The sequence below is a fragment of the Pseudomonas sp. SIMBA_067 genome, from assembly GCF_046534675.1.
GTDB classification, from domain to species: Bacteria; Pseudomonadota; Gammaproteobacteria; order Pseudomonadales; family Pseudomonadaceae; genus Aquipseudomonas; species Aquipseudomonas putida.
On the sequence record NZ_JAWRYH010000008.1, the window covers coordinates 172536 to 228192 of the forward strand.

The following is a 55657-nucleotide window of genomic DNA, read 5'->3' on the forward strand; positions in this document are numbered from 1 at the left end:
AAGGGCCTGAAAGATTTCGCCGACATTCCCAAGTTCAAGAAGGAACTGGACGGCAAGATCTACGGCATCGAGCCCGGCAACGATGGCAACCGCACCATCCAGAGCATGATCGACAAGAACGCCTTCGGCCTGAAGGACGCCGGTTTCAAGATTGTGCAATCGAGCGAGGCCGGCATGCTGTCGCAGGTCGACCGCGCGCAAAAACGCGGCGAGGCCCTGGTGTTCCTGGGCTGGGAACCGCACCCGATGAACACCCGCTTCAAGATGCAGTACCTGACCGGCGGGGACGATTTCTTCGGGCCCGATTTCGGCAAGGCGACCGTATTGACCAATACCCGCAAGGGCTACGCGCAGGAATGCAGCAACGTTGGCCAACTGCTCAAGAACCTGTCGTTCGAGCTCAAGGATGAAAGCACCATGATGGGCTATGTCCTGGACGACAAGATGAAACCCGAAGCAGCCGCCAAGAAGTGGCTTAAAGACAACCCCGGCAAGCTGGACACCTGGCTTGCCGGCGTTACCACTGTTGATGGCAAACCCGGCCTTGAGGCGGCCAAGGCCAAGCTGGCGCAATAACGCACCACGCAATAGCGCTACCTCGGGGCAGGACCGTGCCTGCCCCGGGTTGATTTCAATCTATGCAGGTGGAAGCTCGCTATCATGCTTATCGATCAGAAAATACCCCTGGGCCAGTACATCGCGTCGTTCGTCGAGTGGCTGACCCAGAACGGCGCAAATTACTTCGACGCCATCGCGCAAGGCCTGGAATTCATGATCCATGGGGTCACCAGTGCCCTGACCTGGTTCAACCCGTTCGTCCTCATCGCCCTGTTCGCCGGCCTGGCGCACCTGATCCAGCGCAAGTGGGGGCTGACCGCGTTCGTTGCCCTGTCATTCCTGCTGATCTTCAACCTGGGTTACTGGCAGGAAACCATGGAAACCCTGGCGCAGGTGACCTTCGCCACGGTGGTGTGCGTGGTGATTGGCGTGCCGCTGGGCATCCTGGCTGCGCACAAACCAATGTTCTATACCGCCATGCGCCCGGTACTCGACCTGATGCAGACGGTGCCCACCTTCGTCTACCTGATCCCTACCCTGACCCTGTTCGGCCTGGGTGTGGTACCGGGGCTGATCTCTACCGTGGTCTTCGCCATTGCGGCGCCAATCCGCCTCACCTACCTGGGCATCTGCGACGTCCCGCAGGAGCTGATGGACGCTGGCAAGGCCTTTGGCTGCTCGCGTCGCCAATTGCTTACCCGTATCGAACTGCCGCATGCGATGCCCAGCATCGCCGCCGGCGTCACCCAGTGCATCATGCTGTCGCTGTCGATGGTAGTAATCGCCGCCCTGGTGGGCGCTGACGGCCTGGGCAAACCTGTGGTCAACGCACTGAACACCGCCGATATCTCCCTGGGCTTCGAAGCGGGCCTGGCGATCGTGCTGCTGGCAATCATGCTCGACCGTATCTGCAAGCAACCGGAACTGCCGGTAAGGGGTGAGGCATGAGCATCATTCGTTTCGAAGACGTCGACGTCATTTTCTCCAACAAGCCGCGCGAGGCGCTGTCGCTGCTGGACCAGGGCAAGACCCGCGAACAGATCCTCAAGCAGACCGGCCTGGTGGTCGGCGTCGAAAAGGCCAACCTTGATATCAACAAGGGTGAGATCTGCGTGCTGATGGGCTTGTCCGGCTCGGGCAAATCGAGCCTGCTGCGCTGCATCAACGGCCTCAACACCGTCAGCCGCGGCAAGCTGTTTGTCGAGCACGAAGGCAAGCACATCGACATTGCCCACTGCAGCCCGGCCGAGCTGAAAATGATGCGCACCAAGCGCATTGCCATGGTGTTCCAGAAGTTTGCCCTGATGCCCTGGCTGACGGTGCGCGAGAACATCAGCTTTGGCCTGGAAATGCAGGGCCGCCCGGAAAAGGAACGGCGCAAGCTGGTGGACGAGAAGCTTGAGCTGGTGGGCCTGACCCAGTGGCGCAACAAGAAGCCGGACGAGCTGTCTGGCGGCATGCAGCAGCGCGTGGGCCTAGCCCGGGCGCTGGCGATGGATGCCGACATCCTGCTGATGGACGAACCGTTCTCGGCCCTCGACCCGCTGATCCGCCAGGGCCTGCAAGACGAGCTGCTGGGCCTGCAGGCCAAGCTGAGCAAGACCATCGTGTTCGTCAGCCACGACCTGGACGAGGCACTGAAGCTGGGTACCCGCATTGCGATCATGAAGGACGGGCGGATCATCCAGTACAGCAAGCCGGAGGAAATCGTGCTAAACCCGGCCGACGAGTATGTGCGTACCTTCGTCGCCCACACCAACCCGCTGAACGTGCTGTGCGGCCGCAGCCTGATGCGTAGCCTGGACAACTGCAAGCGGGTCAATGGCTCGGTGTGCCTGGACCCGGGAATCGATTCGTGGCTGGACCTGGGCGAAGGTGGCGCGCTCAAGCGTGCACGCCAGGGCCAGAACGGGCTGGACATGCAGAACTGGGCACCGGGGCAGGATGTGGAGCTGCTGGAGCGCAGGCCGACCGTGGTGCACGCCGACATCGGCATGCGTGAGGCGCTGCAGATTCGTTATCAGACCGGCAACAAGCTGGTGTTGCAGGATAACGACAGGGTGGTGGGGATTCTTGGGGATACCGAGCTTTATCACGCGTTGCTCGGCAAGAACCACGGGTGATGCCCCGGGGCCCGCTTTGCGGGCCATTCGCAGCACAAGGCTGCTCCTACAGGGGAATGCGTATCCCTGTAGGAGCAGCCTTGTGCTGCGAATGGAGGGCAAAGCCCTCCCGGCAATCTGTCAGCGAACGACGATACCGCGCGAAGCCATGTAGGCCTTGGCCTCCGGCACCGTGTACTCGCCAAAGTGGAAGATACTGGCCGCCAGCACCGCGCTGGCATGCCCTTCCAGAATGCCGTCAGCCAGGTGCTGCAGGTTACCCACACCCCCCGAGGCAATCACCGGAATGCCCAGCGCATCACTGATGGCGCGGGTAACACCCAGGTCGAAGCCGTTCTTCATGCCGTCCTGGTCCATGCTGGTCAGCAGGATCTCGCCAGCGCCCAGGCCCTCCATCTTCTTCGCCCACTCGACGGCATCCAGCCCGGTCGGCTTGCGCCCGCCGTGGGTGAAGATTTCCCAGCGTGGCGTTTCACCTGGCCCGGACACCTTCTTGGCATCGATGGCGACAACGATGCACTGCGAACCGAAACGGTCCGCCGCCTCGCCCACAAACTCCGGGTTGAACACCGCAGCCGTATTGATCGAAACCTTGTCGGCACCGGCATTGAGCAGGTTGCGGATGTCCTGCACGGTGCGCACGCCACCGCCCACGGTCAGCGGGATGAACACCTGGCTGGCCATGCGCTCGACGGTATGCAGGGTGGTGTCGCGGCCATCGACGCTGGCGGTGATGTCGAGGAAGGTGATTTCGTCGGCCCCCTGCTCGTTGTAGCGACGGGCAATTTCCACCGGGTCGCCGGCATCACGGATGTTCTCGAACTTGACGCCCTTGACCACCCGGCCGTTGTCCACGTCCAGGCAAGGGATGATGCGCTTGGCCAGTGCCATGGTTCAGTCCTCAGCCTTGGTAGTTGTCGCAGAAGGCCTGGGCCTCGGCGACATCGAGGGTGCCTTCGTAGATGGCACGGCCGGTGATGGCGCCAATGATGCCGGGGGCCTTGGCGTCCAGCAGGGCCTTGATGTCGCCCAGGTTGTGGATGCCGCCCGAGGCGATCACCGGAATGCGGGTGGCTTCAGCCAGTGCCTTGGTGAAAGGTACATTGCAGCCCTGCATCATGCCGTCCTTGGCGATGTCGGTGTAGACGATCGCCGAGACGCCATCGGCCTCGAAACGCTTGGCCAGGTCGATGACCTGCACGGTGCTCACTTCGGCCCAGCCGTCGGTGGCGACGAAGCCGTCCTTGGCATCCAGGCCAACGATGACCTTGCCGGGGAAGGCCTTGCACGCTTCGGCGACGAACTCTGGCTGCTTGACCGCCTTGGTGCCGATGATCACGTAGCTGACGCCAGCCTTGACGTAGTGCTCGATGGTTTCCAGCGAACGGATGCCACCGCCGATCTGGATCGGCAGGGTCGGGTAGCGCTTGGCAATGGCGGTAACCACTTCACCGTTGACCGGCTGGCCTTCGAAGGCACCGTTGAGGTCGACCAGGTGCAGGCGGCGGCAGCCACCCTCGACCCACTTGGCGGCCATGCTCACCGGGTCGTCGGAAAATACCGTGGAGTCTTCCATGCGGCCCTGGCGCAGGCGCACGCAAGCACCGTCCTTCAGATCGATAGCGGGGATAATCAGCATCTTGGGAACCTGTCTGTTCTTAGGGTTTCAGGGCTTTTCGAGCGCCCACAGATCGCTTTCGATGCTCTCGAACCGCTCCTTGAGGTGCAGCTGAACATCGGCAATCGCCCTGTTGTAGTAAAGGGGTGCAATTTCTTTGCTGAACAGCTCAAGCACCTCGGCCACCTCGAACGACCCCAGCTCCAGCTCGAAACGGTCTTCGAGGAAGCGCTTGAGCGTGTCGAGCGCATCGCGCTCCTGCTCGGGGGCCAGTGTGATGACCGGGGCCTTGGCTTTCGACCTGCTCATTTACCAGCGCCCGTCCCAGGCGACGAAGTTCTGCAGCAACTGCAGGCCATGGGTATGGCTCTTCTCCGGGTGGAACTGCACGGCAAAGCGCGAGCCGTCCGCCAGCGCAGCGGCGAAATCGACGCCGTAGTGGCCGCGGCCGACTACCTGGCCCGGCTTGCCGGCATTGATGTAATAGCTGTGCACGAAGTAGAAACACGCCTGGTCGGGGATGTCGTGCCACAGCGGGTGGTGGATGGTCTGGCTGACTTCGTTCCACCCCATGTGCGGCACCTTCAGGTGCTCGCCGTCTTCTTGCAGATCTTTGCCGAAGAAGCGCACCTGGCCCGGGAACATGCCGATGCAGTCGACACCGGCGTTTTCCTCGCTGTGTTCAAGCAGCGCCTGCATGCCCACGCAAATACCGAGGAACGGGCGGTCCTGGCTGACTTCGCGCACCAGGCTGTCGAAGCCCAGGCGGCGGATTTCGGCCATGCAATCGCGGATCGCACCTACGCCCGGAAATACCACGCGGTCGGCTTCACGAATGACTGCGGCATCGCTGGTGACCAGCACTTTACCGGCACCAACGTGCTCAAGCGCCTTGGCCACCGAGTGCAGGTTGCCCATGCCATAGTCGATTACGGCTACCGTCTGCATTTACAGGCACCCTTTGGTCGACGGCATCTGCCCGGCCATGCGCTCGTCGAGGGTGACAGCCATGCGCAGCGCGCGGCCGAATGCCTTGAACACGGTTTCGATCTGGTGGTGGGTGTTGTGGCCACGCAGGTTGTCGATGTGCAGGGTTACCAGCGCGTGGTTGACGAAGCCCTGGAAGAACTCCTGGAACAGGTCGACATCGAAGCCGCCAACACTGGCACGGGTATACGGCACATGCATCTGCAGGCCGGGGCGGCCGGAGAAGTCGATGACTACACGCGACAGCGCTTCGTCCAGCGGCACGTAGGCGTGGCCGTAGCGGAAGATACCTTTCTTGTCACCGATGGCCTGGGCGAATGCCATGCCCAGGGTGATGCCAACGTCCTCGACGGTATGGTGATCGTCGATATGCGTGTCCCCCTTGCACTCGATATCCAGATCGATCAGGCCATGGCGGGCGATCTGGTCCAGCATGTGTTCAAGAAAAGGCACGCCGATATCGAATCGGGCCTTGCCACTGCCATCGAGGTTGATCGAGCACTTGACCTGGGTTTCCAGGGTATTGCGCTCGACGGAAGCCTTACGTTCGACCATCACCAGCTCCGCAAAATCATTGGGCGAAAAGGGCTCCATTATAGGCCCAGAACGCGCCAGCTTGAAACGCGGATGACATATGGCAAACCAAGCAATTACGGGGGCTGGATGCCGCTACAGGTCTATACAACCCGGTAATTGGGGCAGCCGCTCACCTGTAGGAGCGGCCTTGTGCCGCGAATGGGGCGCAAAGCGCCCCATGGGCCTGCCCAGGATTACATCAATGAAACAGCACCGCAGTCTTCTGCAAGGTAACCCACACCCCCCAGGCCAGCGGCACGACCACCACCGCCCAGGCCAGCAGCACCAACGGCAGGCTCCCCGGCGCCGCCTTCCACTCCAGCGACCGCGCCCCATCGGCACCCTTGTCATGGCTCAGCGCGCGCTCGGCCGCCAGTTCGGCATCGCTCATGAAGTGCTTGTCGGCCACAGGGCGCACCAGCATGTTGCAGATAAAGCCCAGCACCAGCAGGCCGGCGAGGATATACAAGGTCATGTCGTAAGCCGCTGCGCGCTCTACCCCCGCAGCCAGCTGAGACTCGCGCAGGTAAGTGATCAACACCGGCCCCAGCACGCCCGCCGCAGCCCAGGCAGTCAACAGGCGACCATGAATGGCGCCGACCATCTGCGTGCCGAACAGGTCAGCCAGGTACGCCGGCACGGTCGCGAAACCGCCGCCATACATCGACAGGATGATGCAGAACGCGGCCACGAACAGCGCCACGTTACCCAGGTGCCCCATGTTCGGCACCAGGCTGTAAAGGCCGACGCCCAAGGCGAAGAAGGCAAAGTAGGTGTTCTTGCGGCCGATGTAGTCGGAGAACGACGCCCAGAAGAACCGCCCGCCGATATTGAACAGGCTCAGCAGGCCGGTGAAGCCGGCGGCGATCGCGGCAATCTGTGCCAACTGGGCCGCATTCAGCTGGCTGAAGGTCAGTTCGTTGCCCAGCAATTTGCCGGCGAACACTTCCTGCAGCAGGGGCGACGCCATGCCGAGAATACCGATACCCGCCGACACGTTCAGGCACAGCACCAGCCAGATCAGCGCGAACTGAGGGGTTTTCCACGCCACACTGACATGTACATGGCGGTCGGTGACCATGGTGTTACCGGCTTTTTTCGCCGGGGCGCTCCAGCCTTCGGGCTTCCAGCCGGTCGGCGGCACTCGGTAAGCCAGCGCGCCGGCAGTCATGAACACGAAGTAGATCGCCGCCATCGCGACGAAGCTCTGCCATACGCCCACTTCGTGCTCGTTGCCAAAATGCCCCATCAGCGCAGTGGCCAGCGGTGCACCCACCATGGCCCCGCCACCGAAGCCCATGATCGCCATGCCGGTGGCCATGCCGCGTTTGTCCGGGAACCACTTGATCAGCGTGGACACAGGGGAGATATAGCCCAGGCCCAGGCCGATACCGCCGATCACGCCGGAGCCCAGCCACGTCAGCCACAGTTGGTGGGTTTTTACGCCAATGGCCGAGATCAGCATGCCGCCACACCAGCACAGTGCCGACACCAGGCCGGCCTTGCGCGGCCCGGCGTGCTCCAGCCAACCACCCAGTACTGCCGCGGAGCAGCCGAGGAAGACGAAGAACAGGGTGTAGATCCAGCTCAGCATCGAGATCGGCCAGTCGCATTCGGCGCTGAACAGGCGGGCAATGAAGCCCATGTCTGGCGCACAGGCGACGGGGGCAGTGATACCGAGGGCTTGCGACAACGGCAGCCAGAACACCGAAAAACCGTAGGCCATGCCGATGCACAGGTGGATGGCCAGGGCGGCTGGCGGGACCAGCCAGCGGTTGAAGCCCGGGCGGGCGATGATGCGCTCCTTCGACAGGAAGCCTGGCGCACTGGCCAAGGCCCCCGCCGCGACGGTACTGGTCATGGATCTGATCCTTCTTATAGGGTGGGTGCTCGCAAAGCGGCGCAAGATTAGCAGAGCCAAGTGGCGTGAAAGCAATCTGATATCGTGATTTTTCGCGTTGCTGAAACGGTCCTCTCTCCTGTGCCCGCGAAGAGGCCAGCACAGGTAAACATTTGCCCACCGAAAGCCGTACCATCTGCTTCAACCGTAGGAAAAGCCCTGTATCTCTAGTCGAATAAGCAGGGACAACCACCGCGGCGTTATACTCTGTCGCCTGAATTCACTAACGGACTACAAGGACTCGCCCATGAAAGCGTTCGGCAAAATCCTGGGACTGGGGCTTCTCGGGTTGCTGCTGATCATCGTGGCGCTGGGCTTCGCCCTGACCCACCTCTTTGATCCCAACGACTACAAAGACGAGATTCGCCAGTTGGCACGGGACAAGGCTCACGTCGAGCTGACCCTCAACGGCGACATCGGCTGGAGCCTGTTCCCGTGGCTGGGCCTGGAGTTGCACGAAGCAAGCATCGCCACCTTGGCCAAACCCAAGGAGCCGTTCGCCGACCTGCAAATGCTCGGCCTGTCCGTGCGTGTGCTGCCGTTGTTGCGCCGCGAAGTGCAGATGAGCGACGTGCGCGTCGAAGGCCTGAACCTGACCCTGGCCCGCGACGAGCAAGGCCATGGCAACTGGGAAGACATCGGCAAGCCGCTGCCCGCGCCGAACGGCACCCCTGCCGATGCGCAGGCCAATGCCCCCGCCCAAGCAACTGCCGAACAGAAGCCGGCGCCTGCGAACGGCAACGAGCGGGCCGTCAAGCTGGACATCGACAGCCTGACCGTGAACAACGCCCGCGTGCAGTACACCGATGCCAAGACCGGCCAGAGCTACAGCGCCGAGAGCATCCAGCTGAGCACGGGGCCGGTCCACGAAGGCGCCAACATTCCGCTCAAGGCCAGTGCCTTCATCAGCGCCAGCGAGCCGAACATCAAGGCCCGCACCGAACTGGCCGGCGAGCTGCGTTTCGACCGCAAGCTCAAGCGCTACAACTTCGAAGACATGCGCCTGTCGGGCGAAACCTCGGGTGAGCCAACCGGCGGCAAGACCGTGACCTTCGCCGCCCAAGGCCAGCTGCTGGTCGACCTGGCAGCCAATGTCGCCTCGTGGAACGGCCTGAAAGTCTCGGCCAACCAGCTGCGCGCCCTGGGCGAGCTGAATGTGCGCGACCTGGACAAGGCACCACAGCTGAGCGGTGGCCTGTCCATCGCCCAGTTCAACCTGCGCACCTTCCTCGACAGCATCGGCCGCACGCTGCCGGCCACCAACGACCCGGCAGCCTTCGCCAAGCTGGAGCTGGTGACCCGTCTGCAGGGCACAGCAAACAGCCTGGCCCTGGAAGACCTGGCCGTGAAGCTGGACGACAGTACCTTCAGTGGCCGTGTGGCCGTGGAAGACTTCGCCAAGCAGGCCCTGCGCCTGCAACTGAAGGGCGATACCTTCGACGCTGACCGCTACCTGCCAGCCAAAAGCGAAGAGGCCAAAGGCGCCACTGCCGCGCGCCAGGCCGAGGTCAAGCAGCAAGAAGCGAGCGCCGTGGCCGGTGCCGGCACCACACCACTGCCCAATGCCCCGACCCAGGTGGCCTGGAGCGACGACAAGCTGCTGCCGGTCGACCGCCTGCGCGCCCTCGACCTGCAAGCCGACCTGGCCTTTGGCTCGCTGACCGTGGACAAGCTGCCGATCGAAGACGCCCAGCTCAAGGCCATTGGCCAAGGCGGCCTGCTGACCCTGCAAACCCTGCGCGGCGAGCTGTACAACGGTACCTTCGAAGCCAAGGGCACGGTCGACGTGCGCCCTGCCGTACCGCAACTGGGTGTGAACACCAACATCCAGCGGGTGCCGGTAGAGCACTTCATCAAGACCGAAGGCACGGACCAGGTACCACCGGTCAAAGGCCTGCTGACCCTGACCAGCGACCTGACCGCCACCGGCAACAGCCAGAAAGCCCTGGTCGACACCCTCAATGGCAGCGCCAAGTTCACCATCAATGATGGCGTGCTGGTCAATGCCAACCTGGAACAGCAGCTGTGCCAGGCCATCGCCACCCTCAACCGCAAGACCCTGAGCGGCGAACCTCGCGGCAAGGACACCCCGTTCCAGGAACTGCGCGGCAGCCTGGTGGTGCGCAATGGCGTTGCCAGCAACCCGGACCTCAAGGCGCGCATCCCGGGCCTGACCGTCAACGGCCATGGCGACCTCGACCTGCGCGTGCTGGGCATGGACTACAACGTCGGCGTGATTGTCGAAGGCGACCAGCGCGCCATGCCGGACCCGGCTTGCCAGGTCAACGAACGCTACGTGGGCGTTGAAGTGCCGCTGCGCTGCCGTGGCCCGCTGGAGCTGGGCGCCAAGGCCTGCCGCCTGGACCAGGGCGGCATGGGCAAAGTTGCCGCCAAGCTGGCCGGCAACCGCCTGCAAGACAAGATTGATGAAAAGCTCGAAGAGAAACTCGGAGACAAAGTGAGCCCGGAAGTAAAAGACGCACTCAAGGGGCTGTTCAAACGATGAGCCCCGAGCAGTTCTCCAGCGCTGTGCTGGACTGGTACGACGAGCACGGCCGGCACGACCTGCCCTGGCAACAGGGCATCACCCCGTACCGGGTGTGGGTGTCGGAAATCATGTTGCAGCAGACCCAGGTCAGCACCGTGCTCAACTACTTCGACCGGTTCATGCAGGCCCTGCCAACCGTGCAGGCCCTGGCCGAGGCGCCGGAGGACGAAGTGCTGCACCTGTGGACGGGGCTGGGCTATTACACCCGCGCACGTAACCTGCAAAAGGCGGCAAAGATCGTCGTCGAGCGACATGGCGGCGAATTCCCGCGCAGTGTCGAGCAGCTCACCGAGCTGCCCGGCATCGGCCGCTCCACCGCCGGCGCCATCGCCAGCATCAGCATGGGCATTCGCGCGCCGATCCTGGACGGTAACGTCAAGCGCGTGCTGGCCCGCTTCACCGCCCAGGCCGGCTACCCTGGCGAGCCCAAGGTGGCCAACCAGCTCTGGGCCACGGCCGAGCGTTTTACCCCGCTGCAGCGCGCCAACCATTACACCCAGGCCATGATGGACATGGGTGCCACGCTGTGCACCCGCAGCAAGCCCAGTTGCCTGATCTGCCCGTTGCAGCGCGGCTGCGAAGCGCACCTGCACGGCGAAGAAACCCGCTACCCGGAGCCCAAGCCGCGCAAGGCGTTGCCACAACGGCGTACGCTGATGCCACTGCTGGCCAACCACGAAGGCGCCATCCTGCTTTATCGCCGCCCCTCCAGCGGCCTTTGGGGTGGTTTGTGGAGCCTGCCGGAGCTGGACGACCTCGCACAGCTCGACGACCTGGCCTATCAGCACGGCCTGCGCCTGGCAGGCAGCCGGGCCATGGCAGGCCTGACCCATACCTTCAGCCACTTCCAGCTGGCCATCGAGCCCTGGCTGGTGCGCGTCGACTTGGTCGGCGAGCACGTGGCCGAGGCCGACTGGCTCTGGTATAACCTCGCCACCCCGCCGCGCCTGGGCCTCGCCGCCCCGGTCAAAAAGCTGCTTGAACGCGCAGCCGACGAACTGATTGCAGGAGATGCCCGATGACCCGCACCGTGATGTGCCGCAAGTACAACGAAGAACTGCCAGGCCTGGAGCGCCCGCCCTACCCCGGCGCCAAGGGCCAGGACATCTTCGAACACATCTCGCAGAAAGCCTGGGCAGACTGGCAGAAGCACCAGACCATGCTGATCAACGAAAAACGCCTGAACATGATGAATGCCGAGGACCGCAAATTCCTCCAGGCAGAGATGGACAAGTTTTTCGCCGGCGAAGAATACGCCCAGGCGGAAGGCTACGTTCCACCGGCCGAATGACCCCAAAAATCGTAAGCGACGGAATTAATTTAAAATTTTTTCAAAAAGTCGTTGACGAGCGGTCCGGAAATCTATTTAATTCACCTCGTCGCCCAGATAGCTCAGTCGGTAGAGCAGAGGATTGAAAATCCTCGTGTCGGCGGTTCGACTCCGTCTCTGGGCACCACCTTCAGCTTCTGGTGGTTGCAAAGTTACCCGAAGCGACAACAAGAAACCCGCCTAGTGCGGGTTTTTTGTTGCCTGTGATTTGTGCTGTGCATACGGCAGCTATCCCACCTGCTGCCAAACCCGAACATGGCTTTACCCGGTAGAGCGTGGCAACACCTCGGCATGCAGCCTCACCCCAAGCGCTGCCATCACTTTCATGATGGTCGCCAGGCTCGGGTTACCTTCAGCGGACAGCGCCTTGTACAACCCTTCCCGCGTCAGCCCGGTATCACGTGCCAGTTGCGCCATGCCGCGAGCACGAGCGATATCACCCAGCGCAGCCGCAAGCAGTGCCGGATCGTTCTCTTCCAGGCAGGCTTCAAGGTACAAGGCCATGTCCTCTTCCGTCTTCAAATGGTCCACAACGTCCCATTTGGTCAGTTTGATATTTGTCATGGTGGCCTCCTAGAGGTCGCGAGCCATAGTAAGAGCAGATTTGATATCCCTGGCCTGGCTAGCTTTGTCGCCACCCGCCAGGAGGATGATCACTTCATGACTTCGCTGAACGAAATACACCCGATAGCCCGGACCATAGTCGATCCGAAGCTCGGACACTCCCTCAGCAACCGGCTTACAGTCCCCCATCCCTCCAAGCTCCACCCGACGCAAACGGAGGTTTATGCGAGCTTTTGCACGCGAGTCCCGCAAAGCAGCGAACCACCTTCGGTAGGTTTCGGTTTGAATTAATGTACGCATGGGGAGAAAATGTAAACCACAGTTAACACTACAGCCAATTGGCAGCTGTTTCAAACCGTTTATGAGCACGTGCATTCACTGGATTACCCACCAGGACCACAGCGCGGCCTATGCTCCGATGCACTGCTGGCGGGTCGGGCATCGCGGGGATTCGATGAGGATGAACCGATAGGCGTAGCCAGTTGATTGCCGGGGCTGCCTTTCAGCCCCTTTGCACAACACTTGGGTTTCCCCTGCAACTGCGCTTCAATACGCGCACTTTTCAGACACCCCAAGGATTCACCCCATGGCCACCCCTACCAAGCAACAGAAACGCGCCAAGCGCGCCGCCAGCAAGGCCAAGCAGAACCGCATGGTACGCAGCGGCCAGGCGGTCAAGCCCAGTGCCGGCGACAGCGCCAGCGTCGAGCAGGTGTACAACAAGGCGATGGAGTCGGGCAGCTACGACGCGATGTTCGAGAAGATGAAGGAAGCCCAGGCAGGCGGCCTGGTGCCGATGATCTCGGTGTTCCTGGTGGACCCGCTGCTGGCCCTGGTGCTCAAGGGGCACAAGGAAGAGCACGCTACCGACTACATCGTGCTGGTGTTCAATGCCTACCGCAAATGGCTGGACGGCGCTGACGAAGAGGCCACCATGGCCTGGCTGGAAAGCGATGAGTTCCAGGATGCCTACATCACCGCATCCGAACTGGTGGCCAAGCAGCAGCAACAGCAGAAGCAGTTTGGCTGACAGGGCCATTTAACCTGCAAGGCCCCTATCGCCGGCAAGCCAGCTCCCACAGGTTCATGACAGGCCTGAGTGCAGCAAGATTCCTGTAGGAGCCGGCTTGCCGGCGATAGGGCCGGTACAGGCAACAAAAAAAGGCCGCACCCTTCACAGGGCGCGGCCTTTTCATTTCAGCCAGCGCGGATCAGTTATCCAGCGCCACCCGCCCGGCAGCTTCGCGCTTGCGGTGCACCAGCAAGCCAGCCGCTACCACACCAATGCTCAGCAACGCAGTCGCGATGATCTCCGCACGGTGATCCTCACGCAGCGCCATTACCACAAGAATGGCAACGATAAAGGCAATGGTCGCCCAGGTCAGGCCCGGGAACAGCCACATCTTGAAGGCAATCTTCTCGCCACTGGCTTCACGCTTGGCACGCATGCGCAGCTGCGAAATGGCAATCACCAGGTACACCAGCAGCGCAATGGCACCAGAACTGGCCAGCAGGAATTCGAACACCTGGGCCGGGGCCACGAAGTTGGCGAACACGCAGAGGAATGCCGCTGCAGTGGACAGCAATACCGCCACGTACGGGGTCGCCGCCTTGGTGGTGCGCTGGGCGATGGCTGGGGCGTCGCCACGCTTGCTAAGCGAGAACAGCATGCGCGAAGAGGTGTACAGCGCCGAGTTCAGGCAGCTGGTCACGGCAATCAGCACGACGATGTCGACAATCAGCTTGGCATTCGGCACGCCGATACGGCTCAGCACGGTCTGGTAGGAACCGGTTTCGGCCAGGGCAGGGTCGTTCCACGGCACCAGGGCAACGACCAGGAAGATCGACACCAGGTAGAACAGGCAGATACGCCAGATGACCGAGTTGGTGGCGCGGCTGATCTGCTTGCCCGGGTCCTTCGACTCGGCAGCGGCGATGGTGACAATTTCGGTACCCATGAACGAGAACATGGTGGTCAGCATGGCTGCCAGCACTGCGCCCAGGCCGTTAGGCATGAAGCCTTGGGTGTCGAACAGGTGGCTGGCACCGCTCACCTGGCTGCTCGGCACAAAGCCGAACAAGGCCGCACAGCCCACGGCGATGAAGCCGATGATCGCCAGCACCTTGAGCAGGGCGAACCAGAACTCGAACTCACCGTAGTTCTTCACGCTGCACAGGTTGGTCAGGGTAAGCGCCAGGGTAATGATGAGGGAGAAGGCCCACAGGTCAACTGCAGGGAACCAGGCATGCAGAATGGCCGCGGCGGCGTTGGCCTCCAGCGGTATCACCAGCACCCAGAACCACCAGTACAGCCAGCCAATGGTAAAACCGGCCCAACGCCCGATGGCGCGGTCGGCATAGGTTGAGAACGAACCGGTGTCTGGCGAGGCGACCGCCATTTCACCCAGCATGCGCATGACCAGCACGACCAGCGTACCGGCGGCGGCGTAAGCCAGCAGCACGGCCGGGCCGGCAGCTGCGATGGCGTGGCCGGAGCCTACGAACAGGCCGGCACCGATGACGCCAGCGATGGACAGCATGGTCACATGCCGTTGTTTGAGCCCCTGAGCGAGGTCATTGGAATTGTTACCGCTCATTGAAACTACCTTTGTAAGGAGTGGACCACTCCGACTGCGGAAACGGAGCGCGCCAGGGGTTGACCTAGGCGTCGCTGCAATCGGCGGTTTCCTACTGGCAATAAGCGCGCCACCTGCTGAATGCATTCGTCAGAAAATTCTGCGGGCCTTTTAGGACGCGGTTTGGAGGGCTTTCGGCCAGACCTTGACCGAAAGGACGCCAAATCGTCGGATTACTGAAATACCCACTTACAAACGCACCAAAGGTGCTCCCCGGTAACACCTGTGCACCAACGCAATGCCAAAAAGTGCAACCTTGAGGTACAACCGTTCAGCCTGCCTGCGTATTCGCGGGTAGCCCCGCTCACACTGGAGTGGCCTGACCTAAAGGTCGGGTTTACCCCTCGAATGGGCCAAAACCGCTTCCATGAGCAGGCTAAAGCTGGCACCATCGCGCCTTTTTTCATCAAGGCTCTGGTGCTGGGCGACACCTTCGCGGACATCTGCGCGACGTTGCGCTGCAGCGATGCGACAAACTGCCCCACCAGTGCCCCGAGTCCCTGGCAACCCTGTTGGCCGCCATAATGCCGCTATGCTAGCTTGGCGCACGCCAGGAAGGCAGCCAATAGCTGGGAACGCACCCGAACACATGAGGACCGCACATGGCTCAGGCCACGCCCGCGCTGGAAATCCGCAATCTGCACAAACGCTACGGCGAGCAGGAAATTCTCAAGGGCATTTCGCTGACCGCACGCGACGGTGACGTGATCTCCATCCTGGGGTCGTCCGGCTCCGGCAAGTCCACCCTGCTGCGTTGCATCAACCTGCTCGAGAACCCGCACCAGGGCGAAATCCTGGTGGCCGGCGAAGCCCTCAAGCTCAAGGCTGCCAAAAACGGCGACCTGGTCGCCGCCGACAACCGCCAGATCAACCGCCTGCGCAGCGAAATCGGCTTTGTCTTCCAGAACTTCAACCTGTGGCCGCACATGTCGATCCTCGACAACATCATCGAGGCGCCACGCCGCGTGCTCGGCCAGAGCAAGGCCGAGGCCATCGAAGCCGCCGAAGCGCTGCTGAACAAGGTTGGCATCTACGACAAGCGCCACAGCTACCCCGCCCAGCTTTCCGGTGGCCAGCAACAGCGTGCCGCCATTGCCCGTACCCTGGCCATGAAGCCTAAAGTCATCCTGTTCGACGAGCCCACTTCGGCCCTCGATCCGGAAATGGTCCAGGAAGTGCTAAACGTTATCCGCGCATTGGCCGAAGAAGGCCGTACCATGCTGTTGGTAACGCACGAGATGAGCTTTGCCCGCCATGTGTCCAGTGAAGTCGTCTTCCTGCACCAGGGCCTGGTCGAAGAGCAGGGATCGCCGCAGCAGGTCTTCGAGAACCCGAACTCGGCGCGTTGCAAGCAATTCATGTCAAGCCACCGCTAACGGAGCAATACATGCACACTTACAAGAAGTTCCTCCTGGCAGCTGCTGCCACGCTGGTGATGTCGGCAAACGCCATGGCCGCAGAAAAACTGCGCATGGGTATCGAAGCCGCCTACCCACCGTTCAACAACAAGGATGCCAGCGGTAACGTGGTTGGTTTCGACAAAGACATCGGCGACGCCCTGTGCGCCAAGATGAAAGTCGAATGCTCGGTCGTCACCTCCGACTGGGACGGCATCATCCCGGCCCTGAACGCCAAGAAGTTCGACTTCCTGGTGTCTTCGCTGTCGATCACCGACGAGCGCAAGCAGGCCGTGGACTTCACCGAGCCGTACTACTCCAACAAGCTGCAGTTCATCGCACCGAAAAACGTCGACTTCAAGACTGACAAAGAGTCGCTGAAGGGCAAGGTCATCGGCACCCAGCGTGCAACCCTGGCCGGCACCTACCTTGAAGACAACTTCAAGGGCGTCGACGTCAAGCTGTACGACACCCAGGAAAACGCCTACCTGGACCTGGTGTCCGGTCGCATCGACGGCATCCTGGCCGACAAGTACGTGCAGTACGAGTGGCTGAAGAGCAAAGACGGCTCGAACTTCGAGTTCAAGGGCGAGCCGGTGATGGACAGCGACAAGATCGGCATTGCCGTGCGCAAAGGTGACACCAAGCTGCGCGACGACCTGAACAAAGCCCTGGCCGAAATCAAGGCCGACGGCACGTACAAGAAAATCAACGACAAGTACTTCCCGTTCAGCATCGAATGACCCGCCCTGACCGGCGCGCCCACGTGGCGCGCCAGTCCCTAAAATGACCTGCCCATGAATATCGACCTGCACGGATTCGGTCCGGCCATGATGGCCGGCACCCTGATGACCGTAAAACTGGCGCTTTGCGCCTTGCTGCTGGGGCTGGTGCTGGGCCTGCTCGGCGCCCTGGCCAAGACCTCCCCGCTCAAGCCGCTGCAATGGCTTGGCGGCTTCTACTCCACCCTGGTTCGCGGCGTGCCGGAACTGCTGTGGGTGCTGCTTATCTATTTCGGCACCGTCGGGCTGATGAACAGCCTCGGCGAAGCCCTGAACATGCCGGGCCTGGAGCTTAGCGCCTTCGCGGCGGGTGTAATCGCCCTGGGCCTGTGCTTTGGCGCCTACGCCACCGAAGTGTTCCGTGGCGCCATTCTGGCGATCCCCAAGGGCCACCGTGAAGCTGGCCTGGCGCTGGGCCTGTCCAAGGGCCGCATCCTTTCGCGGATCATCCTGCCGCAGATGTGGCGCATCGCCCTGCCCGGCCTTGGCAACCTGTTCATGATCCTGATGAAGGACACCGCCCTGGTGTCGGTGATCGGTCTGGAAGAAATCATGCGTCACTCGCAAATTGGCGTGACCGTGACCAAGGAGCCGTTCACCTTCTACATGGTCGCGGCCTGCATCTACCTGGGCCTGACCGTCATTGCCATGACCGGCATGTACTTCATGGAAAAACGCGCCGCTCGCGGCTTTGCGAGGGCTGAATAATGAATTGGGAAGTCATCTTCAAATGGCTGCCGCGCCTGGCCGAGGGTGCGGTCCTGACCCTGGAGCTGGTAGCCATTGCCGTGGTTGCCGGTTTGATCCTGGCCATCCCGCTGGGCATCGCCCGCTCCTCGCGCCGCTGGTACGTGCGCGCCGTGCCGTTCAGCTACATCTTCTTCTTCCGCGGCACGCCGCTGCTGGTGCAGCTGTTTCTGGTCTACTACGGCCTGGCGCAGTTCGATGCGGTGCGTTCCAGCTCGCTGTGGCCGTACCTGCGCGATCCGTTCTGGTGCACGGTGCTGACCATGACCCTGCACACCGCCGCGTACATTGCCGAGATCCTGCGCGGCGCCCTGCAGTCGATCCCCAAAGGTGAGATTGAAGCGGCGCGGGCGCTGGGCATGTCACGGGGCAAGGCGCTGTTCTACATCATGCTGCCCCGTGCTGCGCGCATCGGCCTGCCGGCGTACAGCAACGAAGTGATCCTGATGCTCAAGGCCAGTGCGCTGGCCAGTACTGTGACCCTGCTGGAACTGACCGGCATGGCCCGTACCATCATCGCCCGCACCTACCTGCCGGTGGAAATCTTCTTTGCCGCAGGCGTGTTCTACCTGGTGATCTCGTTCCTGCTGGTACAAGGCTTCAAGCTGCTGGAGCGCTGGCTGCGCGTGGATGCCTGCCAAGGGCGCTGACATCTCCTGGCCTTCTTCGCGGGCATGCCCGCGAAGAGGCCCTAAAAACCAACACACATCTACCCATGTCCAACCACCTCCACAGCCACCACCTAAGCACCCGCTTCCAGGCCCTCGACCAGTTCCTGATCGAGCACCAACAGCTGTGGAAACCCCGCCCCTTCACCACCCTGCAACTGGCCTGGGAAACCACCCACCCAGAGCTTGCCGCCCACCTGCGCCAATGTTCCCTGGCAGACGCCGAAGCCGACAGCGCCGCTGACCGCTTGCCCGCGCCCTTCCCGCAACTGGCCGAACAAGCCCAAAAGCTCGCCGCCCTCGGCAGCCTCCCTCAAACCGACTTGCCACCTGCCGCTCACCGCCTGGACGTCGCCGTCCCCGGCCGCAAATGGCAGCAGATCGAAGCCTTCGCCAGCCACCTGGCCTTCCGCGACCCGCCACACCACTGGCTGGACTGGTGCTCCGGCAAAGGCCACCTCGGCCGTCGCCTGCTACAACCCGGCCAGCAGTTGACCTGCCTGGAATACGACGCCGAACTAGTCGCCGCCGGCCAGGCCCTGAGCGCCCACCATCACTTGCCAGCACAGCACGTACACCAGGATGTGATGGCCAGCGGCAGCGCCCGCCACCTGGCTAGCGACAAAAGCGTGGTCGCCCTGCACGCCTGTGGCGACCTGCATGTACGCCTGATGCAGCTGGCCAGCCAGCAAGGTTGCCGGCAACTCGCCGTAGCCCCCTGCTGCTACAACCGCATCGCGGCGCCGCAGTACCAAGCGTTATCCACAGCCGCGCAGGCATCGAGGCTGCAGCTGTCGCTGGACGACCTGGGCCTGCCCCTGAGCGAAACCGTCACCGCCGGCGCCCGCGTGCGGCGCCAGCGCGACACCTCGATGGCCCGGCGCCTGGGCTTTGACCTGCTGCAACGCCAGCAGCGCCAAAGCAGCGAATACCTGCCAACGCCGTCGCTGCCGGTAGCCTGGCTGGAAAAGCCCTTCGAGCAATACTGCCGCGACCTGGCCGACCTCAAACAGCTGCCCTTGACCGGCAACCCGGACTGGGCCGCCCTCGAGGTCGCCGGCTGGCAGCGCCTGGCCGAGGTACGCAACCTGGAGCGCGTACGCAACCTGTTCCGCCGGCCGCTGGAGTTGTGGTTGGTACTCGATCGCGCCCTGTTCCTCGAAGAACAAGGCTACGCCGTTCGCCTGGGCCTGTTTTGCGACTATCCACTGACCCCACGCAACCTGCTCATCCTCGCGGATCGCGACCGTTAGCCGCAGCACACCCTGTGGATAAGTCTGTGAACAAGCTTTTGATTACCTGTTGGATCCAAGCGCTATTTCAAGCGTTTGGCTTATTCCGGGTTGCAGCTCAAGGCCAGTAAAAACAGGCGTTTGCGCAAAGACCAGCGGCGTAGCGATCCGGCATGCCTTTCGCGCAAGTCCCAGATGCCACTTGTGCATAAACATTTCCTGTGGTTAGCGCAAGCGGCTTTTGCGGGAGCAAAAAATTCAGTGCGCCTTACCTTTGGCGATCTCGATATCGTTCATCAGCGCCTTGGCCATGTCGCACAGATAATCGGCAGCACCCAGGAATTTATGGTCGTCTTCCATATCTCCCTCACGCACCAAGTGCTTGATGTAGCCCATCAGGATCGAGACATGCTCGTAGGCAGCATCCACAGGGACACCGGGCTCCACGCGTAGCAGATTGAGGGATGGGTTACCGGCAGCGAGGAAGGTTTCCACGCCTGCGGTGGTGACTGGCTCATCTTGTTTCATGGCAAATCCTCATTCACGAAAGGAGGCTGCCAAAAATCTTTCTCACGGATTTGGGGCGGCAGCCGTACGCGGGGTGAGAAACCGAGTGAATAAGGAAGCCCGGCCAGACCGAGGTCTGCCCACGTACGGCCACCATGACAGGTAGCGCTTATTCAAAGTCGGGCTCTCACACCCGGTCGCCTGAGCGACCCGAAAACGGTATCTGTGAGCCACTTCCCCGACAACAGCGATACTTCGGCGGCGCGCGTAGGATACTTCCGAAGCATCCAAACCCAGAAGCTTTTGGCCCCATGGTTCAGAATTTCCTTACGCAAATTGCCGCACTCACACGATCCCTGTGGGAGCGGGTTCACCCGCGAAGAGGCCCTATCAGGCAACACAAGGCTAATGCCCCACCGCCGTAACGGTGTATCATCCGCCCCCCAAATCATTAAAAAGTGACGTCGCGCGCTGCCCGCCAGCCTCGCGGCCTTCTGGCGTTGCGCCAGAACCGACAATGGACCAACGGACCTGACCATCGTGACCCAAGCCAAACCCCTCGCCCTGTTGACCCTCGCCCTAACCCTGACCGGCTGCGCCGGCGGCACCTCGCCTCACCCAACCAGCAACCTGGGCTGGAACCACCCCGGTATGCAACTGGGCGGCGACAACGGCCTGCCCCTGCGCACCGAAAGCCCCTGCCGCAAGCGCGGCTGCGACAACGACAAGTTGTTCTTCAACCCGGGCAAAAGCGAGCCAAGCGTCAACACCATCCACCGCGGCTGGTAGGAAAATTCTCCTTTTAGGCCGGTGACTTAGGTCTTTTGCGAACATTCGCAAGGAAGTGGTTTACAGGCGCCAAACGATCGTTATAATGACGCCCCATTGCCGGTATAGCTCAGATGGTAGAGCAACTGACTTGTAATCAGTAGGTCCCGGGTTCGATTCCTGGTGCCGGCACCATACGCAGTATCAAAAAAGGCTCACCGAAAGGTGGGCCTTTTTTGTTTTCCCCCCGCAGCCCCCAAGCCCCTGCCTTCCAGATGCCCTGAAGCCACCACGATCGGTGTAGGAGCTGGCTTGCCTGCGATGGGCTGCGCAGCAGCCCCAACCCCCCGATAATCACAACCTGATGGAGCCCGTTTCTGGAGGCAAACCGCGATGAGCATGTGTGACACAGCATCAGTTCGCGAACCAGGCGCCTGAGAATCTCACGCGCCTCAGCAGTGCCATGCGAACCGAGTAGCCCGCCGCATTCTTCCTCAAGCTCGCTATGAAGTTATCCACCGATCGCACTAGTCCCAGCGGCTTCATTGGAACGAGGCTACAGAACTGCCCCGCTCCCATGCACCTAACCTTATTAAAAGCCAATGGCACAGTGATCCTGATGGTCACGCTGAGCGCAATTGGCCAGAAACCGCCAGTCGCAGCAGAAGCCTGATCTGGCCTGGACTGGTGCCGAAGCGACGCAGATCTATCGTCCAGAACCACAACCGTGGCTTACCTGTGCTAGTTCAATCTCCTTATAAGGTATCACTTCATGACATCTTAACGCCTATAAGGTACTACTTAATGAACTCTTAACTCCCTGCAAAATTCTCTTAGTGTGCGATTGGTAGTACCTTATCCTCTGTAGGATGTCGGTTGGTGCCACCTTATGAAAGAATTTTTCCCTGTTCAAAGCACCTCGGTGCTTCACCGTATAGGCCTTCTGATGAAGGAGGCTCGTCTTCGCATGAGAATGCGGCAAGCTGACCTTGCGGACCTGGCTGGAATTTCTCTCCGCACTGTTCGTCACCTCGAGAGGGGTAAGGCTGACGGTGTTTCGTTGCGCGATTTCATGCTCGCGCTGTTCACCGTTGGAATCTCTGACCGGGTTTTCCAGGCGCTGATCGATGACCCTGCGCTTGATCTCAACTCTTTAGAAACCAACACGACCAAGCGCGTAAAGTTGCCGCGCAGCAACGCGGAGGACTTCTGATGTCACGCGCTTACATCTACATGGAGTGTCCGGAAACAGGTGAGACTGTGACGTTGGGTAGGCTGACCCTTGCTGGTCGCACGGGAACCTTCGTCTATGCGCCGGAGATCGTGGATGCCAAGCGTTGGGTGCCCGACCCGATACGATATCCGCTCTCCGCTCGACCCTTTCCGGTACATAAGAATGGCGGTGTTCCTGGGTTCATTGATGATGCGATGCCAGATGGCTGGGGGGAACGACTGCTGGGCCGCACCCTAAAGGGAGAACTCACTCCGATCCAGCTCCTGCTGCTGTCTCCCAACGAAGATCGCGCCGGAAATATCATGGCTGGCGAAGTTCGCACACCGCGGCCAGGCATAGGCGAAAGGCCGGTGAAAATGCTTGAAGCCAAAGGGCTCGATCACTTCATAGAGGTTTGCGCTGCGATCTATGACAGCCAGCTGAGCGCAGAGCAGCTGGAGGCATTGAGAATACGGGATCAGCGCTCAGCAGTGGGTGGTGCCAGGCCCAAGCGTACGTACCGTTTTGATCACAAGCTGGTTCTAGCTAAGCCACGCGATAAATTTGATCACTACGACCTACCGAAATTTGAGTATGCCTGCATGACTTTTGCGGCTACCAAGGGAATGAGTGTCGCCCGGACAGCACTCCATCAAAGTGAAAAAGGCAACACGCTGCTAGTAGAGCGATTTGACCGAAAATGGTCAGAGAATGATGCGCGGTTTCGGCGCATCCCGATGATGAGTGGCTTAACTCTTCTCGATGCCGAATGGCATGCGCAGCGCAACAATGGGTGGATCTACGCGGCGCTCGCCGATGAGTTGTACCGCAGAGGCGCGCCAGATGCTGATAGGCAGGAGCTCTACAGGCGAATGGCCTATAACGCTCTCGTAGGGAACAGTGACGATCATCCTCGTAACCACGCTGTGATATGGCAGGAAGGCGCTTGGCGCCTCTCGCCAATGTATGACGTTCTTCCAGTACTGGGAGAGGGGCCTGCACAGGGACTGTCAATGGATGTTGGTATCAACGGTCCCCTTCTAAGTCGAGCCAACTTGCTTAGCCAGCATAAGCATTTTGCACTGACGGAAGATGAGGCGGCAGGCATATTGGATGAGGTCGCCTCTTGGGAGTCGGAGCTGATGGAACACTATGCAATGCATTTGGCTGGGGCTGAGCTGGATGCGGCGGTGGATGCAACAAGCTGCGAGAGACTGCTGGCTTAGGGGCGGGCTGCGAAGGCCACTCCCGAAAGCTTGGTGCTTGCTTTCGATCCAGCAGCCCCCTCTCAAACCCTCCGCCCCCCCCGCCGCACCTCTTTATCGGCATACATCAACTGATCTGCCGCTTTAAGCGCGGCCTGCAGCGAAGTCGCAGCGGGATCAACACTCGTAATACCAAAACTCGCACCCGCGTAATCGAACCGGCAGTCGTCAAACTCGTAGCTACCAATCAGCAGCGGCACCAGCCGTCTGCGCATCGCTGCTGCAGTTTTGGCCATTTCGTCCGGGTGGACAGAAGCGGTCAAGCCGATCACAACGAACTCGTCGCCGCCCCAGCGCCCAAGTTCATCCGACGCCCGCAATCCACCCTGCAGGCGCCGGCTGCTTTCGATCAGGAACTTGTCCCCCACCTCGTGCCCGTACGTGTCGTTGATCGCCTTGAATTCATCGAGGTCGATAAACGCCACCAGCACCCCCTGCCCCGTTCGCTTCGCCAACGCGAAATGCCGATGCAAGGCAGCCAGGATTGCACGCCGATTCTTCAACCCGGTCAGCGCGTCATAGTTTGCCGCATAGCGTTCTTCCTGGCGGCGCAACAGCATCTGCCCGGCCACACGGCTGGAGAGCAAGATCAAGATCAACCCGAGCGCTGCTACAGAGGCACCGGTCCAGTAATACTGCTGACGCATCGGCTGCAGGTGATCAAGCTTTGCCAGCGTCAGCAGCTGATATTGCGCGTCGTTCAGAGGCTGGCGATGCACCAGATAAGGGTGCCCGTCAATGAGCCATTGATTGGCCTGACCCGCGTCTGCCACAGCGCGGATATCCATGGGCTCGCCCGGCTCTTCGTCGCCATCCAGAGGCCTGCGAATATCGGGCGGGAGCAGTGTCACCACGTTACGCAGCATGAAAAGTTCGCTGGACGCGGTGGTCACACGGCCCTGACGGTTCACTATCAAGGCAATGTGACGCCCTGTCAGGTAAAGGGCGATGTCCGGGGCGTCGAACTTGACCGTGACAGAGCCGAGTGGCTTGCCGTCAGCATCGTCGATGCGGCTGGCGACGAAATAGGAGGGGGTTTTGTTCAAGCGGGCGATGCCGAACATCTCACCACTGCCGGTGCGCAATGCGTCGATGAGGTAGGCCCTGCCCGTATAGATCTGGCCAACGATGCTGAATGACTCCGCCCAGTTGCTGGCCGTCACCGTATCGTCTGAGAGATTGTTCATGTAGATACGGCCATAGTGGAGATCGCTGGCCAATCTATCCATGAAATCACCCACGCTTCGCACCAGCGGGTCACGGGTGAACTTCGAAGCGCGCTCCTCACGCGTGAGTGCGGCGAAGCCGGGCGGATCATGGCGATATCGGGCAGCGAGTTGGATCACTTCGCTTTGACGGGCCACCATGTTGGCCACGCTGGCCATTTCGGTGAACAGGCGGTCTACGATTCGCCCCGTAATCTGGGCTTCGTATTCGGCGCCTGCCGCCAGGTTGTCGAGTTCTTCTGCCGTAAGGTGCTGTGTTATCCAGCCGCCAAGGCTTGCCACAAGTGCCAACCAGACGACCACAACGCCCATCGTCACCCGGCGCACGATGGAAGGGATGTCCCTGCGTTGCCGCCGTTGCGGCGGATCGTAACTCACGCCGCGCTTGCCGGCTGAATGGTGCTCCAAAGCAACTCCTTTTGCGCTAAAGCAAAGTGCATTATCGACCCTGCGATACCCCACCACCGCGGGGCTCGCAAGATTGTAAAACACTCACCTCAGTGTATTGACAGAACGTCTACACCAATACAGCCACCATGGCTATGGCTGGTCCGGCAACCCTGCACAAATTGAGAGGTTTTTTATGCCTGGTCGCTTCATATGGAGCATTCGGTCAAGCAAAGGCTTTGATTTCAAACCACCCCATGCATGAAGAACTCAACCGGTACACTGAAAAACTCAGCAAAGCCCTTTATCTGGGCAACCGTCATCTTTCGCTTGTTGTTCAGAATCTCGGATACCGCGCTCTGGGTCGCTATCGCCGACAGGTCCTTCTGCTTCACGCCCCTGTCCGACAGCAGAAAGGCCAACGCTTCGGCCTGGCTCGCGAACGGCACCAATACAGACTCACTCTCATACTCGTAGACGCGGTCCGCTACCATCTCCGCAAAGCGTGCCGCAGCGTGGCCTTCACTGTCCGCACGGGAGTAGAGCTCGTCGATCAATGTCATGCGTGCCTCAAGCTCGGCATCGTCCTTGATGGGGTCATGGCAGGCGGCTAGAAGCTGGGCCATGGTTGCCATCTGAGTGTTCAGGCCATCGAGCATGGGTGAAATATTAGCGATGAAGGCATCTAGTCCATTGGCTTCGATTTTATCCCGCTTCATGTTGTCACCTGTCGAATTGAAATATCGCGCGGCCCAGGTTGCTACCTGATATCGCTTCTGCACCATTTGTCGTACTCGGCGTGCGACAGAATGGCCTTGATGTAGAGAGTGCCCGTTCGCGCATTGAGCCACGCGATCAGGCGGCATTCGTTTTTCTTGATATCGAACACGTAGATATCAAGCGGCCCTTTGCGGCTGGCGGGCCTGAGTTTTGAGTGGGGGATGCGATCAACATTCCAGCCAGACACAGTGGCCCACGTCTGCCTCAACTGTTCAAAAGATTCAAACCGCAGCGTCGCCCTGTCGAAGGTCGTCAGCCACAGGCTTAGGGGCGCTTTCCACTGGCCGTAGGCTTCAATCGCCTTGGTTACCGCCGCTTTGGTTATGACCCGCATTGTGTTGTCCCGGCGCACCAACATAGGGTGGAAAATATCTCTGATCCAGATATCTGTCAACCAGATATCTGGATGCGCGATGTACGGTGACCTGGCGATCGCCAATGGATTGATGCCCGTCAAACGAAGGGCTGGGCGAGGGGTTTACCTTCGGATCAGGCAGCCCTGAGGGAGGATGAACATGGCCAAGAGATTCCCCACAAACCCTCGCCACCCCGAGCGTATCTGCTGGGGTTGCGACCTGTACTGCCCTGCCAAGGCGCTAGCCTGTGGCAATGGCGCAGACCGGACCATGCATCCGGTGGAGCTGTTTGGCGAGGATTGGGATAGCTTCGAGGGCCAGTTGGAGAAGCCGGTTGATCTAGGGCAAGCGGTAGAGCCCAGGTAAGAAAGGGCCGCTTGGCGGCCCAGCGCAGGCCTTGAACCCAGCGCTGGTTCTGTGGGAGCGGGCGATGCGCGTGCAGGCACCGGCTTCGCCGGTGTTCGCGGGTGAACCCGCTCCTACAGGTACAGCGCCAGGCCTTGTGGAAGGGCTTGATCAGAACGCGGTGCTTACCGTCAACGACAGGTTACGCGGGTCGCCATAAATCGCCCCGGCATAGAACCCGTACTGGCTGTAGTAGTGCTTGTCGAACAGGTTGTTGGCATTGAGGCTGACACTGGTGTTGTCGGTCAGCTGGTACTTGGCCATGGCATTCCAGATGGCATAACCGGACCAGTTCACGTCAGTGGCACCATTGCTCACACCGTTCGTGGGCTGGCCAGCTGGGCTGGAGATGGCGCGGATGTTGGTCTGCGCAGTCACGCCGGCGCCCAGGGTCAGGCGGTCGAGCGGGCCGCTCAGGCGGTAGGTGGTGGAGGCCTTGAACAAGTGCGACGGGTCGCTGCGGCCGTCGCTGTCGACGCGGCGGAAGTGCAGGTAGGTGTAACCGGCGTAGACGTTCCAGTTGGGCGTCAGCGCGCCTGCGACTTCCAGGTCGATACCGTCGGTTTCCTGCCCGGAGCCGGCCTTGTAGGCGCTGCCGCCGGTCGGGGTGGTCAGGTCGCCGTCCAACACGGCCTTGTTTTCCTGCTTGGTGCGGAAGTACGCCGCCGAGGCGTTCAGACGGCCATCGAACCACTCACCCTTGATACCTGTTTCGTAGCTCTGCCCACGAATCGGCTCGACCTTGCTACCGCTGCTGGTTTCAGAGGTTTGCGGGGTGAAGATGTCGGTGTAGCTGGCATATACCGAGTAGTTGTCGTTGAGGTCATACACCGCGCCCAGGTAGGGGGTGACGATGCCGTTCTCTTCCTGGCTGCTACGCTCGCCGGCCACGCTGCGGGCGACCGAAGAATAGTTGCTGGTGCGCACGCCAACGATCACCGACAACGGGTCGGTAATGCTCAGGCGGGTGGCGGCGTACATGCCCTGCAGGCGGGTGGTGGTTTTGCTGTGAAGGCCGGTGCGCGAGGCGATGAGGTCGTAGTCGTCATCTACGCCATTGTGCCAGTCGGTCACCGGGAAGCCGTTGTTGGCGCGGAACTGGCAACCCACTGCAGGCGCGCTGGTCATGCCGTCGCCGACCATGGTGCAGGTGTACTGAGGCGACCAGCCGACGGTGCGGCTGTCGTTGTAGCCGACCATGGCCTGGTGGGTGCGGCCGAACAGCTGGAACGGGCCGGACAGGTCGATTTGCGCGGACTGCTGGGTGGTGTCGCTGGAGCTGTGCAAACCATTCAGTACGGCGCCGCTGCCGTCCTGGTCCCAATAGCCGCCGTAGCTGCCGCGCCCAGCCGAGTTCACCTTGGCAAGGCCGCGATGGTTCAGGGCTTCGGTGGTGGCCTGGGCGGCTTTCAGGTCCAACGTCCAGTCGTTGTCGAAGCGGTGCTCGAGCGAACCGAACGCAGTGCGGGTGGTGTACTCGCCAAAGCTCCAGCTGGGCACCACGTTGGTGCTGCGCGGCAAGTCGGTCTTGCTGCCGTCGCGGTACCAGATCGGAACGTTGGCGCCCCAGCCGCCCCCCACGACCTTGTTGTATTCATACTGGTAACCGGCGCCCAAGGTAGTGGCGTCGTCCAGGTCGAACTCGAAATTGGCCAACGCGGCGCGGGAACGTTCGGACTGGTTGTCGCGGAAGGAGTTGGCATCCTGCTGGGTCATCACGAAGCGCGAACGCAGGCGGCCATCTTCGGACAGCGGCAGGTTCAAGTCAGCACCCAGACGACGCTTGTCCCAGCTGCCGTAAGTGGCATAGGCACTACCGCCGAAGGTTTTGGTGGGTGCCTTGCGGATCAGGTTGACGGTGGCGGAGGGGTCGCCGGTGCCGCCCAGCAGGCCGTTGGCGCCGCGCACGATGTCGATGCGTTCGTACAGGTCCATGTTCAGTGCGTTGCCACTGCCGCTGAAGTCGGAACCGCCCTGGGTCTGCAGGCCGTCGACCTTCCAGTTGCTGATCGAGTAGCCCCGGGCACGGTAGTCGGTACGCCCACCCACCTCGGACTTGTTGGCCGTTACGCCTGGCGTGGTTTCCAGCGCCTGCTCGATGGTGTGGATGTCGCGGTCATCCATCTGCTGGCGGGTAATGGTGGTGACCGATTGCGGCGTCTGGCGTGGCGTCAGCGCCAGGCCGGTGGAGCTACGGGTGCTCTCGACCGTGTAGCCTAGCAGGCCAGCATCGTCGGCCGGCAGCAGAGCGCTGTCTTCGATCTGCGTGGCGTCCAGCTCCAGAGGTTTGCCATCGGCAGCCATGGCCCCGCCACTGATGGCGACGGCAACGAAGAACGCCAGCGGCTTGAGGCGATTGCCACTTTGGCTGATGGGGGTGAACACTTGCGGGATACGCTTGGGATTCATTTGGGAAGGCTTCGTATTTGCAGATGATTTTTTGTTAGGATTCTAGGGATCGGCCCTCCCGGCTCCAGACCCGACATGTACGGGGATGTAATTGAACGTAACGAGCGCCACCGGCCCTCACCGAACAGGTGTTTTCCCGCATGAGCACGACCTTGCTGGTTGTCGACGATGACGACGAGATCCGCGAACTTCTTTGTGATTACCTGACCGATGCCGGCTACAACGTGCTAGCCGCAGCCGATGGTGAGCAGATGCGCGAACAGTTGGTCCGGCACAAGGTGGACCTGGTGGTGCTCGACCTGATGCTGCCGGGTGAAGATGGCCTTAGCCTGTGCCGCCAGTTGCAAGCGACGCCAGGCCTGGCGGTGATCATGCTGTCGGCCAAGGGCAGCACGCTGGACCGCATCATCGGCCTGGAAGTGGGTGCCGACGACTACCTGGCCAAACCTTTCGAGCCCCGCGAGCTGATCGCCCGGATCAAGGCCGTGCTGCGTCGCCCGCAACGCCTGGATACCCCCGCCGAAGAGCGCGCCGTGGTGGATGCGCAGCTGTTCGCCGGCTTTCGCCTTGAACACGTCAAGCGGCTGCTCACCCGCCCCGATGGCGAAACCCTGACCCTGCCGCGCTCCGACTACCGCGTGCTGCGCCAACTGCTGGAAGCCAACAACCGGGTGGTCTCCCGCGACCAGCTGACCCGCAGCGCGTTTGGCCGCGACCACCTGCCCGACGACCGTTCGGTGGACATGTGCGTCAGCCGCCTGCGCCAGCAACTGCGGCGTGCGCCAGCAGGTGCCGCGCAAATCCTCACCATCCGCAATGAAGGCTACCTGCTGAGTATCGCCAGCCTCGCGGCCGATGCCTGACATGCGCTGGCTTCGCCGGCTGTGGCCGCGCACCTTGTTTGGCCAGCTGCTGCTGATCATGATCAGCGGCACGCTGGTGATCCAGTTGATGTCGAGCAGCATCTGGTTCGATGTGCGTTTCGCCCAGGTACTGGAGGCGCCCATTCGCCTGATCGCCGTGCGCAGTGCCCCCCTGATCGCCCAGGCCAATTGCCAGGCCGGCACGCTGAAGGTGCCCGCGCACTATCAGTTGCGCTGCGCCGAAACGCTACCCACACCTGAACATGACGAGCGCCGGGGGCGCAGGCGCGTCGAACTGTTGCTACAGCAGGCCCTCAAGTACGAACTGGGGCATGCCCAAGACGTGCGCCTGCTGAAGGTGCGACTGACCGATGAGCTGGGCCAGCCGATTGTCTGGCGCAGCCTGTTCGGCCTGCGTACGGCCCAGGCGCATGTGCAGTTCGCGGTGCCGTTGGCCGACGGCCACTGGCTGACCATCGAGGGCCAGGAACTGCAGGGCTGGAGTGGCGAATCGGCCTGGGTGCTGATCAGCGACTACCTGTTGCGGGTGTATGCGCTGCGGATTGTCGCGGTATTGCTGGTGTGCCTGATTGCCGTGCGCCTGTGCCTGCGCCCGTTGCGGCGCCTGGCCGACGCAGCGCGCGGCCTGGGCGGCAACCTCGAGCAGCCTCCCCTGGCACTGGATGGCCCGGAAGAAGTGCGCCAGGCGGCCCAGGCGTTCAACGCCATGCAGCAGCGGCTGATTGCCATGGTCAATGACAAGGCCTACTTCCTGGCCGCCGTGTCCCACGACCTGCGCACCCCGCTGACCCGCATGCGCCTGCGCCTGGAGCGCCTGCCGGACGACGAACACCGCCAGCGCCTGCGGCAGAACATTACCCAGATGGACGACATGATTGGCCAGGTACTCGATTACCTGCGCGCGGGCGAGCAGCTGAATTTGCAGCAGGTGGACCTGGACCGGCTGGTGGCACGCCAGTGCGCCCAGCTGGCCAGCGCCGAAGAAGCGCTGCCGGTGCATGGCAAGGTGGGGTGTTCGCAGGTGGATGCCCTGTTGCTGCAACGCTGCCTGCAAAACTTGTTGGTCAATGCGTTGCGCTACGCGAAGGACATCTCGGTCACACTGGAACGGGCTGTAGATGGGGTGTTCATCCACATCAACGACCGCGGGCCGGGGATTGCGCCGGGCCTGCTGACAACCATCACCGACCCGTTCGTGCGTGGTGAAGGGTCGCGCAACCAGGCATCCGGCGGGTATGGGCTGGGGTTGAGCATTGCCCAGCGGATTGCCAACAGCCATGGCGGTGAGCTGATGGTGGCGAACCGCGAAGGCGGTGGGTTGCGGGTCAGCATACTGCTGCCTGGCTAACGCTATTTTTCTGTGGGACTGCGCAATCAGGTAACAGTCTTTTACCGATTACCCAGGTTTTCCCCTCCCCGCCTTTGCCTATCCTATGCCCGGTCATCCTGCCTGCGATGGACCCATGAATCACTCTCTGCCCAGCCGCTACGCCTGCCTCGCCATCTGCCTGTTGTTCACCTTCGCCAGCCTGCCGCTGCTGCCCCAACATGCCTGGCTCTGGCCACTAACCCTGATCACTGCCCTGCTCAGCCTGGTCGGGCTCAACGACCTGCGCCAAAGCCACCACGCCGTGCGCCGCAACTACCCGATCCTGGGCAATATCCGCTACCTGATCGAAACCATCCGCCCGGAAATCCGCCAGTACCTGATCGAGGGTGACGACGACAAGCTGCCGTTCTCCCGCTCGCAGCGCTCGCTGGTATACGCACGCGCCAAGAACGAAAGCGCCGAGAAAGCCTTCGGTACCCTGAACGATGCCTACAAACCCGGTTTCGAATTCATCAGCCATTCGATGCTGCCAGTGGCCACGCCAGACCCGGCCTCGTTCCGCATCGCCATTGGCGGGCCGCAATGCCGCCTGCCCTACTCGGCCTCGATCTTCAACATCTCCGCCATGAGCTTTGGCGCCCTCAGCGCCAATGCCATCGCCGCGCTAAACCGCGGTGCGCGCATGGGCCGTTTTGCCCATGACACTGGTGAAGGCAGCATCAGCCCCTACCACCGCGAACATGGCGGTGACCTGATCTGGGAAATCGGCAGTGGCTACTTCGGCTGCCGTACCGAGGACGGTCGTTTCGACCCGCACCGCTTCGCCGAACAGGCCCGCTCGCCGCAGGTGAAGATGATCGAGATCAAGCTCAGCCAAGGCGCCAAGCCAGGCCACGGCGGCATCCTGCCAGGGCACAAGGTCAGCGCCGAAATTGCCGAGACCCGTGGCGTTCGCGCAGGTGAAGACTGCATCTCTCCGGCCGCGCACAGTGCCTTCCGCACGCCAGTCGAGTTGCTGCAATTCGTGGCCAGCCTGCGCGAGCTGTCGGGTGGCAAGCCCGTAGGCTTCAAGTTCTGCCTGGGTCACCCGTGGGAGTTCATGGGCATTGCCAAAGCCATGCTGGCCACCGGCATCACCCCGGACTTCATCGTTGTCGATGGCAAAGAAGGCGGTACCGGCGCAGCCCCCCGCGAATTCAGCGACAACATGGGCGTGCCCATGCGCGAAGGCCTGATGTTCGTGCACAACACCTTGGTCGGCCTGAACCTGCGCTCCAGCATTCGCATTGGCGCTGCGGGCAAGATTGTCAGTGCCTTCGACATCGCCAGCGTACTGGCCATCGGCGCTGACTGGGTCAACTCGGCGCGCGGCTTCATGTTTGCCATTGGCTGCATCCAGTCGCAAAGCTGCCACACCAACAAATGCCCGACCGGCGTGGCCACGCAAGACCCACTGCGCCAGCGCGCCCTGGTGGTGCCAGACAAAGCCGAACGGGTGGCCAGCTTCCATCGCAACACACTGCACGCACTGGCCGAAATGCTGGCTGCTGCCGGCCTGGAGCACCCTTCGGAGCTTAAGCCCAAGCACCTTGCCCGGCGCATCAGCCCCAGCGAGATCGGGCTGTTTTCGGACCTGCACACGTTCCTCAAGCCAGGCGAATTGCTCAGTGGCTCGATTGAAAGCGAGTTTTATGCGCGGATGTGGCGGATGGCGCGTAGCGACAGTTTTGCGCCGGAGACAGGAGAACTGATGCCCGTTGCAGCAAAAACCGTGCGCCGAAAAGAAACAGCCCCGGCATAAGCCAGGGCTGTTCGATGCTCCAGATCAGGATCAGAAGATGCTGATCGGGTACTCGACGAATACGCGGACTTCGTTGCCGTCGTCGTTGTAACCGTTCTGCTGCACGGCGTTGTTGGTGCGCAGGAACGAGCTACGCAGCTTGATGGACAGGTCCTTGGCCGGGCCGTCCTGCACCACGTAACGGATCTGGTTGAAGATCTCGCGCTCTTTACCTTCGCCGAAGCCCTGCGGGTTGGCGACGTTGCGGGTGTTGATGTTGTCACCCACCACGTAGGCCAGCTTGTAGGTCAGGCCCGGGATGCCGTAGGCACCGAAGTCCAGGCCGTAGCCCAGCTGCCAGGAGCGCTCGTCTTCGGCGTTGAAGTCGGACCAGTACGAGTTGGCCAGGTAGATGGTCGAACCACCGTCACCCACGCCACCGGCGTTCTGGTAGAAACCGTAGTTGTAACCGGTGCTGCCGGTGCTGCGCTGATGCGCGAGGGTGAACGAGTGCGCACCGTACGCGTAAGTGGCTGCCAGGCTCCAGATGGTGTTGGAGTCGCCATTCAGGCCAGCGGCTTGTACGTACTTGCTGTCGATGTCCGACTTGTAGCCGTTGAAGTCCAGGGTCAGGGACTGGTCGCTGGCGATCGGGAAGACGTAGTTCAAGCCCAGGTAGTGCTTCTTCATCACGTCTTCGTTGTCTGCGGTGTACAGCGAAGCGGTGAAGTTGTCGGTGAACTTGTAGCTACCACCGAAGACGTTGATCGACTTCAGGCCGCCACCGTCACGGCGCTCGGCGCTTTTGCGCGCTTCCTGGGTGAAGCGGCCGGCGTTCAGTTCCAGGCCCTCGATCTCTTTCGAGGTGATCAGGGTACCGGTGAAGCTTTCTGGCAGCAGACGCGCGTCGTCGTACTGCAGCACTGGCAGTGCTGGCATCTGGTCACCGTACTTCAGCACGGTGTTGGAAATGCGGAATTTTACTGCTGCGCCACCACGGGCCAGGTTGTGCGGCGAGCTGGCATTGCCTTCGGCATTGGTGGTTTCGTGCGGTTTGAAGAAGTCGACGCCGCCGCCACCGTTGTGGCCTTTGCCGCCATCAAGGCGCACGGCGTACAGCCCGAATGCGTCGACGCCGACGCCAACGGTGCCCTGGGTGAAGCCGGAGGAGAAGTTGGCGATGAACGCCTGGCCCCATTCGATCTGGTCATCGGTGCCGTGCTTCTTGTCACGGTTGATGTAGGCGTTGCGCAGAAGGACGTTGGCGTGGCTGTCCTCGATGAAGCCCTTGCTGTCGGCCTGGTCATTGGCCTGTGCCTGGGTCGCGGCGATCATCGCCAAGGCGACCAGGCTGATCCTGGTTTTCAACATGTTGTTTTCCTTATTTCTTAATCAAAAACGCTCTGCAATATGACGCCAGGAACCAACGCCCCTTCGTAGGTTCGACGCTATGCGGATCCCGCCTGGTGGGCCAGCTGGTAAGTACACGGCAGCCCTCGGCAGCAGCATGGCCAAGATAATGGCCAGCAGGCGTTGGCCGAATCCTAGCCGTGTGCGATTACAAATGTCAAAAAGTCGTGAAATGCAGGTTGATATAACCAAAATTATCGGCAGAGCTGGTGCATTTCCATGCAGGTTTGCGCTATCAGCGGGCAATTTATCTCGTGTGGGAAATTACCTTTTGATCGAACGGACAATTTCCCGAGAGCGGGCAAACCGTGGCGGCAGAGGCTGTTACAAAGAGATACATATGTAAAGACAACCCTTTACAAATACCCAAGCAAGAGTAAATAGCAAGCATTACCATTCGCGCCTTCTTTTTCACCTGCCCGGTCCGGATGTGTCCATGCTCGTACCCTGCCGCCTTTCCCCCTTGACGCTTGCCCTGTCGCTGCTGTTCAGCGTCGGCTTGGCCAGTGCCGCCACCACCACGCTGCCAGAGTCGTCGGTTACCGCCGACAGCGAGCGTGAGAAGGACAACCCGCGAGTCAAGGAGGTGAGCACCGCCACCCGCACCTCGACGCCGGTACGCTATGTGCCGCAGGCCATCGACACGGTGAAAACCGCCAATGTGCTGGACTACGGCAACAACACCCTGGGCAAGGCGCTGGAGGGGATCCCCAACGTCAGCAGCGGCGCCGACACCCGCTTTGACAGCGTGCGCATCCGCGGCTTCGAGGCCAGCAACGACTTCTACCTGGACGGCATTCGCGACGACAGCCAGTACATCCGCGACCTGCACAACATCGAGCGGGTCGAGGTGCTCAAGGGGCCGGCGGCGGTGCTGTATGGCCGTGGCAGCCAGGGCGGCATCGTCAACCGGGTCAGCAAGGCTCCGGAGCAGGGCCGCCGCTCGAGCATCGAAGCACAGGCCGGCAGCGAAGACCTGCGCAGCCTGTATGCCGACCTCAGCGCCGACCCCAGCGATACCGTAAGCCTGCGCCTGAACATGGGTAACCAGGACAACAACAGCTTCCGCGAGGGTATCGACGGCAGCCGCCAGCTGTTCGCCCCGTCGCTCAGCTGGCAGATCACCCCCGACCTCAACTGGCTGGTGCAGTACGAATACAGCCGCTACAACCGCACGCCCGACCGGGGCATCCCCGGGGTGAATGGCCGCCCGGCCGACGTCAGCCGCGGCACCACCTACGGCGACCAGCGCGACTACATCGATGATCGCGCCCAGTCCCTGCGCTCACGCCTGAACTACCAGCTGAACGAAACCTGGCAGCTGCGCCATACCCTGGGCCTGTTCAAGCTCGACAGCGAGTTCGACAACACCTACGTCACGGGCTACAACGCCAGCACCAATGTCCTGACCCGCCAGCGCTGGCAGCAGGACCTGAACACCCGCAACCTGTTCAACAACCTGGAGGCCGAGGGCGATTTCGACACCCTGGGCCTGGAGCACAAGCTGCTGCTGGGCCTGGAGTTCGGCAACCAGAAGCGTGACCCTGTGCTGTATACCGCTGGTAGCCAGCCGCTCCCGGGCTTGGGCAAACCCGGTAGCAACCAGCAGCACAATGGCACACTGGTGCTGTCGAGTAACAACCACACTGTGGTCGATAGCCGCGGCCTTTACCTGCAAGACCAGATCCGCCTGAACGATCAATGGCAAATCCTGGCTGGCGTGCGCTTCGACCAGTTCGACGTGGAAACCACCAACAAGGATGGCGTGCGCGAACCGCAGGACAGCAACAGCACCAGCCCGCGCCTGGGCGTGGTCTACACGCCATGGCGGGATCATTCGTTCTACGCCTCGTGGAGCAAGACCTTCTCGCCGGTGGGCGGCGGCTTGATCGGCATCACCCCGGATGCACCGGGCAACGGCAACGACGCCAAGCCGGAAGAGACCCGGCAGAAAGAAATCGGGGTGAAAAGCGATTGGCTCGACCAGCGCCTGACCACCACCCTGGCCATCTACGAGCTGGAACTGTACAACCGCCGCACCCGTGATCCGGAAAACCCGAATAACATCTTGCTCAGCGGCTTGCAGCGTTCGCGCGGCATCGAGTTGACGGCCACCGGCAATATCGTCGGCAACTGGTATGTACGCGGCGGCATCGGCCTGCAGGATGCGATCATCGTCAAGGACAACAACGGCCAGGAAGGCAACCGCATCAACGATGTGGCCAAGCGCAACGCCAGCCTGTTCGTGACCTGGAAACCAGAGCTGGGCTGGTACGCCGAAACCGGCGTTACGCTGGTAGGTGAGCGTTATGCGGACAACCAGAACACCACGGTGTTGCCAGGGTATGGCCGTTGGGATGCGCTGGCGGGGTACCGCACCCATGACTGGGATGTGCGGGCGGCGTTGAGCAACATTGCCGACAAGACCTACTACAGCTCGGCGACCAGTGCGGCGCAGATTCAGGTGGGGGACCCGCGTAGCCTGGTGGTCACGGGTAGCTACAGCTTCTGATCTTTATTGCTGTACCGGCCTCTTCGCGGCTGAAGCCGCACACACAGGGTCACCACAGGTTTCGAGACATGTGGAGTACCTGTGGGAGCGGCTTCACCCGCGAAGAGGCCGGCACAGAAATACCAATTCGATCAGTGCCACACCGCCATCAGCGCCTGCATCTCTGCTTCGCTGATCAGCCCTTGGGGGTAGCGCCCGGCAAGCAGACGTCGTGGGTCGGTCGTCCTGACCCTGATGCTTCCATGGTGTTTCAACCACTTCGCCACAACCTTGAGCGATTGGTGATTCACTGCCGATGGGCGCAAAGCCGACTCACTTGCTGCGTTCATGTCTACACGTACTCCCTGGCCCGTGAGCGGCTAATCTACGTAGGTAATGTTACAGATCCGAGAGCGCGGCCCGGCCGAGCTATCTGCTTGAAAAACAATACAAAACCTATGCCAGCCTGGGCGCCGGATGTCGCCCGAAAAAAAAGGCCCGTCAAATGACGGGCCTTTTTTCATTCAAGCTGCGTTCAACGCTTGACCGGCGCGGGCTGCTGCTGAGTCAGGCAGTGGATGTTGCCGCCACCCAGCAACAATTCGCGGCCAGGGATCATCACCACTTCATGGTCAGGGAAGATCTTTGCCAGGATCGCTCTGGCTTCGGCATCTGCCGGGTCGTCGAAGCTTGGCGCGATGATGCCACCGTTGACGATCAGGAAGTTCACGTACGAACCGGCAAGGCGCACCGACGGGTCTCGCTCCTGGCTGCCGGCCACCTGATCGACACCGGCACACTCTTCAGCGGTGGCAAACAGCGGGCCCGGGATCGGCATCTTGTGCACGATGAACTCGCGGCCCTTGGCATCGCGGGTGTTCTTCAACACCTCCATGGCCGCGTGGCAGCGCGCATAGTTGGGGTCGTTGGAATCATCGGTCCAGGCCAGTAACACTTCACCCGGGCGCACGTAACAGCAGAAGTTGTCGACGTGGCCGTCGGTTTCGTCGTTGTACAGGCCATCGGGCAGCCAAACCACGGTGTCGACCGCCAGCTGATCGCGCAGCACCGCTTCGATCTGCTCGCGGTTCAGGTGCGGGTTGCGGTTACGGTTGAGCAGGCATTCCTCGGTGGTGATCACGGTGCCTTCACCGTCCACGTGGATCGAGCCGCCTTCCAGCACGAAGCCCTCAGTCTGGTAGCGCTGGCAGCGCTCCATTTCCAGCACCTTGGCGGCTAGTTCCTCGTCGCGGTTCCACGGCGCGTACAGGCCGCCGTCGAAGCCGCCCCAGGCATTGAAGCCCCAGTCCACACCACGCACTTCACCTTGGTCGTTGATGACGAAGGTTGGGCCGGTATCACGCACCCAGGCGTCGTCGTTGCTGATTTCGACCACGCGAATGTTCGGCTGGTCGAGCTGGCGACGGGCATTTTCGTACTGGCCGGCGGAGGCCGCGACGGTGACAGGTTCGAAGCGGGCAATGGCCTTGGCCAGTGTCACATGCGCAGCCTGTGCCGGCTTGCCGCCCAGGCGCCAGTTGTCCGGGCGCTCCGGCCAGACCATCCACACCTGGGTTTGCGGGGCCCACTCGGCGGGCATGTGGAAACCATCGGCACGGGGCGTGGAGTTGAGGGTTTTCATGGGTGACCTCTATGATGGCCCTGAGCCGGAGTGTGCTGGGGCGTTTGTCAATTTATAACCGATATATATCGATATTTGAAGCCCGGCAGTCGGGAATTATTCGCTATTTACCTGCAATTACATCGATAACAATCGAATCATGCAAAGCCGTGCCTGGTGCCGCTACCGGTCTGACGTCTACCATAGCCACACCTTATGCATCCTGTTGCATCGGCATGCGGAAAATTCCAGCGGGGCCGACTAGGGTCAATACTTGGGCAACGGGCCAGCGAGCCACTATGAACATCATCCCTACCGCAATCCCTGAAGTACTGATCATCGAGCCGAAGGTTTTCGGTGACAGCCGTGGTTTTTTCTTCGAGGCATTCAACGCGCGTGAGTTCGCGCGGCAAACCGGTGTGAAGGCCGAGTTCGTGCAGGACAACCACTCTCGCTCCATCAAGGGTGTACTGCGCGGGCTGCACTATCAGGTCGAGAACACCCAAGGCAAGCTGGTGCGGGTGGTACACGGGGAAATCCGCGATGTCGCCGTGGACGTGCGCAAAAGCTCGCCAACCTTTGGCCAATGGGTCGCCGTGCACCTGTCGGCCGACAACCACCGCCAGCTATGGGTACCTCCCGGTTTCGCCCACGGTTTTGCGGTGATGAGCGAATCGGCCGAGTTCCTCTACAAGACCACCGATTACTACAACCCCGGCGCCGACCGCTGCATCCGCTGGGACGACCCGCAACTGGCCATCGACTGGGGGTTGCAGCAACCACCGGTGCTGTCGGACAAGGACAAGCTCGGCCTGCCACTGGCAGAGGCGGAACTGCTGCCTTAACTAGCGCATAATTGCGCCAGACTTTTCTGGCGCATTTACGTGATGATTGCAAAACCCACGCCCCCACGCCGTCCCCGCTGGCGCAGCCTGGCCTTGTTGGCCCTGTGCCTGGCCCCGTTGTTGTGGCCCCTGCATCACCTGGCCGAACGCTACTACCAGGAAGAGCTGGCCTCGCAGAACCGCCAGACCCTCGACCTGTACGTCGCCAACCTGCTCGGCACCCTGCACCGCTACGAAACCTTGCCGCAGATCCTCGGTGACCTGCCGGCGCTACGTGGCGTGCTGGCAGACCCGTTCCGCCTGGAAGCGGTGACCAACGCCAACCGCCTGCTCAAGGGCATCGTGCAGCAGACCGGTGCCGAGGTGATGTACCTGATGGACGTCAGCGGCAACACCCTGGCCGCGTCCAACTGGGACAAGCACGACAGCTTCGTCGGCCGCAACTTCGCCTTCCGCCCCTATTTCAACGAAGCCATGGCCGGCCACCTGGGCCGCTTCTTCGGCCAGGGCACCACCTCGGCCAAGCGCGGCTACTTCTTTGCCGCAGCCGTGCGGGACCGCGAGCGGATCGTTGGCGTGCTGGTGGTCAAGGTCGACCTCGACCACACCGAAACCCTTTGGGGCCGCACCCCCGAGCAGCTGTTGCTGACCGATCACAATGGTGTGGTCATCCTGACGTCGCGGCCCGATTGGCGCTTCCGTGCTACGCGCACGCTGACCGAGGCCGAGCGCCAGGCCATCATCGCCATCCAGCCCTACCCGACCCAGGCCCCACAACCGCTGGTGCTCAGCCCGGACGCCTGGATCACCCAGACCCGCGACATCAAGGAGACCGGCTGGCAGGTCAGCATCCTCGCGCCGCGCATGCTCGTCGATCGCTCGGTGCAAACGGTGATGGCCATCGGTGCCGGTACGCTGCTGGTACTGATGCTGCTGGCCGGCCTGGTGATGCAACGACGGCGCCACTACATCGACCGCATCGACTTCGAAGCCCGTGGCCGCCAGGAGCTGGAAAAGCGCGTGGCCCAACGTACCGCCGACCTTGAAGGCCTGAACACACGGTTAAAAAATGCCGTGCTGGAACGCGAAAACGCCCAGCAAGAAGCAGTGCGCGCCCAGGACGAACTGGTGCAGGCGGGCAAGCTGTCGGTACTCGGCACCATGTCGGCCAGCATCAGCCACGAGCTGAACCAGCCGCTGGCGGCCATCCGCAGCTACGCGGAAAACGCCGAAATACTGCTGGACCACCAACGCACCGATGACGCCCGCGGCAACCTCAAGCTGATCGGCGAGCTGACCGGGCGCATGGCCTCGATCATCGCCCACCTGCGCGCCTTCGCCCGCCGCGACCGCCATGCCCCGGAAAGCGTGGCCTTGCAGCCAGCCCTGGACGATGCCCTGGCACTGCTGGCCAAGCGCCGCCGGGCGATGGCCGTGGAGCTGATCCGCGACCTGCCGGAGGCGACCTTGTGGGTACAAGCCGGTGAAACCCGCCTGCGCCAGGTGCTCGGCAACCTGCTGGCCAATGCCCTCGACGCCCTGACCGAAAAGGCCAACCCGCGCCGCTTGTGGCTAAGTGCCGAGCAGCGCGATGACTGCGTCTACCTGTACATCCGCGACAACGGCCCCGGCTTCAGCCGACAGGCCCTGGAGCATGCCAAGGAGCCGTTCTTCACCACCAAGACCCGCACCCAGGGCCTGGGCCTGGGCCTGGCCATCTGCGAAAGCCTGATGCGCGCCCTGGGCGGTGAACTGCTGCTGGCCAACCACCCGGAAGGTGGCGCACTGCTGACCCTGCAGCTGCGCGTGGCCGCGCCTGGCGCTACTTTGCCCAATTCGGAGGACTCCTCGGCATGACCACCGAGACACTGATCGACAGCCAAGCCCAGGTCATCCTGGTGGACGATGACCCGCACCTGCGACAGGCGCTGAGCCAGACCCTGGACCTGGCCGGGCTCAAGGTAGTAGCCCTGGCCGATGCCCAAGGCCTGGCCGAGCGTATCGAGGCCGACTGGCCCGGTGTGGTGGTCAGCGACATCCGCATGCCCGGTATCGATGGCCTGCAACTGCTGGAGCAACTGCACGGCCGCGACAGCGAGCTGCCGGTGCTGCTGATTACCGGCCATGGCGATGTGCCGCTGGCGGTGCAGGCGATGCGCGCCGGGGCTTATGACTTCCTGGAAAAACCCTTTGCCACAGACGCCCTGCTCGACAGCGTGCGCCGCGCCCTGGCCCTGCGCCGCCTGGTGCTGGACAACCGCAGCCTGCGCCTGGCACTGAGCGACCGCCAGCAACTGGCCACCCGCCTGGTCGGCCATTCGCCGTCCATGCTGCGCCTGCGCGAGCAGATCGGTGCCCTGGCCGGCACCCGCGCCGATGTGCTGATACTGGGTGAAACCGGCGCGGGCAAAGAGGTGGTGGCCCGCGCCCTGCACGACCTGTCCAGCCGCCGCGACGGCCCGTTCGTGGCGATCAACGCCGGCGCGCTGGCCGAGTCAGTGGTGGAAAGCGAGCTGTTCGGTCATGAGCCAGGCGCCTTCACCGGCGCGCAAAAACGCCGTATCGGCAAGTTCGAGTTCGCCAACGGCGGCACGCTGTTCCTCGACGAAATCGAGAGCATGAGCCTGGATGTACAGGTAAAACTGCTGCGCATGTTGCAGGAACGGGTGGTCGAGCGACTCGGCGGCAACCAGCTGATCCCGCTGGATATCCGCATCATTGCCGCGACCAAGGAAGACCTGCGCCAGTCCGCCGACCAAGGGCGCTTCCGTGCCGACCTGTATTACCGCCTGAACGTGGCGCCGCTGCGTATTCCACCGCTGCGCGAACGCGGCGATGACATCCTGGTGCTGTTCCAGCACTTCGCCGACGCCGCCAGCCAGCGCCATGGCCTGCCCCCGCACACCTTGCAGCCAGTGCAGCGTGCCGTGCTGTTGCGCCACCCCTGGCCAGGCAATGTGCGCGAGCTGCAAAACGCCGCCGAGCGTTTCGCCCTTGGCCTGGAGCTGGCCCTGGACGGCCAGGCGCCGCCGGCGACAGCAGCTGCTGTGCCAGTGCTGAGCGGCAACCTCAGCGAGCAGGTCGAGCAGTTCGAACGCTCGCTGATCGCTGCCGAACTGGCCCAGCCACACAGCTCCATGCGCAGCCTGGCCGAGGCGCTGGGCATCCCCCGCAAGACCCTGCACGACAAGCTGCGCAAGCACAGCTTGAGCTTCGACGGCGGCAGCGGCGGGCATGACGACCAAGAGGACCACCGTTAATGAGCACCGATAGCCAGTACCTGCAGTCCGTACTGCACAGCGACATCCCCCTGACCCGCGAAATGGGCCTGGAAGTGATCGATTGGCAGCAGCACACCCTGCGCCTGCAACTGCCGCTGGCGGCCAACGTCAACCACAAGAGCACCATGTTTGGCGGCAGCCTGTACTGCGCGGCAGTGCTGGTGGGCTGGGGCTGGCTGCACCTGCGCCTGAGGGCGCTGGGGATCGATGACGGGCATATCGTCATCCAGGAAGGGCAGATCAGTTATCCGTTGCCGGTCACCGGTGCGGCGGTGGCGCGTTGTGTAGCGCCCGACGAAAAGACCTGGGAGCGATTCCTGGCCCTGTACCAGCGCCGTGGGCGGGCGCGGTTGACGTTGGAAACCACGGTGAGCAATGCCGGAAGTGACGAGCCTGCAGTGAAATTCAGCGGCCAGTACGTGCTGCACCGCTAATGCGACTAACACGGACTTTGTGGGAGCGGCCTTGCGGCCCTTTCGCGACACAAGGGCGCTCCCACAGGATCGTGCCAGGCAGTTAGATCAGCTTCAGGAAGGCCTGGCGCCATGCAGCATTGGCAGGCAACGCCAGGAAATACGGATTGAGCAGCGACTCGCGTGGCGGATACCGAAACGGCAAGCCATCCAGCCCGATCACTTCGCCACCGGCCCCCTCCACCACACCCTGCGCCGCAGCAGTGTCCCACTGCGAAGTCGGCGCCAGGCGCGGATAGCAGTCTGCGCTGCCCTCAGCCAGTAGGCAGAACTTCAACGAACTGCCGATATTGGCCAGCTCCAGCTCACCCACCGCAGCCCCAAGGCCCGCCAACAGCGCTTCCTGCTCCGGGCTGGAATGCCGACGGCTGGCCACCACGGTAAAACGCTTGCCCTGCGCGGGTGCGTTGCGTACCTGGATCGGCTGGGCTACCTCACCGGCATCTGCACGCCAGGCCCCCATGCCGCGCCCACCAAAATAGCAGCGCCCATTGGTGGGCATCGACACCACGCCAAACACCACCTCGCCGTTTTCGACCAGGGCGATGTTGACCGTGAACTCTTCGCTGCCGGCAATGAACTCCTTGGTGCCGTCCAGCGGGTCGACCAGCCACCAGCGGCTCCAACCCTGACGCTCGGCCAGCGGTATGTTGCAGTCTTCCTCGGACAGCACCGGAATGTGCGGCGCCAGCGCCAGCAGGCCATCGGCAATCACCCGGTGCGCTGCCAGGTCGGCGGCGGTCACCGGCGAATCGTCGGCCTTGTTGGTCACGGCCACGTCGGCACGCCAGAACGGCAGGATCGCCTCGCCTGCGGTCAGTGCCAGCTTGACCACTTCGTGCATCAGTTGCAGGTCGTTCATAGCTCCAGCAGCCCCCGCTGGATCATCAGGTCACGGGCCAGGTACAGCGCCGCCAGGGCGCGGCCCTCGGTGAACTGTGGGTGCATGGCCAATGCCGACAACTCGCGCAGGTTGACCTTGTCGACCCGCATCGGCTCTGGTTCATCGCCTTCCAGGCGCTCTTCGTACAGGTCGGTGGCCAGCACTACCTGGATCTTCTGGCTCATGTAGCCCGGCGACAGCGACAGCTCGGTCAGGTGCTCCAGCTGGCGTGCGCCAAAACCGGCTTCTTCCTTGAGCTCCCGGTCGGCTGCCGCCAGCACATCCTCGCCCGGCTCGATCAGGCCCTTGGGCAACGACAGCTCGTATTCATCGGTGCCGCCGCAGTATTCCTCCACCAGCACGGCATGCTCGGCGTCGAGCATGGCCACGATCATCACCGCGCCGTAGCCGTTACCCCGGCCCACCAAACGCTCGTAGGTACGCTCATTGCCATTGCTGAAGCGCAATTGCACGGCTTCGACGCGGAACAGGCGGCTGCTGGCGACGATTTCGCGGCTGAGGACGGTGGGTTTCTGGCGCATGGGGCGGCTCCTTGGCGTGAACGGGTTACTATACCGTGGCTAGCCGACTGATCGAGAGTTTCCCATGCCTGTTATTCCCTGGTCTGCCATCGATACCGTCCTGCTGGACATGGACGGCACCCTGCTCGACCTGCATTACGACAACCGCTTCTGGCTGGAGCACCTGCCCCAGCGCTATGCCGAGCTGCACGGGGTGAGCCGGACCATGGCGGAAATGGAGCTGCAGCCACTGTTCGAGCGCAATGCCGGCACGCTGAACTGGTATTGCCTGGATTTCTGGAGCCGCGAGCTGCGCCTGCCAATCCGAGAGCTGAAGCAGGAAATCGCCGACCTGATCGCCCTGCGCCCAGACGCCGACACCTTCCTGGCGGCAATCCGCAAGGCGGGCAAACGCGTGGTGATGATCACCAATGCGCACCGCGACTCGCTGTCGCTGAAGCTGGAGCGGGTGGAACTGGCGCCGTATTTCGAACGGCTGATCAGCTCGCACGATTATGGCTACCCGAAGGAAAGCCCGCAGTTTTGGGATGCCTTGCAGGCGGACATCGGTTTTGAGCCGGGGCGCAGCCTGTTTATCGATGACACGCTGGCGATACTGCGCAGTGCACAAAGATTTGGGGTGGGCCACCTGCTGGCGGTGCGCCAGCCGGATAGCAAGGCAGGGCCGCGGGATACCGAAGAGTTTGCGGCGGTCGAGGATTACCGGGACTTACTGGCAGGCCTGTAGGAGCAGCCTTGTGCTGCGAAGAGGCCGGTATGACAGAAAATTGTCTGTGAAAGTACCGGCCTCTTCGCAGCACAAGGCTGCTCCTACAAGCACTTCACCGCCATTGAAAGCAGTGCAACAACTGTGGGAGGAAGATTACTCAGGAATACGCAGCACCTGCCCCGGGTAGATCTTGTCCGGATGCGACAGCATCGGCTTGTTGGCCTCGAAAATCTTGTTGTACTGGTTGGCGTTGCCATAAACCACGATTGAAATGGCCGATAGCGTGTCGCCCTTTTTCACGGTAACGAACCGGGCCGCCTTCACCACTGGCCCGGTCACGGTGATCTGGTCATCCACGCTGGCCACACCATTGATGTTGCCGGCTGCAAGAATGATCTTCTCCTTCTCTTCCTGGCTGGCCACTTCACCCTTGAGGGTGATCGTGTCTCCCTCTACAGTGGCGGTGATCTTCGGGTTGCCCAGGCCAACGTCTTGCACGTGTTTTTTCAGCTGCTCCCCGGCATTGGCATTGCCAGGGGTCAGCAGGTCGATCAACTTCTCGCCGGCTTCCTTCACGAAACTGAACAGGCTCATTGCGCTCTCCTTGTTGACGAAACCTCGGACTCACGAGTCTAGGCCAGCTTTTCCACTCCCGCCCCCTGTGCGACCAATCGACACGGTCTATCAAGGCATAGACCCTAGCGATTAGACGCCGCCGGCCCGCAAGCCTAGGCTTGTGCTATCAGAAAGCCGCCGGTATTCAACGCCCCGATGAACAGCAAACCTCCGGTCTGCGCGGCATCATCGCCCTTGTCCATGCCCGCCGCCAGCAACACCTACGATTACGTCCAGCTCAGCGACGCCCAACGCGACAGCACCCCGCTGGCCGAAGAAGTGGCCCTGGCCATTGTCTACAACGGCCTCAACCAGGCGGTGATGCTGGTCAGCCCCACCGACCTGGAAGACTTCGCCGTCGGTTTCAGCGTTGGCAGCGGCATTGTCGAAGGCACCGCAGAAATCTACGACCTGAAGCTTTCCGGCAGCGGCTCGGCAATGTATGCCGACCTGGAAATTTCCAGCCGGGCGTTCTGGAACCTCAAAAACCAGCGCCGCCAGCTGGCCGGCACCAGTGGTTGCGGCCTGTGCGGGGTCGAAGCGCTTGAACAGGCGCTACCGGACCTGCCCGAACTGCCGGGCGCGCCCCTGCCCCCGCCCCAGTGGCTGGTTGGCCTGCGTGAACGCATCGATGCCTTCCAGCCGCTGGGCCAGCATTGCGGGGCTGTGCATGCCGCGCTGTTCATGGACCGCCATGGCGAGCTGCTGCTCGGCCGTGAAGACATCGGCCGGCACAACGCCCTCGACAAGCTGATCGGCGCCCTGCTGCGCCAAGGCATAGACAGCCAGGGCGGCCTGGCCATCGTCACCAGCCGCTGCAGCCTGGAGCTGATCCAGAAAGTACTGCGTGCCGGCATCCAGACCCTGGTCAGCCTGTCGGCGCCCACCGGCCTTGCCCTGCAATGGGCACGCAAGCACAACCTCAACCTCATCCATCTGCCAAAGCACAGCGCACCGCGGGTCTACAGCCCGGCGGCGGAGTCGTAATACCCGTGACCTCCTACCAGCACCTCCCGGACAACGCCCCAGCCTCCCCCCCTCGCTACAAGCCCTACCACGGCCCCGCCGGTGGCTGGGGCGCGTTGCGCAGCGTGGCCAAGGCCTGGGTCGGCAGCGACAACGCGCTGAAGAACATTCGCGCGCTGCTCAAGACCAACCAGAACGGCGGCTTCGACTGCCCGGGCTGCGCCTGGGGCGATTCGCCGGAAAGCGGCATGGTCAAGTTCTGCGAGAACGGCGCCAAGGCAGTGAACTGGGAGGCGACCAAGCGCCGCGTCGATGCTGCCTTCTTCGCCCGTTACAGCGTCACCTCGCTGCTGCAGCAGAGCGACTACTGGCTGGAGTACCAAGGGCGCCTGACCGAACCGATGGTCTACGACGCGCCCAGCGACCGGTACCTGCCAATCAGCTGGGATGCCGCGTTCGCCCTGATCGCCCGCGAGCTGAACAAGCTGGCCAACCCTGACCAGGCCGAGTTCTATACCTCGGGGCGCGCCAGCAACGAAGCGGCGTACCTGTACCAGTTGTTCGTGCGCGCCTACGGCACCAACAACTTCCCCGACTGCTCGAACATGTGCCACGAGGCCAGTGGCGTGGCCCTCGGGCAAAGCGTCGGGGTTGGCAAGGGCACCGTCACCTTCGACGATTTCGAGCATGCCGACACGATTTTCGTCTGGGGCCAGAACCCCGGCACCAACCACCCGCGCATGCTCGACCCGCTGCGCGATGCGGTGAAGCGTGGCGCCCAGGTGGTGTGCGTAAACCCGCTGAAGGAACGTGGCCTGGAGCGTTTCCAGCACCCGCAGAACCCGCTGGAGATGCTGACCAACAGTGACCGGCCGACCAACACCGCGTTCTTCCGCCCGGCACTGGGCGGCGACATGGCGATGCTGCGCGGCATGGCCAAGTTCGCCCTGCAATGGGAACGCGAAGCCCAGGCCAAAGGCGAACCGGCCGTGTTCGACCATGCTTTCATTGCCGAACATGGCCATGGCGTCGACGAGTACCTGGCAGTGGTAGATGCCACGCCGTGGGAGCACATCCAGGCGCAGTCCGGCCTGGCCCTAGCCGACATCGAGCTGGCCGCCCGCATGTACTGCCGCGGCAAGCGGGTGATCATGTGCTGGGCGATGGGCATCACCCAGCACCGCCATTCGGTGCCGACCATCCAGGAAATCGTCAACCTGCAGATGCTGCGCGGCAACATCGGCGCTCCCGGCGCCGGCCTGTGCCCGGTGCGTGGCCACAGCAACGTGCAGGGCGACCGCACCATGGGCATCAACGAGCGCCCGCCGGTGGCCCTGCTTGACGCCATCGAAAAGCGTTTTGGCTTCCCCGTGCCCCGGCACAACGGCCACAACACCGTCGAAGCGATTCACGCCATGCTCGATGGGCGGGCCAAGGTATTCATCGGCCTGGGCGGCAATTTCGCACAAGCCACGCCGGACACCGAGCGTACCGCACAGGCACTGCGCAATTGCGAGCTGACCGTACATATCAGCACCAAGCTCAACCGCAGCCACCTGGTGCATGGCAAGCAGGCGCTGATCCTGCCGTGCCTGGGCCGCACCGACATCGACCTGCAGGCCGACGGGCCACAAGCGGTGACGGTGGAAGACTCGTTCAGCATGGTGCACGCCTCCAACGGCCAGCTGAAGCCACTGTCTACGCAAATGCGCTCGGAACCGGCAGTGGTTGCCGGCATCGCCGCCGCGACCCTGGGCAAGCAACCGGTGGACTGGCACTGGCTGGTGGCCGACTACGACCGCATCCGCGACCTGATCGGCGATACCATCGCCGGCTTCAGCGGTTTCAACCAGCGCCTGCAACACCCAGGCGGCTTCTACCTGGGTAACAGCGCCGGCAGCCGCGAATGGAAGACCAGCACCGGCCGCGCCAACTTCAAGGCCAACCTGCTGCCGGATTCGTTGCTCGATGAGCGCGTGCGCGCCAGTGGCCAGCTGCCGGACCTGATCATGCAGTCGATGCGCTCGCACGATCAGTACAACACCACCATCTACGGCCTGGACGACCGCTACCGCGGCGTGCGCGGCCAGCGCGAGGTGCTGTTCGCCAACGAAGCCGACATCATCCGCCTGGGCTTCCAGCCGGGGCAGAAGGTCGACATCGTGTCGCTGTGGGGGGATGAGCATGTGCGCCGGGTGCAGGGCTTCACCCTGCTGGCCTTCGACATCCCGGCCGGGCAGGCAGCGGCGTACTACCCCGAAGTGAACCCGCTGGTGCCGCTGGAGAGCATTGGCGATGGCAGCCATACGCCGACATCGAAGTTCATTGCCATCAAACTGGAGCGGGCACGGGACGACGGGCGTATCCTGTAGAAACGAAAAAGCCCTGTTCCATTGCGGTTCAGGGCTTTGTCATAAAGGTCTCAGACAGCCGAAAATGGATAAAGTTTCACAGCAAATACAGTAACTTAGCGAATTGTGTACAACTCGTGTTACTCGTCGGATTTCCGTTGCCAGCCGCGCCGCTTAGCCTCAAATTCGCCTCGTCATCCCTATGAGGCTCTCTTGATGAAGAAGTACTCCTCGATTTTGTTGTTGTCTTTCAGCTTGCTCAGCGGCGTTGCCATGGCAGGCGGCAATACCGAGGCCGGCATTGGCGGCGCATTGGGTGGGGTACTCGGCTCCGTAGTGGGCAACTCCATCGGTGGTAGCACGGGCGGTGCCATTGGTGCCGGTCTGGGCGGCGCAGCCGGTGGTGCCCTGGGTGCCGACAAGCGCCAGCGTGGCGAGGCTGCTATCGGCGGCGCGCTGGGCGCTGCAGGCGGTAACGTGGTCGGTCGCTCGGTGGGCGGCACCACCGGTAGCTACATTGGTGCAGCCGCAGGCGGCGGCGCCGGTGGGGCGCTCGGCAACTACATGGGCAACAAAGCCGATGACGACGACCGCGATGACGATCGTCGCTACCGTCGCGGCTACGACGACCGTCGTCACTACGACCGTGGTCACCACTACGGCCACCGCAAGCACAAGCGCCACTGGCGCGACTGATGCCTGAGGGCCTCGCCCCGGCAGCAAAAGCCCCGCCCCTTTCGGCGGGGCTTTTTTATGCCTGCTGTCCCAGCACCAGGCCAGACAGGATCACTTGCAGCGGCTCAGGCAACACCACAGGACGACCACTGGCCCGTTCGATGAACACCTGAACCACCGTACCTGCCGCACACGCCTCCGGCTCGCCCGGGCGGAACAGCGCCAGGCGGTACTCCACCGTACTACCCGCCAGGCGCGTCACCCCCAAGCCCACTTCGAGAACGTCGGGGAAGCCGGGCAGCGCGAAGAAATCCGCCGCCGAACTGACCACGAATGCCGCCAGCTCGCCGTCACGCAGGTCCACCTCGGCCTGTTCGACAAGGAAGGCCTGGATAGCCGTTTCGAAAAAACCATGCACGGTCGCTCCGGCGATATGGCCGTTGACGTCGTTGTCCGAAGGGCGGGTGAGGATGGGGTGGAAGTGGTTGAAGGCACTGCGCTGAGGGGATTCGGTCATCTGTCTGGCTCTTGTCTCGCAAATGATGCTGACAGTGAAACAGAAATTCCAGACTTCCGCTGCCTGAGCCGGCCTCTTCGCGGGTAAACCCGCTCCCACAGGAATCGCCGCGAAGAGGCCGGCTCAGGATATCGTTCAAAAAAAAAGCCGCCCCAAAGGGCGGCTTTCTTGTCGCGCTGGGCTCAGCTTACAGCTGCGGGCCAGCGGCCTTGATGGCGTCGGAAACTTCGAACTTCTTGAAGTTTTCGATGAACAGCTTGGCCAGGCCTTTGGCGGCCTCGTCGTAGGCAGCTTTGTCAGCCCAGTTGGTGCGCGGGTTGAGCAGCTCGGTTTCAACGCCCGGGACAACTTTTGGCACGTCCAGGTTGATGATGTCCAGGTGCTCGGTTTCGGCACCGACCAGCGCGCCGCTCTGGATCGCAGCGATCACCGCACGGGTGGTCGGGATGCTGAAGCGCTTGCCAACGCCGTAGCCACCGCCGGTCCAGCCGGTGTTGACCAGGTAGACCTTGGAGTTGAAGCCATTGATACGCTTGATCAGCAGCTCGGCGTACTCGCCAGCCGGGCGCGGGAAGAACGGGGCGCCGAAGCAGGTGGAGAAGGTCGACTTGATGCCGCCGCCCGAACCCATTTCGGTAGAACCCACCAGCGCGGTGTAACCGGACAGGAAGTGGTAGGCCGCCTGTTCGTTGTTCAGGATCGAAACCGGAGGCAGAACACCGGTCAGGTCGCAGGTCAGGAAGATGACCGCGTTAGGCTCGCCGCCCAGGTTCGCTTCGGAACGCTTGGCAACGTGCTCCAGCGGGTACGCTGCACGGCTGTTCTGGGTCAGGCTGACGTCGGTGTAGTCGGCGTGCTTGTTGGCGTCCAGAACGACGTTTTCCAGGACAGCGCCGTGCTTGATGGCTTTCCAGATGACCGGCTCGTTCTTCTCGGACAGGTCGATGCACTTGGCGTAGCAGCCGCCTTCCATGTTGAAGACAACGCCTTCGCCCCAACCGTGCTCGTCGTCACCGATCAGGTAACGGCTTTCGTCGGCCGACAGGGTGGTTTTGCCAGTGCCGGACAGGCCGAAGAACAGGGTTACATCGCCTTCTTCGCCGATGTTGGCCGCGCAGTGCATTGGCAGTACGTCGGCCGCCGGCAGCAGGAAGTTCTGCACCGAGAACATGGCTTTCTTCATTTCGCCGGCGTAACGCATGCCAGCGATCAGCACTTTCTTGGCGGCGAAGTTGATGATCACGCAACCGTCGGAGTTGGTGCCGTCACGCTCAGGCTCGCACACGAAGTTGGCAACGTTGAGCACCTGCCACTGGTCGCGGCCAGCCGGGTTGAACTGCTCCGGGTTGATGAACAGGCAACGGCCGAACAGGTTCTGCCAGGCAGTCTGGGTGGTCATCTTCACCGGCAGGTAGTGCTCGGCGGCTGCCCCTACGTGAACGTAGGAAACGAAGTGATCCTGGGCGTTGTTGAACGCCTCGACGCGGTCCCACAGGGCATCGAACTTGTCGGCCGGGAACTTGCGGTTGATCGGGCCCCAGGAAATGGCGTCCTGGGTGGAAGGTTCTTCGACGATGAAACGGTCAGCCGGCGAACGGCCAGTACGGTGACCAGTCTCTACGACCAGTGCGCCAGTATCGGCTAGTACGCCTTCACCGCGTTGCAGCGCTTCTTTTACCAGCTCATCGACGCTCAGGTCGGTGTACACGGTGTTGTTGGCTTGCGTCATGAGATACCCCATCCGGCCCGAGGCCGAGTGCTCCAAACGTTTTGTAGTTGTCTTGAAAAAACTACTACAGCGAAAAAAGTGGCCGGATTATGCCAGAAACGCCCAAAAAAAGTAGGCCCCTCCTGTCGTAACCGCGCTTTTGCGCAATTCGACAGGAGATTCCCCTGTAATTAAACGTTTCAGTGGCGAGTTTCTGAGGCGGTGTCTGTACCGCCACCGGCAAACAGTTGCGCCACATCGCTTGCATCGAAGAAATAGCGCTCGTTGCAGAACTGGCAATCGATCTCCACCTGGCCGCCGCACTCTTGCACCAGCGCCTTGGCGTCATGCTCGCCCAGGCTCACCAGCGCATTACCGGAGCGTTCGCGCGAGCAGCTGCAATTGAAGCGCAACGGCTGAATGTCGAACAGGCGCACGGCATCTTCGTGGTACAGGCGGTGCAGCAGGGTTTCGTTACCTTCGGCCCATTCTTCAGGCTTGAGGGTCTTGGCCAGGGCGATCACGTGCTGCCAGCTGTCTTCACGCTCTTCGTCGTCAGGCTGGCGATCACGCGGCAGTTGCTGCAGCAGCAGGCCACGGGCTTTGCCGTTTTCGGCGTTGAGCCAGAAGCGGGTATTGAGCTGTTGCGACTGGACGAAGTAGTTGGTGAAGCACTCCGACAGGTTGGCACCGTCGAGGTCCACTGTACCCTGGTAGCGCTGGCCCTTGACCGGGTCGATGGTCAGGGTCAGGTGGCCCTCGGGCATCAACTGCGCCAGCGTGGCGTCAGCGGCGATCTGATCGGCCTCGTAGCGCGCCACGCCACGGATGTCGCGATCGCCCGAGCATTCCACCATCAGCAGCGGGATCGGCCCTTCGGAGCGCGCCTGCAGAATCAGCAGGCCATCGAACTTCAATGCCCCCACCAGCAAGGCGGTGGCGGCCATCAGTTCGCCGAGCAGCACCTGCACCGGCTGTGGGTATTCATGACGCGCCAGCACCGCGGCATAGCTGTCATCGAGAGACACCCACTCGCCGCGCACATCGCGCTCGTCGAAGATGAAACGTTGAGTGAAATCGGTATCAGGCAAATCGCTCATAGGTTTTGGCTATCTAAAAAATGATGACAAAATGGTTACAGCGGTTGTCGAAAACCTTCGAAAACCCGTGACAGAGCGCTCACAAGGCGCTCCGATTCCTGTTTGCAATAGAGGTATCTTATGGACAATCGACCACTGTTCCAAGCAAGGTGGTCCTTGGGGCCATTGGCAGCCTGCACTCTGCTTCCCATCGCTCTACTGTGTTTCTGGTTATGGCCTTTTGGCCAGATCCTGTGCCTGACTTTCGACGAGTGGCTGTTCCACAGCCTGAATGCGCCGCTGGCCGACAACACTACCTGGCGCTACATCTGGACCGTCGGCAGCCTGCGCCCGTTCGACATCGTCGTTGGCCTGATCCTTCTGGCAGTGCTTATCCGTGGTGACTGGGTGTTCAAGGCAGCTCAGGTTCGCCAGGCCTTTTTCGGCTTTCTGGTCACGCTACTCCTCTTAGTGGTGATTCGCGCGCTGTTTTCCAAGTGGGTGGATGCAGCCGGCTGGCAGCACAAGAGCCCGTCGATGATCTTCGACGACGTGGTGCACCTCAGCGACTACTACCCGAACCTGGAGGCGGCCTGGGAGCTCAAGGACCGATCCAGCAAGAGTTTCCCGGGGGATCACGCTTCGGTGCTGCTGATCTGGGCGCTGTTCATGAGCGTATTCAGCCGCCGACTGGTGCAGTTCCTGGTGATCTGGGGGCTGGCGGTGCTGTTCATGCTGCCGCGCCTGGTGGCCGGCGCCCACTGGGGGCAGGATGACTACATTGGCGGGTTGCTGATGGCAGTGCTGGCGTTGGGCTGGAGCTACTACACGCCGCTGGCGGCCAAAGGCAGTGAAGCGTTGATACGCTGGACAGCACCGTTGTTCACCCTGCTGGCCAGACTACCGCTTGTCGGGCGGTTGGCCGTGCTCCGCTAGATACTTGGGGCTGCTACGCAGCCCTTTCCGACCGGGCCGGCGCCCCGGCAAGGCCGCTCTCACAATGCTCGGTGAGGAGCTGGCTTGCCGGCGATGGGCCGCAGAGCGGCCCCGGCTATTCATAGCTGCCATGCAGCTGGTGAATCTGTCGGCGCTGCTTCTTGGTCGGCCGGCCATCGGTAGTCACGCCCATGGCCCCGGCCTTGCGCATTTCGGCCGCCTGCTCACGCCGCCTCACGCTTTCTTCGGTTTCCTCGTACAGCGTCTGCGCTTCTGGCGCCCCACGCCGCACCACCGACAACGCCTTCACCACCACGGTGCGTTCATCGAACCCGGTGCGCAGCAAAAATTCGTCGCCCACCCGTGGCTCCTTGCCCGGTTTGCAACGCTCGCCGCGGCAATGCACTTTGCCGCTCTCGATCGCCGCCTTGGCCAGCGCCCGCGTCTTGTAGAAACGCGCCGCCCACAGCCACTTGTCGAGGCGAACCTTGTCGTCGTCTTCGGCTTTTTGTGCCATCCCGTTACCTCGGATTCTGTCTTTCATCGAACTGTACTACCTTCACATACGGATGCAAAAAGTCCCCGCCATGCTTACAGTTCACCACCTTACTCGCAGGGTGCGCTTCGTGAAGACATTTGACCATTTGACTGTGATCGGCCTGCGTGAGTGGATAGCCCTGCCCGACCTTGGTGTCGCCGGGCTGCGCGCCAAGATCGACACCGGCGCCAGCACCTCAAGCCTGCACGCTACCGAGGTGGAACCGTTCGAGCGCGACGGCCAGCCCTGGGTCCGTTTCACTGCGCACCTGGGCTCGGTGGTGCAGTTGCGTCACCGGCGTTGCGAGGCCCCGCTGGTCACCATGAAAACCATCAAGAGCTCCAACGGCCACGCCCAGACCCGCTATGTCATCCGCACGTCACTGGCGCTGGGCGATGGTGTGTGGGAGGTGGAGTTCACCCTGGCCTGTCGCAAGAACATGCGCTACCGCCTGCTGCTCGGTTCCAAGGCCTTGATCCAGGGCCAGCTGGTGGTGAACCCCGGCTTGAAGTACGTCCAAGATAAACCGGCCTTTCCGGCCACCCTTTCCCCTGTCACAGGTGCTGCATGAAGATCGCTGTGCTGTCGCGCAATCCGCGTCTGTATTCCACCCGCCGCCTGGTCGAAGCCGGTACCCAGCGTGGCCACGAAATGGTGGTGATCGACACCCTGCGGGCCTATATGAACATTGCCAGCCACAAGCCGCAGATCCACTACCGCGGCAAGCCGCTGGAGGGCTTCGATGCTGTGATCCCGCGCATCGGGGCTTCGGTCACCTTTTACGGCTGCGCAGTGCTGCGCCAGTTCGAAATGATGGGTGTGTACCCGCTCAACGAATCGGTGGCCATTGCCCGCTCGCGCGACAAACTGCGATCACTGCAATTGCTGTCGCGCCGTGGTATCGGCCTGCCCATTACCGGCTTCGCCCACTCACCGGACGACATCCCCGACCTGATCCAGATGGTCAATGGCGCCCCGCTGGTGATCAAGGTGCTGGAGGGTACCCAGGGCATCGGCGTGGTGCTGTGCGAAACCACCCAG

General features: G+C 62.0%; 55 protein-coding genes and 2 tRNA genes (2 of these 57 only partly in view). 33 read left to right on the forward strand and 24 right to left on the reverse strand.

Annotated elements, in window-relative coordinates; all coding sequences use genetic code 11:
• The 3 genes from SB765_RS18640 to choV form a co-directional block, all read left to right on the forward strand.
• Positions 1-576, forward strand: partial view of a choline ABC transporter substrate-binding protein gene (locus tag SB765_RS18640; RefSeq protein ID WP_341797332.1) — the 3' portion only. Its footprint begins 372 nt before the window's first position; 576 of the gene's 948 nt are visible here — the last part of the coding sequence; the start codon falls outside the window, past its left edge; the stop codon is at positions 574-576.
• An 81-nt stretch (positions 577-657) separates the two neighbouring features.
• Positions 658-1506: a choline ABC transporter permease subunit gene (choW, locus tag SB765_RS18645; protein ID WP_169725175.1), complete on the forward strand. Its 849-nt coding sequence runs from the start codon at positions 658-660 to the stop codon at positions 1504-1506.
• On the forward strand, positions 1503-2681 hold the full coding sequence (choV, locus tag SB765_RS18650) for a choline ABC transporter ATP-binding protein (RefSeq protein ID WP_012270095.1): 1179 nt from the start codon (positions 1503-1505) through the stop codon (positions 2679-2681). Before choW ends, choV begins: the two co-directional genes overlap by 4 nt.
• 120 nt (positions 2682-2801) lie before the next feature.
• Here choV and hisF read toward each other — a convergent pair whose 3' ends face one another.
• From hisF to SB765_RS18680, 6 genes are all read right to left on the reverse strand, one after another.
• Positions 2802-3572 (reverse strand): imidazole glycerol phosphate synthase subunit HisF, encoded by a 771-nt coding sequence (hisF, locus tag SB765_RS18655; protein WP_008091498.1) that lies wholly within the window; start codon positions 3570-3572, stop codon positions 2802-2804.
• Between the two features lie 10 nt (positions 3573-3582).
• Complete coding sequence (hisA, locus tag SB765_RS18660; RefSeq protein ID WP_016484508.1) at positions 3583-4320, reverse strand: 1-(5-phosphoribosyl)-5-[(5-phosphoribosylamino)methylideneamino]imidazole-4-carboxamide isomerase; 738 nt, start codon at positions 4318-4320, stop codon at positions 3583-3585.
• 27 nt (positions 4321-4347) lie between these two features.
• Complete coding sequence (locus tag SB765_RS18665) at positions 4348-4608, reverse strand: DUF2164 domain-containing protein (RefSeq protein ID WP_043203968.1); 261 nt, start codon at positions 4606-4608, stop codon at positions 4348-4350.
• Positions 4609-5247 carry an imidazole glycerol phosphate synthase subunit HisH gene (hisH, locus tag SB765_RS18670; protein ID WP_410931726.1) on the reverse strand — a complete coding sequence of 213 codons (639 nt, stop codon included), beginning with the start codon at positions 5245-5247 and terminating at the stop codon, positions 4609-4611. It abuts the gene before it with no gap.
• Positions 5248-5841, reverse strand: coding sequence for an imidazoleglycerol-phosphate dehydratase HisB (hisB, locus tag SB765_RS18675; protein WP_009682881.1), 594 nt, complete (start codon positions 5839-5841; stop codon positions 5248-5250).
• 220 nt (positions 5842-6061) lie between these two features.
• Positions 6062-7723 carry an OFA family MFS transporter gene (locus SB765_RS18680; RefSeq protein ID WP_410931727.1) on the reverse strand — a complete coding sequence of 554 codons (1662 nt, stop codon included), beginning with the start codon at positions 7721-7723 and terminating at the stop codon, positions 6062-6064.
• Positions 7724-8009: 286 nt separating this feature from the next.
• Here SB765_RS18680 and SB765_RS18685 point away from each other — a divergent pair, with 286 nt between their 5' ends.
• From SB765_RS18685 to SB765_RS18700, 4 genes are all read left to right on the forward strand, one after another.
• Entirely contained in the window at positions 8010-10268 is a 2259-nt protein-coding gene (locus SB765_RS18685; RefSeq protein ID WP_410931728.1) for an AsmA family protein, read from the forward strand.
• Positions 10265-11332, forward strand: coding sequence for an A/G-specific adenine glycosylase (gene mutY, locus SB765_RS18690; protein WP_410931729.1), 1068 nt, complete (start codon positions 10265-10267; stop codon positions 11330-11332). Before SB765_RS18685 ends, mutY begins: the two co-directional genes overlap by 4 nt.
• Positions 11329-11601 (forward strand): oxidative damage protection protein, encoded by a 273-nt coding sequence (locus SB765_RS18695; RefSeq protein WP_086976938.1) that lies wholly within the window; start codon positions 11329-11331, stop codon positions 11599-11601. Before mutY ends, SB765_RS18695 begins: the two co-directional genes overlap by 4 nt.
• 90 nt (positions 11602-11691) lie before the next feature.
• Positions 11692-11767, forward strand: a tRNA-Phe gene (locus SB765_RS18700).
• A gap of 134 nt (positions 11768-11901) precedes the next feature.
• On the opposite strand, the gene SB765_RS18705 is transcribed toward SB765_RS18700, so the two are convergent.
• Both SB765_RS18705 and SB765_RS18710 read right to left on the reverse strand, forming a co-directional pair.
• Positions 11902-12204 carry an addiction module antidote protein gene (locus SB765_RS18705; RefSeq protein ID WP_341797328.1) on the reverse strand — a complete coding sequence of 101 codons (303 nt, stop codon included), beginning with the start codon at positions 12202-12204 and terminating at the stop codon, positions 11902-11904.
• Between the two features lie 9 nt (positions 12205-12213).
• Positions 12214-12504, reverse strand: coding sequence for a type II toxin-antitoxin system RelE/ParE family toxin (locus SB765_RS18710; RefSeq protein ID WP_341798850.1), 291 nt, complete (start codon positions 12502-12504; stop codon positions 12214-12216).
• Positions 12505-12790: 286 nt separating this feature from the next.
• Between SB765_RS18710 and SB765_RS18715 the strand changes: the two genes are divergently transcribed.
• Complete coding sequence (locus tag SB765_RS18715) at positions 12791-13234, forward strand: hypothetical protein (RefSeq protein ID WP_236197905.1); 444 nt, start codon at positions 12791-12793, stop codon at positions 13232-13234.
• A gap of 181 nt (positions 13235-13415) precedes the next feature.
• Here the strand turns inward: SB765_RS18715 and gabP are convergent, their stop codons facing one another.
• Positions 13416-14801 carry a GABA permease gene (gene gabP, locus SB765_RS18720; protein WP_258654705.1) on the reverse strand — a complete coding sequence of 462 codons (1386 nt, stop codon included), beginning with the start codon at positions 14799-14801 and terminating at the stop codon, positions 13416-13418.
• A gap of 641 nt (positions 14802-15442) precedes the next feature.
• Between gabP and SB765_RS18725 the strand changes: the two genes are divergently transcribed.
• From SB765_RS18725 to SB765_RS18745, 5 genes are all read left to right on the forward strand, one after another.
• Complete coding sequence (locus tag SB765_RS18725) at positions 15443-16216, forward strand: ABC transporter ATP-binding protein (protein ID WP_016484496.1); 774 nt, start codon at positions 15443-15445, stop codon at positions 16214-16216.
• An 11-nt stretch (positions 16217-16227) separates the two neighbouring features.
• Positions 16228-16980 carry an ABC transporter substrate-binding protein gene (locus SB765_RS18730; protein WP_003255747.1) on the forward strand — a complete coding sequence of 251 codons (753 nt, stop codon included), beginning with the start codon at positions 16228-16230 and terminating at the stop codon, positions 16978-16980.
• Between the two features lie 54 nt (positions 16981-17034).
• On the forward strand, positions 17035-17727 hold the full coding sequence (locus SB765_RS18735; RefSeq protein ID WP_016497593.1) for an ABC transporter permease: 693 nt from the start codon (positions 17035-17037) through the stop codon (positions 17725-17727).
• A complete protein-coding gene (locus tag SB765_RS18740; RefSeq protein WP_016484493.1) occupies positions 17727-18416 on the forward strand; it encodes an ABC transporter permease in 690 nt (229 codons plus the stop codon). Before SB765_RS18735 ends, SB765_RS18740 begins: the two co-directional genes overlap by 1 nt.
• Positions 18417-18481: 65 nt before the next feature.
• Complete coding sequence (locus tag SB765_RS18745; protein ID WP_410931730.1) at positions 18482-19687, forward strand: methyltransferase; 1206 nt, start codon at positions 18482-18484, stop codon at positions 19685-19687.
• Positions 19688-19924: 237 nt separating this feature from the next.
• Here SB765_RS18745 and SB765_RS18750 read toward each other — a convergent pair whose 3' ends face one another.
• Complete coding sequence (locus tag SB765_RS18750) at positions 19925-20194, reverse strand: DUF3077 domain-containing protein (RefSeq protein WP_016497590.1); 270 nt, start codon at positions 20192-20194, stop codon at positions 19925-19927.
• Between the two features lie 519 nt (positions 20195-20713).
• Here SB765_RS18750 and SB765_RS18755 point away from each other — a divergent pair.
• The 4 genes from SB765_RS18755 to SB765_RS18770 all read left to right on the forward strand — a co-directional run bounded on the left by SB765_RS18755 (position 20714) and on the right by SB765_RS18770 (position 23380).
• Positions 20714-20962, forward strand: coding sequence for a hypothetical protein (locus tag SB765_RS18755; protein WP_410931731.1), 249 nt, complete (start codon positions 20714-20716; stop codon positions 20960-20962).
• Positions 20963-21060: 98 nt separating this feature from the next.
• Positions 21061-21136, forward strand: a tRNA-Thr gene (locus SB765_RS18760).
• Between the two features lie 694 nt (positions 21137-21830).
• Positions 21831-22154: a helix-turn-helix domain-containing protein gene (locus SB765_RS18765; RefSeq protein ID WP_410911114.1), complete on the forward strand. Its 324-nt coding sequence runs from the start codon at positions 21831-21833 to the stop codon at positions 22152-22154.
• Positions 22154-23380 (forward strand): type II toxin-antitoxin system HipA family toxin, encoded by a 1227-nt coding sequence (locus SB765_RS18770; RefSeq protein WP_410931732.1) that lies wholly within the window; start codon positions 22154-22156, stop codon positions 23378-23380. Before SB765_RS18765 ends, SB765_RS18770 begins: the two co-directional genes overlap by 1 nt.
• A 62-nt stretch (positions 23381-23442) precedes the next feature.
• Here the strand turns inward: SB765_RS18770 and SB765_RS18775 are convergent, their stop codons facing one another.
• The 3 genes from SB765_RS18775 to SB765_RS18785 all read right to left on the reverse strand — a co-directional run bounded on the left by SB765_RS18775 (position 23443) and on the right by SB765_RS18785 (position 26269).
• Positions 23443-25053 carry a diguanylate cyclase gene (locus SB765_RS18775; protein WP_410931733.1) on the reverse strand — a complete coding sequence of 537 codons (1611 nt, stop codon included), beginning with the start codon at positions 25051-25053 and terminating at the stop codon, positions 23443-23445.
• A 224-nt stretch (positions 25054-25277) separates the two neighbouring features.
• Positions 25278-25751, reverse strand: coding sequence for a helix-turn-helix domain-containing protein (locus SB765_RS18780; RefSeq protein WP_410931734.1), 474 nt, complete (start codon positions 25749-25751; stop codon positions 25278-25280).
• Positions 25752-25792: 41 nt separating this feature from the next.
• Entirely contained in the window at positions 25793-26269 is a 477-nt protein-coding gene (locus SB765_RS18785) for a type II toxin-antitoxin system HigB family toxin (protein WP_410931735.1), read from the reverse strand.
• A gap of 58 nt (positions 26270-26327) precedes the next feature.
• Here SB765_RS18785 and SB765_RS18790 point away from each other — a divergent pair, with 58 nt between their 5' ends.
• Complete coding sequence (locus SB765_RS18790) at positions 26328-26534, forward strand: DUF3079 domain-containing protein (RefSeq protein ID WP_410931736.1); 207 nt, start codon at positions 26328-26330, stop codon at positions 26532-26534.
• 150 nt (positions 26535-26684) lie between these two features.
• Here SB765_RS18790 and SB765_RS18795 read toward each other — a convergent pair whose 3' ends face one another.
• Positions 26685-28982, reverse strand: coding sequence for a TonB-dependent siderophore receptor (locus SB765_RS18795; RefSeq protein WP_410931737.1), 2298 nt, complete (start codon positions 28980-28982; stop codon positions 26685-26687).
• A 140-nt stretch (positions 28983-29122) separates the two neighbouring features.
• Here SB765_RS18795 and SB765_RS18800 point away from each other — a divergent pair, with 140 nt between their 5' ends.
• The 3 genes from SB765_RS18800 to SB765_RS18810 all read left to right on the forward strand — a co-directional run bounded on the left by SB765_RS18800 (position 29123) and on the right by SB765_RS18810 (position 32997).
• Positions 29123-29845: a response regulator gene (locus tag SB765_RS18800; protein WP_341797323.1), complete on the forward strand. Its 723-nt coding sequence runs from the start codon at positions 29123-29125 to the stop codon at positions 29843-29845.
• A 1-nt stretch (position 29846) separates the two neighbouring features.
• Positions 29847-31214, forward strand: a complete 1368-nt coding sequence (locus SB765_RS18805; protein WP_410931738.1) for a sensor histidine kinase — start codon at positions 29847-29849, stop codon at positions 31212-31214.
• A 115-nt stretch (positions 31215-31329) separates the two neighbouring features.
• Positions 31330-32997 (forward strand): FMN-binding glutamate synthase family protein, encoded by a 1668-nt coding sequence (locus tag SB765_RS18810; protein WP_410931739.1) that lies wholly within the window; start codon positions 31330-31332, stop codon positions 32995-32997.
• Between the two features lie 30 nt (positions 32998-33027).
• On the opposite strand, the gene SB765_RS18815 is transcribed toward SB765_RS18810, so the two are convergent.
• The gene (locus SB765_RS18815; RefSeq protein WP_016497577.1) at positions 33028-34347 is read right to left on the reverse strand and encodes an OprD family porin; all 1320 of its coding nucleotides are present in this window, start codon (positions 34345-34347) and stop codon (positions 33028-33030) included.
• 475 nt (positions 34348-34822) lie between these two features.
• Here SB765_RS18815 and SB765_RS18820 point away from each other — a divergent pair, with 475 nt between their 5' ends.
• Positions 34823-36898 (forward strand): TonB-dependent receptor, encoded by a 2076-nt coding sequence (locus SB765_RS18820; RefSeq protein ID WP_410931740.1) that lies wholly within the window; start codon positions 34823-34825, stop codon positions 36896-36898.
• A gap of 131 nt (positions 36899-37029) precedes the next feature.
• Here SB765_RS18820 and SB765_RS18825 read toward each other — a convergent pair whose 3' ends face one another.
• Entirely contained in the window at positions 37030-37227 is a 198-nt protein-coding gene (locus SB765_RS18825) for a hypothetical protein (RefSeq protein ID WP_026034717.1), read from the reverse strand.
• Positions 37228-37412: 185 nt separating this feature from the next.
• On the reverse strand, positions 37413-38519 hold the full coding sequence (gene aguA / locus SB765_RS18830; RefSeq protein ID WP_016497575.1) for an agmatine deiminase: 1107 nt from the start codon (positions 38517-38519) through the stop codon (positions 37413-37415).
• 278 nt (positions 38520-38797) lie between these two features.
• On the opposite strand from aguA, the gene rfbC reads away from it, so the two are divergent.
• The 4 genes from rfbC to SB765_RS18850 are packed head-to-tail and all read left to right on the forward strand — an operon-like array spanning position 38798 to position 43058.
• Positions 38798-39343: a dTDP-4-dehydrorhamnose 3,5-epimerase gene (rfbC, locus tag SB765_RS18835; protein ID WP_063423229.1), complete on the forward strand. Its 546-nt coding sequence runs from the start codon at positions 38798-38800 to the stop codon at positions 39341-39343.
• Between the two features lie 42 nt (positions 39344-39385).
• The gene (locus SB765_RS18840; RefSeq protein ID WP_341797319.1) at positions 39386-41200 is read left to right on the forward strand and encodes an ATP-binding protein; all 1815 of its coding nucleotides are present in this window, start codon (positions 39386-39388) and stop codon (positions 41198-41200) included.
• Positions 41197-42603, forward strand: coding sequence for a sigma-54-dependent transcriptional regulator (locus tag SB765_RS18845; protein WP_410931741.1), 1407 nt, complete (start codon positions 41197-41199; stop codon positions 42601-42603). Before SB765_RS18840 ends, SB765_RS18845 begins: the two co-directional genes overlap by 4 nt.
• Positions 42603-43058 (forward strand): YiiD C-terminal domain-containing protein, encoded by a 456-nt coding sequence (locus tag SB765_RS18850; RefSeq protein ID WP_410931742.1) that lies wholly within the window; start codon positions 42603-42605, stop codon positions 43056-43058. Before SB765_RS18845 ends, SB765_RS18850 begins: the two co-directional genes overlap by 1 nt.
• Positions 43059-43140: 82 nt before the next feature.
• Here the strand turns inward: SB765_RS18850 and cysQ are convergent, their stop codons facing one another.
• Both cysQ and nudE read right to left on the reverse strand, forming a co-directional pair.
• Positions 43141-43959 carry a 3'(2'),5'-bisphosphate nucleotidase CysQ gene (gene cysQ / locus SB765_RS18855; RefSeq protein WP_410931743.1) on the reverse strand — a complete coding sequence of 273 codons (819 nt, stop codon included), beginning with the start codon at positions 43957-43959 and terminating at the stop codon, positions 43141-43143.
• Positions 43956-44522 (reverse strand): ADP compounds hydrolase NudE, encoded by a 567-nt coding sequence (gene nudE, locus SB765_RS18860; RefSeq protein ID WP_043200325.1) that lies wholly within the window; start codon positions 44520-44522, stop codon positions 43956-43958. The genes cysQ and nudE overlap by 4 nt, the downstream gene beginning before the upstream one ends.
• Positions 44523-44586: 64 nt before the next feature.
• Between nudE and yrfG the strand changes: the two genes are divergently transcribed.
• Complete coding sequence (gene yrfG, locus SB765_RS18865) at positions 44587-45249, forward strand: GMP/IMP nucleotidase (RefSeq protein ID WP_341797315.1); 663 nt, start codon at positions 44587-44589, stop codon at positions 45247-45249.
• 135 nt (positions 45250-45384) lie between these two features.
• Here the strand turns inward: yrfG and lysM are convergent, their stop codons facing one another.
• On the reverse strand, positions 45385-45825 hold the full coding sequence (gene lysM / locus SB765_RS18870; protein WP_410911103.1) for a peptidoglycan-binding protein LysM: 441 nt from the start codon (positions 45823-45825) through the stop codon (positions 45385-45387).
• Between the two features lie 177 nt (positions 45826-46002).
• Here lysM and fdhD point away from each other — a divergent pair, with 177 nt between their 5' ends.
• From fdhD to SB765_RS18885, 3 genes are all read left to right on the forward strand, one after another.
• Complete coding sequence (fdhD, locus tag SB765_RS18875) at positions 46003-46833, forward strand: formate dehydrogenase accessory sulfurtransferase FdhD (protein WP_041167489.1); 831 nt, start codon at positions 46003-46005, stop codon at positions 46831-46833.
• A gap of 5 nt (positions 46834-46838) precedes the next feature.
• On the forward strand, positions 46839-49184 hold the full coding sequence (locus SB765_RS18880; RefSeq protein ID WP_410931744.1) for an FdhF/YdeP family oxidoreductase: 2346 nt from the start codon (positions 46839-46841) through the stop codon (positions 49182-49184).
• A 195-nt stretch (positions 49185-49379) separates the two neighbouring features.
• Positions 49380-49859, forward strand: a complete 480-nt coding sequence (locus SB765_RS18885) for a glycine zipper domain-containing protein (protein ID WP_174371285.1) — start codon at positions 49380-49382, stop codon at positions 49857-49859.
• Between the two features lie 55 nt (positions 49860-49914).
• Here SB765_RS18885 and SB765_RS18890 read toward each other — a convergent pair whose 3' ends face one another.
• The 3 genes from SB765_RS18890 to hslO all read right to left on the reverse strand — a co-directional run bounded on the left by SB765_RS18890 (position 49915) and on the right by hslO (position 53163).
• Entirely contained in the window at positions 49915-50355 is a 441-nt protein-coding gene (locus tag SB765_RS18890; protein WP_341797312.1) for an acyl-CoA thioesterase, read from the reverse strand.
• Between the two features lie 187 nt (positions 50356-50542).
• Positions 50543-52084: a phosphoenolpyruvate carboxykinase gene (locus tag SB765_RS18895; RefSeq protein WP_063423222.1), complete on the reverse strand. Its 1542-nt coding sequence runs from the start codon at positions 52082-52084 to the stop codon at positions 50543-50545.
• 179 nt (positions 52085-52263) lie between these two features.
• Positions 52264-53163 carry an Hsp33 family molecular chaperone HslO gene (gene hslO, locus SB765_RS18900; RefSeq protein WP_016497559.1) on the reverse strand — a complete coding sequence of 300 codons (900 nt, stop codon included), beginning with the start codon at positions 53161-53163 and terminating at the stop codon, positions 52264-52266.
• A 120-nt stretch (positions 53164-53283) separates the two neighbouring features.
• Between hslO and SB765_RS18905 the strand changes: the two genes are divergently transcribed.
• Positions 53284-54078, forward strand: a complete 795-nt coding sequence (locus SB765_RS18905) for a phosphatase PAP2 family protein (protein WP_341797311.1) — start codon at positions 53284-53286, stop codon at positions 54076-54078.
• A 115-nt stretch (positions 54079-54193) separates the two neighbouring features.
• On the opposite strand, the gene SB765_RS18910 is transcribed toward SB765_RS18905, so the two are convergent.
• Complete coding sequence (locus SB765_RS18910; RefSeq protein ID WP_338747467.1) at positions 54194-54595, reverse strand: RNA-binding S4 domain-containing protein; 402 nt, start codon at positions 54593-54595, stop codon at positions 54194-54196.
• Between the two features lie 109 nt (positions 54596-54704).
• On the opposite strand from SB765_RS18910, the gene SB765_RS18915 reads away from it, so the two are divergent.
• Both SB765_RS18915 and rimK read left to right on the forward strand, forming a co-directional pair.
• On the forward strand, positions 54705-55187 hold the full coding sequence (locus SB765_RS18915; protein ID WP_016497556.1) for an ATP-dependent zinc protease: 483 nt from the start codon (positions 54705-54707) through the stop codon (positions 55185-55187).
• A protein-coding gene (gene rimK / locus SB765_RS18920) for a 30S ribosomal protein S6--L-glutamate ligase (RefSeq protein ID WP_012316721.1) crosses the window boundary here: on the forward strand, positions 55184-55657 show its 5' portion. The gene runs 432 nt beyond the window's last position; 474 of the gene's 906 nt are visible here — the first part of the coding sequence; it begins with the start codon at positions 55184-55186; the stop codon falls past the right edge of the window. The genes SB765_RS18915 and rimK overlap by 4 nt, the downstream gene beginning before the upstream one ends.

What these genes read in the sequence shown, in the direction of transcription:
- hisH (WP_410931726.1), bottom strand. Translation starts at nt 5,247, where the DNA reads ATGCAGACGGTAGCCGTAATCGACTATGGCATGGGCAACCTGCACTCG.
- SB765_RS18685 (WP_410931728.1), top strand. Translation starts at nt 8,010, where the DNA reads ATGAAAGCGTTCGGCAAAATCCTGGGACTGGGGCTTCTCGGGTTGCTG.
- hisF (WP_008091498.1), bottom strand. Translation starts at nt 3,572, where the DNA reads ATGGCACTGGCCAAGCGCATCATCCCTTGCCTGGACGTGGACAACGGC.
- SB765_RS18895 (WP_063423222.1), bottom strand. Translation starts at nt 52,084, where the DNA reads ATGACGCAAGCCAACAACACCGTGTACACCGACCTGAGCGTCGATGAG.
- SB765_RS18850 (WP_410931742.1), top strand. Translation starts at nt 42,603, where the DNA reads ATGAGCACCGATAGCCAGTACCTGCAGTCCGTACTGCACAGCGACATC.
- SB765_RS18715 (WP_236197905.1), top strand. Translation starts at nt 12,791, where the DNA reads ATGGCCACCCCTACCAAGCAACAGAAACGCGCCAAGCGCGCCGCCAGC.
- fdhD (WP_041167489.1), top strand. Translation starts at nt 46,003, where the DNA reads ATGAACAGCAAACCTCCGGTCTGCGCGGCATCATCGCCCTTGTCCATG.
- SB765_RS18770 (WP_410931732.1), top strand. Translation starts at nt 22,154, where the DNA reads ATGTCACGCGCTTACATCTACATGGAGTGTCCGGAAACAGGTGAGACT.
- SB765_RS18810 (WP_410931739.1), top strand. Translation starts at nt 31,330, where the DNA reads ATGAATCACTCTCTGCCCAGCCGCTACGCCTGCCTCGCCATCTGCCTG.
- SB765_RS18840 (WP_341797319.1), top strand. Translation starts at nt 39,386, where the DNA reads ATGATTGCAAAACCCACGCCCCCACGCCGTCCCCGCTGGCGCAGCCTG.
- SB765_RS18890 (WP_341797312.1), bottom strand. Translation starts at nt 50,355, where the DNA reads ATGACCGAATCCCCTCAGCGCAGTGCCTTCAACCACTTCCACCCCATC.
- hisA (WP_016484508.1), bottom strand. Translation starts at nt 4,320, where the DNA reads ATGCTGATTATCCCCGCTATCGATCTGAAGGACGGTGCTTGCGTGCGC.
- mutY (WP_410931729.1), top strand. Translation starts at nt 10,265, where the DNA reads ATGAGCCCCGAGCAGTTCTCCAGCGCTGTGCTGGACTGGTACGACGAG.
- SB765_RS18910 (WP_338747467.1), bottom strand. Translation starts at nt 54,595, where the DNA reads ATGGCACAAAAAGCCGAAGACGACGACAAGGTTCGCCTCGACAAGTGG.
- SB765_RS18800 (WP_341797323.1), top strand. Translation starts at nt 29,123, where the DNA reads ATGAGCACGACCTTGCTGGTTGTCGACGATGACGACGAGATCCGCGAA.
- SB765_RS18725 (WP_016484496.1), top strand. Translation starts at nt 15,443, where the DNA reads ATGGCTCAGGCCACGCCCGCGCTGGAAATCCGCAATCTGCACAAACGC.
- lysM (WP_410911103.1), bottom strand. Translation starts at nt 45,825, where the DNA reads ATGAGCCTGTTCAGTTTCGTGAAGGAAGCCGGCGAGAAGTTGATCGAC.
- SB765_RS18795 (WP_410931737.1), bottom strand. Translation starts at nt 28,982, where the DNA reads ATGAATCCCAAGCGTATCCCGCAAGTGTTCACCCCCATCAGCCAAAGT.
- SB765_RS18805 (WP_410931738.1), top strand. Translation starts at nt 29,847, where the DNA reads ATGCGCTGGCTTCGCCGGCTGTGGCCGCGCACCTTGTTTGGCCAGCTG.
- choV (WP_012270095.1), top strand. Translation starts at nt 1,503, where the DNA reads ATGAGCATCATTCGTTTCGAAGACGTCGACGTCATTTTCTCCAACAAG.
- SB765_RS18765 (WP_410911114.1), top strand. Translation starts at nt 21,831, where the DNA reads ATGAAAGAATTTTTCCCTGTTCAAAGCACCTCGGTGCTTCACCGTATA.
- SB765_RS18905 (WP_341797311.1), top strand. Translation starts at nt 53,284, where the DNA reads ATGGACAATCGACCACTGTTCCAAGCAAGGTGGTCCTTGGGGCCATTG.
- gabP (WP_258654705.1), bottom strand. Translation starts at nt 14,801, where the DNA reads ATGAGCGGTAACAATTCCAATGACCTCGCTCAGGGGCTCAAACAACGG.
- yrfG (WP_341797315.1), top strand. Translation starts at nt 44,587, where the DNA reads ATGCCTGTTATTCCCTGGTCTGCCATCGATACCGTCCTGCTGGACATG.
- SB765_RS18845 (WP_410931741.1), top strand. Translation starts at nt 41,197, where the DNA reads ATGACCACCGAGACACTGATCGACAGCCAAGCCCAGGTCATCCTGGTG.
- SB765_RS18695 (WP_086976938.1), top strand. Translation starts at nt 11,329, where the DNA reads ATGACCCGCACCGTGATGTGCCGCAAGTACAACGAAGAACTGCCAGGC.
- SB765_RS18780 (WP_410931734.1), bottom strand. Translation starts at nt 25,751, where the DNA reads ATGAAGCGGGATAAAATCGAAGCCAATGGACTAGATGCCTTCATCGCT.
- SB765_RS18680 (WP_410931727.1), bottom strand. Translation starts at nt 7,723, where the DNA reads ATGACCAGTACCGTCGCGGCGGGGGCCTTGGCCAGTGCGCCAGGCTTC.
- SB765_RS18705 (WP_341797328.1), bottom strand. Translation starts at nt 12,204, where the DNA reads ATGACAAATATCAAACTGACCAAATGGGACGTTGTGGACCATTTGAAG.
- SB765_RS18665 (WP_043203968.1), bottom strand. Translation starts at nt 4,608, where the DNA reads ATGAGCAGGTCGAAAGCCAAGGCCCCGGTCATCACACTGGCCCCCGAG.
- SB765_RS18710 (WP_341798850.1), bottom strand. Translation starts at nt 12,504, where the DNA reads ATGCGTACATTAATTCAAACCGAAACCTACCGAAGGTGGTTCGCTGCT.
- SB765_RS18750 (WP_016497590.1), bottom strand. Translation starts at nt 20,194, where the DNA reads ATGAAACAAGATGAGCCAGTCACCACCGCAGGCGTGGAAACCTTCCTC.
- nudE (WP_043200325.1), bottom strand. Translation starts at nt 44,522, where the DNA reads ATGCGCCAGAAACCCACCGTCCTCAGCCGCGAAATCGTCGCCAGCAGC.
- SB765_RS18885 (WP_174371285.1), top strand. Translation starts at nt 49,380, where the DNA reads ATGAAGAAGTACTCCTCGATTTTGTTGTTGTCTTTCAGCTTGCTCAGC.
- SB765_RS18790 (WP_410931736.1), top strand. Translation starts at nt 26,328, where the DNA reads ATGGCCAAGAGATTCCCCACAAACCCTCGCCACCCCGAGCGTATCTGC.
- hslO (WP_016497559.1), bottom strand. Translation starts at nt 53,163, where the DNA reads ATGAGCGATTTGCCTGATACCGATTTCACTCAACGTTTCATCTTCGAC.
- SB765_RS18745 (WP_410931730.1), top strand. Translation starts at nt 18,482, where the DNA reads ATGTCCAACCACCTCCACAGCCACCACCTAAGCACCCGCTTCCAGGCC.
- aguA (WP_016497575.1), bottom strand. Translation starts at nt 38,519, where the DNA reads ATGAAAACCCTCAACTCCACGCCCCGTGCCGATGGTTTCCACATGCCC.
- SB765_RS18815 (WP_016497577.1), bottom strand. Translation starts at nt 34,347, where the DNA reads ATGTTGAAAACCAGGATCAGCCTGGTCGCCTTGGCGATGATCGCCGCG.
- SB765_RS18740 (WP_016484493.1), top strand. Translation starts at nt 17,727, where the DNA reads ATGAATTGGGAAGTCATCTTCAAATGGCTGCCGCGCCTGGCCGAGGGT.
- SB765_RS18820 (WP_410931740.1), top strand. Translation starts at nt 34,823, where the DNA reads ATGCTCGTACCCTGCCGCCTTTCCCCCTTGACGCTTGCCCTGTCGCTG.
- SB765_RS18825 (WP_026034717.1), bottom strand. Translation starts at nt 37,227, where the DNA reads ATGAACGCAGCAAGTGAGTCGGCTTTGCGCCCATCGGCAGTGAATCAC.
- cysQ (WP_410931743.1), bottom strand. Translation starts at nt 43,959, where the DNA reads ATGAACGACCTGCAACTGATGCACGAAGTGGTCAAGCTGGCACTGACC.
- rfbC (WP_063423229.1), top strand. Translation starts at nt 38,798, where the DNA reads ATGAACATCATCCCTACCGCAATCCCTGAAGTACTGATCATCGAGCCG.
- SB765_RS18735 (WP_016497593.1), top strand. Translation starts at nt 17,035, where the DNA reads ATGAATATCGACCTGCACGGATTCGGTCCGGCCATGATGGCCGGCACC.
- SB765_RS18730 (WP_003255747.1), top strand. Translation starts at nt 16,228, where the DNA reads ATGCACACTTACAAGAAGTTCCTCCTGGCAGCTGCTGCCACGCTGGTG.
- hisB (WP_009682881.1), bottom strand. Translation starts at nt 5,841, where the DNA reads ATGGTCGAACGTAAGGCTTCCGTCGAGCGCAATACCCTGGAAACCCAG.